The 57671-nt window shown below is 44.2% G+C and carries 53 protein-coding genes and 1 tRNA gene (1 of these 54 running past the window's edge); 25 read left to right on the top strand and 29 right to left on the bottom strand.

Annotated features, from left to right (window positions below; genetic code table 11):
- Together aat and trxB are read right to left on the bottom strand one after the other, a co-directional pair.
- On the bottom strand, positions 1-737 hold the 5' portion of the coding sequence (gene aat / locus V7R42_RS00270) for a leucyl/phenylalanyl-tRNA--protein transferase (RefSeq protein WP_334018269.1). 10 nt of this gene lie to the left of the window's left edge; the window shows 737 of its 747 coding nt (coding positions 1-737); the start codon lies at positions 735-737; the stop codon falls past the left edge of the window.
- A 50-nt stretch (positions 738-787) separates the two neighbouring features.
- A complete protein-coding gene (gene trxB / locus V7R42_RS00265; RefSeq protein ID WP_334018268.1) occupies positions 788-1753 on the bottom strand; it encodes a thioredoxin-disulfide reductase in 966 nt (321 codons plus the stop codon).
- A gap of 611 nt (positions 1754-2364) precedes the next feature.
- Between trxB and yfbV the strand changes: the two genes are divergently transcribed.
- Entirely contained in the window at positions 2365-2814 is a 450-nt protein-coding gene (gene yfbV, locus V7R42_RS00260) for a terminus macrodomain insulation protein YfbV (RefSeq protein ID WP_334018267.1), read from the top strand.
- 44 nt (positions 2815-2858) lie between these two features.
- Here the strand turns inward: yfbV and V7R42_RS00255 are convergent, their stop codons facing one another.
- Together V7R42_RS00255 and sppA are read right to left on the bottom strand one after the other, a co-directional pair.
- The gene (locus V7R42_RS00255; RefSeq protein ID WP_334018934.1) at positions 2859-3335 is read right to left on the bottom strand and encodes a SprT family zinc-dependent metalloprotease; all 477 of its coding nucleotides are present in this window, start codon (positions 3333-3335) and stop codon (positions 2859-2861) included.
- Between the two features lie 97 nt (positions 3336-3432).
- Positions 3433-5298 carry a signal peptide peptidase SppA gene (sppA, locus tag V7R42_RS00250; protein WP_334018266.1) on the bottom strand — a complete coding sequence of 622 codons (1866 nt, stop codon included), beginning with the start codon at positions 5296-5298 and terminating at the stop codon, positions 3433-3435.
- Positions 5299-5696: 398 nt separating this feature from the next.
- Here sppA and V7R42_RS00245 point away from each other — a divergent pair, with 398 nt between their 5' ends.
- Together V7R42_RS00245 and V7R42_RS00240 are read left to right on the top strand one after the other, a co-directional pair.
- Complete coding sequence (locus V7R42_RS00245; RefSeq protein ID WP_334018265.1) at positions 5697-6311, top strand: HvfX family Cu-binding RiPP maturation protein; 615 nt, start codon at positions 5697-5699, stop codon at positions 6309-6311.
- A 166-nt stretch (positions 6312-6477) separates the two neighbouring features.
- A complete protein-coding gene (locus tag V7R42_RS00240) occupies positions 6478-7029 on the top strand; it encodes an NAD(P)H nitroreductase (RefSeq protein ID WP_334018264.1) in 552 nt (183 codons plus the stop codon).
- A 100-nt stretch (positions 7030-7129) separates the two neighbouring features.
- On the opposite strand, the gene V7R42_RS00235 is transcribed toward V7R42_RS00240, so the two are convergent.
- The 16 genes from V7R42_RS00235 to V7R42_RS00160 form a co-directional block, all read right to left on the bottom strand.
- Positions 7130-7969 (bottom strand): DUF2797 domain-containing protein, encoded by an 840-nt coding sequence (locus V7R42_RS00235; protein WP_334018263.1) that lies wholly within the window; start codon positions 7967-7969, stop codon positions 7130-7132.
- A 42-nt stretch (positions 7970-8011) separates the two neighbouring features.
- Complete coding sequence (ansA, locus tag V7R42_RS00230) at positions 8012-9019, bottom strand: asparaginase (RefSeq protein ID WP_334018262.1); 1008 nt, start codon at positions 9017-9019, stop codon at positions 8012-8014.
- A 191-nt stretch (positions 9020-9210) separates the two neighbouring features.
- A complete protein-coding gene (gene lipA / locus V7R42_RS00225) occupies positions 9211-10173 on the bottom strand; it encodes a lipoyl synthase (protein WP_014998236.1) in 963 nt (320 codons plus the stop codon).
- Positions 10166-10837, bottom strand: a complete 672-nt coding sequence (lipB, locus tag V7R42_RS00220) for a lipoyl(octanoyl) transferase LipB (RefSeq protein WP_334018261.1) — start codon at positions 10835-10837, stop codon at positions 10166-10168. Before lipB ends, lipA begins: the two co-directional genes overlap by 8 nt.
- Entirely contained in the window at positions 10838-11101 is a 264-nt protein-coding gene (gene ybeD / locus V7R42_RS00215; protein ID WP_014949347.1) for a DUF493 family protein YbeD, read from the bottom strand. It lies immediately after the preceding gene.
- 100 nt (positions 11102-11201) lie between these two features.
- Entirely contained in the window at positions 11202-12386 is a 1185-nt protein-coding gene (locus V7R42_RS00210; protein ID WP_334018260.1) for a D-alanyl-D-alanine carboxypeptidase family protein, read from the bottom strand.
- 463 nt (positions 12387-12849) lie between these two features.
- Complete coding sequence (locus V7R42_RS00205) at positions 12850-13857, bottom strand: septal ring lytic transglycosylase RlpA family protein (protein ID WP_334018259.1); 1008 nt, start codon at positions 13855-13857, stop codon at positions 12850-12852.
- 5 nt (positions 13858-13862) lie between these two features.
- Positions 13863-14978 (bottom strand): rod shape-determining protein RodA, encoded by a 1116-nt coding sequence (gene rodA / locus V7R42_RS00200; RefSeq protein WP_334018258.1) that lies wholly within the window; start codon positions 14976-14978, stop codon positions 13863-13865.
- On the bottom strand, positions 14975-16891 hold the full coding sequence (gene mrdA / locus V7R42_RS00195) for a penicillin-binding protein 2 (protein WP_334018257.1): 1917 nt from the start codon (positions 16889-16891) through the stop codon (positions 14975-14977). Before mrdA ends, rodA begins: the two co-directional genes overlap by 4 nt.
- Before the next feature lie 30 nt (positions 16892-16921).
- Complete coding sequence (gene rlmH / locus V7R42_RS00190; protein ID WP_334018256.1) at positions 16922-17392, bottom strand: 23S rRNA (pseudouridine(1915)-N(3))-methyltransferase RlmH; 471 nt, start codon at positions 17390-17392, stop codon at positions 16922-16924.
- A 115-nt stretch (positions 17393-17507) separates the two neighbouring features.
- On the bottom strand, positions 17508-17825 hold the full coding sequence (gene rsfS, locus V7R42_RS00185; protein WP_014949353.1) for a ribosome silencing factor: 318 nt from the start codon (positions 17823-17825) through the stop codon (positions 17508-17510).
- Between the two features lie 17 nt (positions 17826-17842).
- A complete protein-coding gene (nadD, locus tag V7R42_RS00180) occupies positions 17843-18544 on the bottom strand; it encodes a nicotinate (nicotinamide) nucleotide adenylyltransferase (protein WP_334018255.1) in 702 nt (233 codons plus the stop codon).
- A 13-nt stretch (positions 18545-18557) separates the two neighbouring features.
- Complete coding sequence (holA, locus tag V7R42_RS00175) at positions 18558-19586, bottom strand: DNA polymerase III subunit delta (RefSeq protein WP_334018254.1); 1029 nt, start codon at positions 19584-19586, stop codon at positions 18558-18560.
- Positions 19587-19601: 15 nt separating this feature from the next.
- Positions 19602-20138: an LPS-assembly lipoprotein LptE gene (locus V7R42_RS00170; RefSeq protein ID WP_334018253.1), complete on the bottom strand. Its 537-nt coding sequence runs from the start codon at positions 20136-20138 to the stop codon at positions 19602-19604.
- A gap of 11 nt (positions 20139-20149) precedes the next feature.
- Positions 20150-22753 carry a leucine--tRNA ligase gene (gene leuS, locus V7R42_RS00165; RefSeq protein ID WP_334018252.1) on the bottom strand — a complete coding sequence of 868 codons (2604 nt, stop codon included), beginning with the start codon at positions 22751-22753 and terminating at the stop codon, positions 20150-20152.
- Between the two features lie 339 nt (positions 22754-23092).
- Positions 23093-23710, bottom strand: coding sequence for a hypothetical protein (locus tag V7R42_RS00160; protein ID WP_334018251.1), 618 nt, complete (start codon positions 23708-23710; stop codon positions 23093-23095).
- A 282-nt stretch (positions 23711-23992) separates the two neighbouring features.
- On the opposite strand from V7R42_RS00160, the gene V7R42_RS00155 reads away from it, so the two are divergent.
- Entirely contained in the window at positions 23993-26389 is a 2397-nt protein-coding gene (locus V7R42_RS00155) for a Lon protease family protein (protein ID WP_334018250.1), read from the top strand.
- Positions 26390-26512: 123 nt separating this feature from the next.
- On the opposite strand, the gene V7R42_RS00150 is transcribed toward V7R42_RS00155, so the two are convergent.
- Positions 26513-27298: an RDD family protein gene (locus V7R42_RS00150; protein WP_334018249.1), complete on the bottom strand. Its 786-nt coding sequence runs from the start codon at positions 27296-27298 to the stop codon at positions 26513-26515.
- Positions 27299-27564: 266 nt separating this feature from the next.
- Here V7R42_RS00150 and V7R42_RS00145 point away from each other — a divergent pair, with 266 nt between their 5' ends.
- Entirely contained in the window at positions 27565-28269 is a 705-nt protein-coding gene (locus V7R42_RS00145; protein ID WP_334018248.1) for a hypothetical protein, read from the top strand.
- Between the two features lie 105 nt (positions 28270-28374).
- On the opposite strand, the gene V7R42_RS00140 is transcribed toward V7R42_RS00145, so the two are convergent.
- Together V7R42_RS00140 and yhbY are read right to left on the bottom strand one after the other, a co-directional pair.
- Positions 28375-29151 carry a 3-hydroxyacyl-CoA dehydrogenase gene (locus V7R42_RS00140; protein WP_334018247.1) on the bottom strand — a complete coding sequence of 259 codons (777 nt, stop codon included), beginning with the start codon at positions 29149-29151 and terminating at the stop codon, positions 28375-28377.
- Between the two features lie 103 nt (positions 29152-29254).
- Positions 29255-29548 carry a ribosome assembly RNA-binding protein YhbY gene (gene yhbY / locus V7R42_RS00135; protein ID WP_334018246.1) on the bottom strand — a complete coding sequence of 98 codons (294 nt, stop codon included), beginning with the start codon at positions 29546-29548 and terminating at the stop codon, positions 29255-29257.
- A 95-nt stretch (positions 29549-29643) separates the two neighbouring features.
- Here yhbY and rlmE point away from each other — a divergent pair, with 95 nt between their 5' ends.
- From rlmE to V7R42_RS00090, 9 genes are all read left to right on the top strand, one after another.
- A complete protein-coding gene (gene rlmE, locus V7R42_RS00130) occupies positions 29644-30273 on the top strand; it encodes a 23S rRNA (uridine(2552)-2'-O)-methyltransferase RlmE (RefSeq protein WP_014949364.1) in 630 nt (209 codons plus the stop codon).
- 101 nt (positions 30274-30374) lie between these two features.
- Positions 30375-32321 carry an ATP-dependent zinc metalloprotease FtsH gene (gene ftsH, locus V7R42_RS00125; protein WP_334018245.1) on the top strand — a complete coding sequence of 649 codons (1947 nt, stop codon included), beginning with the start codon at positions 30375-30377 and terminating at the stop codon, positions 32319-32321.
- 235 nt (positions 32322-32556) lie between these two features.
- Complete coding sequence (gene folP, locus V7R42_RS00120; RefSeq protein WP_334018244.1) at positions 32557-33381, top strand: dihydropteroate synthase; 825 nt, start codon at positions 32557-32559, stop codon at positions 33379-33381.
- Between the two features lie 9 nt (positions 33382-33390).
- Positions 33391-34734: a phosphoglucosamine mutase gene (glmM, locus tag V7R42_RS00115; protein ID WP_334018243.1), complete on the top strand. Its 1344-nt coding sequence runs from the start codon at positions 33391-33393 to the stop codon at positions 34732-34734.
- 96 nt (positions 34735-34830) lie between these two features.
- Positions 34831-35574, top strand: coding sequence for a triose-phosphate isomerase (gene tpiA / locus V7R42_RS00110; RefSeq protein WP_334018242.1), 744 nt, complete (start codon positions 34831-34833; stop codon positions 35572-35574).
- A gap of 10 nt (positions 35575-35584) precedes the next feature.
- Entirely contained in the window at positions 35585-35998 is a 414-nt protein-coding gene (gene secG / locus V7R42_RS00105; RefSeq protein ID WP_334018241.1) for a preprotein translocase subunit SecG, read from the top strand.
- Positions 35999-36008: 10 nt separating this feature from the next.
- A tRNA-Leu gene (locus V7R42_RS00100) sits at positions 36009-36094 on the top strand.
- A gap of 236 nt (positions 36095-36330) precedes the next feature.
- Positions 36331-38625 (top strand): putative bifunctional diguanylate cyclase/phosphodiesterase, encoded by a 2295-nt coding sequence (locus V7R42_RS00095; protein WP_334018240.1) that lies wholly within the window; start codon positions 36331-36333, stop codon positions 38623-38625.
- 193 nt (positions 38626-38818) lie between these two features.
- Positions 38819-38977 carry a YqaE/Pmp3 family membrane protein gene (locus V7R42_RS00090; protein WP_014949371.1) on the top strand — a complete coding sequence of 53 codons (159 nt, stop codon included), beginning with the start codon at positions 38819-38821 and terminating at the stop codon, positions 38975-38977.
- Positions 38978-39153: 176 nt separating this feature from the next.
- On the opposite strand, the gene V7R42_RS00085 is transcribed toward V7R42_RS00090, so the two are convergent.
- The 3 genes from V7R42_RS00085 to V7R42_RS00075 form a co-directional block, all read right to left on the bottom strand.
- A complete protein-coding gene (locus V7R42_RS00085; RefSeq protein WP_334018239.1) occupies positions 39154-39609 on the bottom strand; it encodes a hemerythrin domain-containing protein in 456 nt (151 codons plus the stop codon).
- A 229-nt stretch (positions 39610-39838) separates the two neighbouring features.
- Positions 39839-41194, bottom strand: coding sequence for an NADP-specific glutamate dehydrogenase (gene gdhA, locus V7R42_RS00080; protein ID WP_334018238.1), 1356 nt, complete (start codon positions 41192-41194; stop codon positions 39839-39841).
- A 7-nt stretch (positions 41195-41201) separates the two neighbouring features.
- The gene (locus V7R42_RS00075) at positions 41202-42830 is read right to left on the bottom strand and encodes a diacylglycerol kinase family protein (protein ID WP_334018237.1); all 1629 of its coding nucleotides are present in this window, start codon (positions 42828-42830) and stop codon (positions 41202-41204) included.
- Between the two features lie 150 nt (positions 42831-42980).
- On the opposite strand from V7R42_RS00075, the gene V7R42_RS00070 reads away from it, so the two are divergent.
- Complete coding sequence (locus V7R42_RS00070; protein WP_334018236.1) at positions 42981-43511, top strand: DUF2878 domain-containing protein; 531 nt, start codon at positions 42981-42983, stop codon at positions 43509-43511.
- 20 nt (positions 43512-43531) lie between these two features.
- Positions 43532-44236: an SDR family NAD(P)-dependent oxidoreductase gene (locus V7R42_RS00065; protein WP_334018235.1), complete on the top strand. Its 705-nt coding sequence runs from the start codon at positions 43532-43534 to the stop codon at positions 44234-44236.
- 71 nt (positions 44237-44307) lie between these two features.
- On the opposite strand, the gene V7R42_RS00060 is transcribed toward V7R42_RS00065, so the two are convergent.
- The gene (locus V7R42_RS00060; protein WP_334018234.1) at positions 44308-45138 is read right to left on the bottom strand and encodes an HAD family hydrolase; all 831 of its coding nucleotides are present in this window, start codon (positions 45136-45138) and stop codon (positions 44308-44310) included.
- 179 nt (positions 45139-45317) lie between these two features.
- Positions 45318-45908 (bottom strand): hypothetical protein, encoded by a 591-nt coding sequence (locus V7R42_RS00055; protein ID WP_334018233.1) that lies wholly within the window; start codon positions 45906-45908, stop codon positions 45318-45320.
- Between the two features lie 581 nt (positions 45909-46489).
- Between V7R42_RS00055 and V7R42_RS00050 the strand changes: the two genes are divergently transcribed.
- From V7R42_RS00050 to V7R42_RS00030, 5 genes are all read left to right on the top strand, one after another.
- Positions 46490-47536, top strand: coding sequence for a DNA topoisomerase IB (locus V7R42_RS00050; RefSeq protein ID WP_334018232.1), 1047 nt, complete (start codon positions 46490-46492; stop codon positions 47534-47536).
- Positions 47537-47903: 367 nt separating this feature from the next.
- Positions 47904-49418, top strand: coding sequence for a sodium/proline symporter PutP (gene putP / locus V7R42_RS00045; RefSeq protein WP_334018933.1), 1515 nt, complete (start codon positions 47904-47906; stop codon positions 49416-49418).
- Positions 49419-49434: 16 nt separating this feature from the next.
- Positions 49435-50544: a glutamate 5-kinase gene (proB, locus tag V7R42_RS00040; protein WP_334018231.1), complete on the top strand. Its 1110-nt coding sequence runs from the start codon at positions 49435-49437 to the stop codon at positions 50542-50544.
- Positions 50541-51788 carry a glutamate-5-semialdehyde dehydrogenase gene (locus V7R42_RS00035; protein WP_334018230.1) on the top strand — a complete coding sequence of 416 codons (1248 nt, stop codon included), beginning with the start codon at positions 50541-50543 and terminating at the stop codon, positions 51786-51788. Before proB ends, V7R42_RS00035 begins: the two co-directional genes overlap by 4 nt.
- Before the next feature lie 130 nt (positions 51789-51918).
- On the top strand, positions 51919-52869 hold the full coding sequence (locus tag V7R42_RS00030) for a mechanosensitive ion channel family protein (RefSeq protein ID WP_334018229.1): 951 nt from the start codon (positions 51919-51921) through the stop codon (positions 52867-52869).
- A 59-nt stretch (positions 52870-52928) separates the two neighbouring features.
- Here the strand turns inward: V7R42_RS00030 and V7R42_RS00025 are convergent, their stop codons facing one another.
- Positions 52929-53483, bottom strand: coding sequence for an HNH endonuclease (locus V7R42_RS00025; RefSeq protein ID WP_334018228.1), 555 nt, complete (start codon positions 53481-53483; stop codon positions 52929-52931).
- 339 nt (positions 53484-53822) lie between these two features.
- Here V7R42_RS00025 and pnp point away from each other — a divergent pair, with 339 nt between their 5' ends.
- From pnp to V7R42_RS00005, 4 genes are all read left to right on the top strand, one after another.
- Positions 53823-55934 carry a polyribonucleotide nucleotidyltransferase gene (gene pnp / locus V7R42_RS00020; RefSeq protein ID WP_334018227.1) on the top strand — a complete coding sequence of 704 codons (2112 nt, stop codon included), beginning with the start codon at positions 53823-53825 and terminating at the stop codon, positions 55932-55934.
- A gap of 162 nt (positions 55935-56096) precedes the next feature.
- On the top strand, positions 56097-56390 hold the full coding sequence (locus tag V7R42_RS00015) for a DUF1244 domain-containing protein (RefSeq protein WP_061485818.1): 294 nt from the start codon (positions 56097-56099) through the stop codon (positions 56388-56390).
- A gap of 274 nt (positions 56391-56664) precedes the next feature.
- Positions 56665-57114: a hypothetical protein gene (locus V7R42_RS00010; protein ID WP_334018226.1), complete on the top strand. Its 450-nt coding sequence runs from the start codon at positions 56665-56667 to the stop codon at positions 57112-57114.
- 172 nt (positions 57115-57286) lie between these two features.
- A complete protein-coding gene (locus tag V7R42_RS00005) occupies positions 57287-57505 on the top strand; it encodes a hypothetical protein (protein ID WP_334018225.1) in 219 nt (72 codons plus the stop codon).
- The last annotated feature ends 166 nt before the right edge of the window (positions 57506-57671 follow it).

The following is a 57671-nucleotide window of genomic DNA, read 5'->3' as shown; positions in this document are numbered from 1 at the left end:
ATCACTCTTGGCTTCCAACGATTGAGGTAGTCTTCTGACAGCCTACCGTCTTCAGTTAAAGTGTGGTTGTTGTTTTCCAGTTTTTCAATAAAGTTTTCACGGGATAACACGCTTGCCCCAAGAGACGACAAATGTTCGGTAGGCAGCTGGCAATCAATAAAGGCCATATCTTTTGACTTCATGTGCTCAACTAACGCTAACATCGCAAGCTTTGATGTATTGCTTTCTGTATGGAACATAGATTCACCGCAATACACCTTTCCTATTCCCACGCCATACAGGCCACCCACCAGTGTATCTGCGTTCCAAACTTCCACAGAGTGCGCTAACCCTAGGCCATTAAGCTGCCGGTAAGCTGCAATCATGTCGTCAGTTATCCAGGTTTCGCTGTTTAACTCTCCGGTGTTCGGGTTTTTTCGCGGCGTAGATGAACAGGCTTCGATGACACGGTCGAACGCATAATTTAACGTCACCGTGTATTTCTGTTTTCGGGCGAACTTTTTAAGGCTTTTCGACGCGATAAAATTGTCGAGTTCAATGACGGCTCTGGGGTCGGGTGACCACCATAACAAAGGTTCGTCATCGCTAAACCAAGGGAAGATACCCTGTGAATACGCTGAAAATAAACGTGCTGGGCTGAGGTCGCCACCAAAAGCTAGCAGGCCGTTAGGGTCGTCCAAAGCGGTGTCAACGGGAGGGAAGGGCGCGCCTTCTTCAATGTAATGTAACGCTATCATAAACAAGCCAGAAAAAAGCCCTACTGAATAGCAGGGCTTGATAAACAGTATTAACCTTGTTCAGGCATAGTACCATCTAAGTATTTTTCAGCATCTAGCGCCGCCATACATCCGGTACCTGCTGATGTAATAGCCTGACGATAAATATGATCGCTCACGTCACCTGCAGCAAACACACCTTCAACACTGGTTTGAGTTGCATTGCCGTTTGTTCCGCTGTTTACAACGATGTAGCCATCTTTCATTTCAAGCTGACCGTCAAAGATATCAGTATTCGGTTTGTGGCCGATAGCAACGAAAAGACCCATTACATCAAGCTCTTCTGTTGCATCACTGTTTGTGTCTTTAATACGGATTTTGGTTACACCCATTTCATCGCCCAGCACTTCGTCCAGGGTGCGATTTAGGTGCAATACCACGTTGCCGTTTTCAGCTTTGTCACGAAGGCGTTGCTCTAGAATTTTCTCGCTTCTAAAGCTATCTCTTCTGTGAATTACATGTACTTCAGAAGCGATATTAGAAAGGTATAGCGCTTCCTCAACGGCCGTGTTACCTCCACCGATAACTGCTACTTTTTGATTGCGGTAGAAGAAACCATCACAGGTTGCACAAGCAGATACACCTTTACCCATAAAGGCTTGCTCTGACTCAAGACCAAGGTACTTAGCAGAAGCGCCTGTTGCAATGATTAGCGCGTCACATGTGTATGTACCGCTATCTCCGTAAAGCGTGAAAGGACGCTTAGAAAAGTCGGTCTTATTGATGTGATCAAAAATAATTTCAGTATCGAATTTTTCTGCATGCTTTTGCATGCGAACCATTAGGTCAGGACCTGTAAGGCCTTCAGGGTCGCCCGGCCAGTTTTCAACTTCTGTGGTGGTAGTAAGCTGTCCGCCTTGTTGAATACCAGTTAGAAGAACAGGTTTGAGGTTTGCGCGCGCAGCATAGACTGCTGCTGAGTAACCTGCAGGGCCTGAACCCAAGATAAGTAGACGGACGTGTCTGCTTTCTGCCATTTTCCTCTCCAAATAATTCACCCACTCGGGTTACTTATAAATTTTCTCTTAGAAAGCTAGGTAGGGGCAAAAATCTGTAAATCAAGCTCAACACCTAGTTACTTTTATTATTGTAATTTGCCAATACAGTATCTGCAGGGGATATCGATATGCTTCTAAGAAAGTCATAACAAAGCCATGCAGTATAACGATTAGGCTAAAAGGCTATATGATGCCTTTAAGAGACGAAAATGTCACTTAAAGATAAGATGAACTTATGCCTTTTAATTCTTAGCATTGTTGATATTTAAACACTTCTTAATTTAGTTAATGAGCCAAGCTTGTAGCAATGCCGCGCTAAAAGTGGATAACGATTATTGAAACGGCGCGTCGGCATGAATTGGCAATCCACCATCTGAAACCGCTATTTCAACGAAACTTAATTAACAAGTGAGATATCTAATTTGTTAAAATCAACAATGACAGCTTGTTGTTGCAAATACGTACTGATTTAGTAGAACCAGTTTGTATTAGCCAAAAAGCGGATTACAATTTAGTTATATCTATCGAATAATGGCGTTAGTAAAATCGGTACTGAGGCCGGTATAAGCGTTTTAATGAAGAGGTGAGGCATGTCTCAATCAATAATGACAATGTTGAGAAACGGTCAGCAGTACATGAAGACATGGCCTGTAAGAAAAGAGCTCTATGCCTTTTTTCCGGAGTGCCGTGTTGTCGCTGCGACTAAGTTTTCTATTAAAACCATGCCACCAGTCGCGATGGTGTCATGCGCGTTACTTTATCAGAACCTAGGTGCTGATTATTTGCCTCAAACCATCACAATAGGTGCTTTTTTCTTAAGTTTACCTATGCAAGGTTTACTCTGGTTAGGTCATCGTTCTGATCAATACTTACCGCCCCAATTAAAAAGCTGGTATCAAGAAATCCACTCTAAAATGCGTTCGCAAGGAGTGGCTATAACCAATGCTAAATCCAAGCCCAAGTACAAAGAGCTAGCCCAACTGCTTAAAACAGCCTTTAACGACCTAGATAATGCGTTTACTAAGCACTGGTTTAACTAACAGAAGCTATACTGTCTATTCTGCTTTTCAGACAGTTCCTTGATTTACTGGGCTTTTAGGCAGCTAACGTCTGACGCGCGAAGCAGAGTCCGACATTTTCTACATTTATATTGTGCCCCTTTTAGAATATTGTTGTGCCTGCGAGTAGTAAGCGCGTAAGTGTCACAATCACAAACGTAATTGAAAGTGCGGGCTACCTTTTTTACATCAAAGTGATGAGTAGTATTCGGGGTACAGTGAAACACATGGTGCATTATCGACTGCCATTCTTTGCCATGGGGCTGAACTCTGCCGAATAGCGTCCATACAAGCAAATGACTGACTTCGTGTGGCACAACATTACTTAAAAAAGCGTCGATATTATCTTTAAATAAAATAGGGTGAAAATTCACGCGGTTTTGCTGTAAAAATGCGGTACCTGCATTTTTACCTGAACGTCTAAAAGTGATAGTAGGGCGCTCGAACGTTCGCTTAAAGTAGCGCTCCGCTTGTTCGTAGCAATAAAAAACAGCGTCGGTAATAACGCGACGCTGTTCTTGAGTTAAGTCATTTGAAGCGATGTTGCTGCCTCTGTCTATTTACTTTCTTTAATAACTAATAACCGTTACTGCACGTTAATTACCTAACGTCACAAGGCAAGCATAGAACGTACGTACCTTTAGGGTCGTTTAATTGGTTTACCAAGCTAAAATCTTTAAGTACACGCTTGAATTCATTCACAAGTGCAGAATCGGCGTTAGCAAATTGCCACTTTCCTACAAAGGTCATAGCTTGGCCAAAAAATTCTTTCCAGAAAATTTCCTGGGCACTTAATGTACGTTGAACGTAAAACGTGTCGTACTTCTCAAGCTCCGCTAATTCCGCTGCTGCAACAACCGCATCGTCAATAGTACCAAGCTGGTCTACTAGACCAAGTTCGATGGCATCTTCGCCAATCCAAACACGACCTTGTGCAACACTGTCAACTTCTTCCACGGTCATGCCTCGAGCATTTGAAACCAATGATAAAAAGTTACCATAGGTGTTTTCAACGTTGCGCTGAAGAATTTGACCGAATTCAGGTGCAAGTGGGCGAACAGCCGAGAAACCTGCTAGTTCAGTTGAGCCCACGCCGTCACTGTGAATACCTAAGTAATCTAGTGAATTTTCGTAGGTCATAAACATACCAAACACACCAATTGAACCTGTTATTGTGCTTGGGCTTGCGATAATTCTATCAGTACTTGCTGCAATCCAATAACCGCCTGAAGCTGCGTAGGTGCTCATAGAAGCAATAACCGGCTTACCTGCTTGTTGTAGTTGCAGCACTTCCTGACGAATAATTTCAGAGGCGAATGCACTGCCTCCTGGTGAATCAATTTGAAGCACCACCGCTTTTACTTTGTCATCAAGACGAGCCTTTCGCAGAAGACGAGCAGTACTGTCACCACCAATACTACCTGCTTTTTGATTACCGTCCAGAATAGTGCCTTTGGCTACTACAATGGCGACTTTGTCCATATCAGACTCAATAACCGGCATGGGCGGGTTGATCACTTTCAGGTAGGTATTAAATGAAGTAAGGTTAACGCCGTGGTTGTTATCATCTTCACCGACTAGCTCAGTAAGCTCAAGTCTCACTTCTTCACGGGTTTTTAACGCGTCTACCCAGTTGTTTTCTAACGCATATTGCGCGAAGTCACCGCCCGCAGCCTCAAACTTAGTTAATAAGCCTTCAAGGGTTTCGTCAAAGTTAGCTTCTTCGATACCGCGAGCAGCTGCTACGTCAGCTTTATATTGCGCCCAATAACCATCTAACCACTGCTTCTCTGCTTCTTTTGCTTCTTCGGACATATCATTTCGCATGATAGGCTCAACAGCAGATTTATAGGTACCGACACGGAAAATATGCGTGGTCACCTTAAGCTTTTCTAACATGTCTTTGAAGTACATGCCGTAGCGGCCATAGCCTTCAAACAACAAACCACCCATGGGGTTCAGATAAATAGTATCGGCGTGTGCCGCTAAGTAATACTGATCTTGAGAGAAGTAGTCACCAATGGCGTATACGGGTTTTTCTGATTCTTTAAATGCGTCGATAGCATTAGCCACAGTATGAAGTTTGTCTAAGCCACCGCCTGTTAGGCCGTGTAGGTCAAGAACCAACGCTTTAATACGGCGATCTTTTTGCGCATTTTCCAGCACTTTCACTACATCGCGTACCAGCACTTCAGGGTTCTCAGGCTCGTTGCCTAGAGATTCTTGTAAAAACTGTTCGAAAGGGTCAATGCTTTCTTTTTCTATAACAAGCTTTCCGTTGAGCGTAAGATATAAAGCACTATCTTTGTTTACGGTAAACTGCTCATCATCCTGCCCAGCTATTGCGATTATCAATCCAACAAAAATAACAATGAATATCAAATTAAAGAAAAGTTTGCGGGTGAAGTTAAGCACCGTCCACAAGCCAATAAACAAGGATTTAGTCCAATTTCCTTTGGCTGTCATTTTTATCACTACCTTTTTTTGAATTAACTAACTGGAGCAAGGCCGATCAGGCATACCTTACTCACGTACTGCATTCTATTATGTTACCTAAATCGGGTAAGATCGCGAACTTAATTGTAATTTTTTGTGATGTCTTTATTTTCGGTAACTTACGAAAATTGTTATTCAGCACTCATTTTTCTCGTCTTTTTCTAACCATTTACTAATGAGAGTGGCAATTAACTTGTGATTCTCTTCACTCATCGTCATAAGAAATTTCCCGTTCTTCGCTTTATAGCCGGTTTTTTTATGGCCTTTTTCCATAAGTCGTAAAAACGGGGAGGGCTTTCTCTGGAGCGATGAAATTTTTTTCATAACGTATCGTTCTTATTTCTTAATCATAGTAAGTAGGCAAAACAATGACACACATTTACCAACAAATCGTAGCCCGACTGCAGGTGGCGGATGGCATCCCTTTACTTTTATTGCGCTTGTATTTAGCACCTGTGATGATACAGGCTGGCTGGAATAAAGCATCCAGTTTTAGCAGCATTGTTGATTGGTTTGGTAATGATAATTATGGGCTTGGTTTACCAATGCCTATGGTAATGGCGTTTTTAGCTACCGCCGCAGAACTCGTGGGCGGTCTTCTTTTGTTACTGGGTGCGTTGACACGTCTGGTGAGTATACCGTTAATGATAACCATGCTAGTCGCTATGGTGAGTGTTCACGCTAAGAACGGTTGGCTTGCCATTGCTGATGCGTCTTCATGGCTAGCAGACGGTACAATTTTACTGAATGAAAACATCATGGCAGCGCCAGAAAAGCTTGCGGCAGCTAAATCGGTGTTACAAGAGCATGGCCACTATGACTGGCTTACATCAAGCGGAAATTTTGTGGTGCTTAACAATGGCATCGAATTCGCCGCGACGTATTTTATTATGCTTTTTGTGTTGTTTATCTACGGTGGTGGTCGGTTTTTTAGCATTGATTATTATGTGAAGAGGGCAGTGAGTGGGAAAGCTGACGAGTAAAGCTTAACTGACGCTACAAAATGCCGGAATTTTCTGGTCTTTTTCGTTTATGAACCGTAGGATCTAGCATCTGGATTAGGTATATCATTGATGTAGACATGCTTTTCTCTTTTCTATATTTAAAAGCGTGCTAGCAACTAGGTGAAAATATAAAGTAGGGACGTAAATGGATGCATTAACATTGTTACTCAACAGAAGTTCACAGCCTCGATTAGAAGCGCCAGCGCCAAGTGGTGATGCCTTAGAAAATATTATGCAGGCTGCGCTACGGGCACCTGATCATGCGTGCCTCACTCCGTGGCGTTTTATTGTATGTACAGGAAAAGGGCTCGATAAGCTGGGTGCACTTTATGAACAATCTGCTATAGAAAACGAGAAATCGCAAAAAGAAATTGAACGGGCCGTGCAGCTTCCTCACCGCGCGCCTATGGTTATCGTAGCTATTGCCAAACATGTTGGTCATGAAAAGGTACCGCGTGTTGAGCAAATAGCCTCAGCGAGCTGTGGCGTTATGGCGATGCAAATGGCGGCGGTAGCACAGGGTTTTAACGGTATGTGGCGCACCGGTAGTTACGCACACTGTGAAACCGTAAGAAACGGGTTAGGTTTAAGTGAGGAAGACGAGTTGGTAGGTTTCTTATATTTAGGAACACCAGCGTTTGAGCCTGCACCTAAACCGCAAAGAAATAGTAACGACTACTTTGAATTCTGGCAGTAGTTGACACCTATTCGATTATACTGCCGCATTCAATAGCTAGCGGCGTGTAATAAGGGTCTTATCTTTATAGGGAGTATAAAATAAGACCCGCACATCCTACCTAGAAAGATAGGTTTACATTATAACCGGCGAACTTCCTGATATTGATAACGCGGTCGCCGTCTAGCATCCAGTATTGTCCCTTTATACCTTTCAAAACACCAGAAAATGACGGTGTCTTATCTAAATTTAAAGATTTTATCTTTACCGGATAATCTTCAACAGGGTAATGAATATCAAGAATAGGGGTAGTGACTTCTGATACTGCTTGAAGCCCTTTTTCTTGCTTTAGCGCTTCTAGTTCACTTCCAATTTTACCCATTAATTCAGTTTTAACCTGCGCTAAATCAACCTCGTCAGGTTTGCCTTTTAACATTGTTCGCCAATTGGTTTTATCAGCTATGTGATCTTTGCACAACGTTTCGACTAAACCGCTGGTAAGTCTGTCAGGCACCCGCAGCATTACTGTTGCTTGCGTAGCACCTTGGTCCATCCATCGCGTAGACACCCCATCGGTGACTTGACGAGTGATGCCCACTTTCACCGTGCCAGTATTTGCCAAATAAACAAAATGCTCGCTAAAGCAATGCTCTTCGCCCCACTTGGGCTCTCTGCACGTCCCTTCGTGGTAGTGGCACTTTTCTGGCTTAATAATGCAACTATCGCATTGTGCCAGAGATATCAAACACGGGTAGCAGTAACCTTGGTTGAAGCTTTTTTTGGTTCTGCGATTGCAGTGAACACAATTGATTTCACCTGAATAGGTTACGGTTATTTCTTTGCCAATGAGTTCGTTTATATCTACTAACTCATCTCCAACGGGGAGGGTGTAGTGGACCGTGTTATTTTCATCGGCGGTGGTATGCATTTTTTTAAGCATACCTGAATATGTTGTTGTCACTTGTTGAAACCTTTTTCTTTGAAACTTTATTTGTAACGACTATTAGTCGCTCAACTCGCCGCGCAAGTTCTGCGTTAGTAGTTGGCTGATTTCCTCAAAAGGAAGCGCTTTACTTATTAAATAGTGCAGTTTCGCGAGGGCCGCCTCGGGTGTCATATCGCTACCAGATAATACACCTACTTCTTGTAAGCCGTGTCCTGTGGCATAGCCACCCATATTCACGCGGCCGCGCATACACTGCGTACAATTTAAAACGGGAATTTCTCTGGCCTTTGCGTACTTTAATTGCGCGATAAGTTCAGGGTTTTGAGGGGCATTGCCCACGCCATAACTCAGTAAAATTAACGCATTCACAGGTTGCTGTAGCGTGTTTTTAATCACCTCTGGTGCAATACCTGGATATAGACTTACCATGCCGATAGGCTGGGCTTTAACGTTCGACACCGTTAACGTGTTGTTTGGCGTCTTCGCTAATTCGCCGGCTTTCAGACGAATATTAATGCCAGCTTCTAACAGTGGAGGGAAGTTAGGTGAATCAAACGCACTGAATCCGTCTGCATCTACCTTACGGCTTCGGTTGCCTCGCAGCAGTCTGTTATTAAAGAACAGACCGACCTCGGCAATGGGGAAATTAGCGGCAACGTACAACGCGTTTAAAAGGTTTACTTGGCCATCTGAACGCAGCTCTGCCAGTGGAATTTGTGAGCCTGTAACAATGACGGGTTTTGACAGGTCTTCAAGCATGAAACTCAGCGCCGAGGCGGTGTATGCCATGGTGTCTGTACCGTGCAAAATAATGAAGCCATCGTACTTGTCGTAATTGTCGGCGATATCATCGGCAATACGCTGCCAATCAGACGGATCCATGTCTGATGAATCGATAAGGTTATCGTACTCATGCAGTGTAAACAGGGGCATTTCAGAACGATGAAATTCTGGCATCTTTTTCAGTGTGTCTGACAAGAAGCCCGCTGCGGGTACGTAGCCTTGCTTAGATGGCTTCATACCAATAGTTCCGCCAGTGTAGGCAATGTATATATGTTTGCGCATGAAATGACCTTACCCTTAGTTTGGGAATACGTTTCAATAGGGGTATCGCGTAAATTGTCGGGCATTCTAACAATACCCACGGGTTTGTCACCCTGAAATAGGAAGGTACAAAAAAGCGGTGAAGATCACCGCTTTTATTTTATATCGACTATTTACCAGCGCTAGGCTGAGCCTTATGCTGAAGATAGCTACTATTTAACTTCTTTACCCGCTGCTTGTTGGTCAGCATGATAGCTAGAACGAACCATAGGGCCACAGGCCGCATGGGTAAAGCCAATTTCTTTTGCGTAATCTCCAAGGGCGTCGAACTCCTTAGGATGCACATAGCGCTTGACCGGGTAGTGGTGACGGCTTGGCTGAAGGTATTGACCCAGCGTAAGCATGTCCACATTGTGAGCGCGTAAGTCATCAAGCACGCCCTGAATCTCTTCGTTCTCTTCACCCATACCCATCATCAGGCCAGATTTGGTCATCACGTCTGGGTGTTGCGCTTTAAACTTCTTAAGCAAATCCAACGACCATTGGTAATTCGCACCAGGGCGACATTCACGGTACAAACGCGGAATCGTCTCTAGGTTGTGGTTGAACACATCAGGTACGCCGTTTTTGAAAATCTCGAGTGCACGATCCATACGTCCACGGAAATCGGGTACTAATACTTCGATTGTTGTTGTTGGACTGTGTTCGCGAATGGCGTTGATACAGTCTACGAAATGCTGAGCGCCACCGTCGCGAAGGTCATCGCGGTCAACCGAAGTAATAACCACATAGCGCAAATTCATTTCTGCAATGGTTTTAGCCAGCTTTTCAGGCTCTTCCGCACTAGGAGGAAGAGGTTTACCGTGGGCTACGTCACAGAAAGGACAACGACGAGTACAAATATCACCTAAAATCATAAAGGTGGCTGTACCGTGGTTGAAACACTCGGCAAGGTTAGGGCAACTCGCTTCTTCACACACAGAGTGAAGATTGTTTTTGCGAAGTGTTTGTTTGATGTGATCAATTTTCTCAGTAGTACGAGGAAGCTTGATTTTAATCCACTCCGGCTTGCGCAGCATTTCTTCCTTTTCAGTAGGAATAATAGTAACGGGAATGTGTTTTACTTTTTCATCATCACGGAGCTTTACCCCCGCTTGAGGTCGTGCATTACTCATCAAAACCTTCTTTGTATGTTGGCTGTGCAATGGAAAGCGATTCTAGCAACAAATGCGTTAATTCATTACCAGCGGTTTCAAGTGTAGTTGGGCCATTGAGGCGCGCAGTATCGATCATTTCCATACCGGCATAACCGCAAGGATTAATACGCTGAAACGGTGATAAGTCCATATTAACATTTAAAGCCAAGCCGTGAAACGAGCAGCCATTACGTATTCTTAAACCTAACGAACAAACTTTCCTCTCATCGACGTAAACGCCAGGAGCGTCGGGCTTTGGATAAGCGATGACACCGTATTTCTCAAGTAGTCCGACCACCGCTTCTTCCATAGCGGTGACTAAGTGACGAACACCCAGCTTTCTACGCTTAATATTTAGCATCAGGTAAATAACTTGCTGCCCGGGGCCGTGATAGGTCACTTGACCGCCTCGATCTACCTGTACAACTGGGATGTCGCCAGGCATAAGTATGTGTTCAGCCTTACCTGCTTGTCCTTGCGTAAAAACAGCATCGTGCTCGACAAGCCAAATTTCGTCTTGGGTGTTTTGGTCTCGCTCATCGGTGAAACGCTTCATTGCCTCGAAGATAGGCTCATACGGCTGACGCCCTAACTGACGTACTACAACGCCGTTTGCGTCAGACGCTATCGACTGCTCATCCACTTATAGTACAACCCTAACCAGTTCTAATTTGGCAAGTTCAGTGTAAATAGTTTCCATGTGCTCTTTACTGGTTACACGTACACTGATAGAAACCGAGTGGTAAGTACCTTTACTACTCGGTTTCACGTTAGGTGAGTAGTCGCCAGGCGCATGTTGCTGAAGACAGCTCACTACCTGTTGGGGCAGGTCTTCATGAGCAACGCCCATGACTTTAAATGTTTGGTTTGTTGGAAAATCTAGTAATTCGTCAAAACGGGTATCCATGCGATATCCTTGGTACTTAAAATATCATATAAAAAACGGCCAGATTGTAACAAATCTGGCCGCTTCACAACTAGCTTTTTAACGTATTCAGTAAAGGTGTTTACTCGTCGTCAAATCCTAGCTGAAGCATAATGTAGTCTTTCATACGGTTAAAGAAGCTGCCTTCTTTTACTTCTTGAAGGGTAACAAGTGGATAGCTAGCCACATCTTCACCGTCTAGTTGTAGATATAATTTTCCAACAACCTGACCTTTTGCAAGTGGTGCTTCAAGCTTGTCATCAAGTTCGAAGTTAGCCTCTAAATTAGCCGCCTGACCGCGTGGAATAGTAATGGGGGTAGATTGATTAATTCCAAGGTCTACGGTCTCTCTATCACCCATATAGATGCGGTGAGCAACGAAACTGTGACCGGCTTGGTATGGCGTAAGTGTCTCGTAAAAACGGAAGCCATATTTAAGCAGCTTTTTGTTTTCAACTTTACGTGCACGTTCGCTATCAGTACCCATAACTACAGAGATTAGACGCATACCGCCTTGCTCTGCAGAAGTGATAAGGCTGTAGCCTGCATCTGACGTGTGGCCAGTTTTAATGCCATCTACGTTTAAGCTCTTGTCCCACAATAAACTATTGCGGTTATATTGCTTGATGCCGTTGTAGGTGAATTCCTTCTCGCTGTAAATCTTGTACATTTCCGGCGTCTCTGCGATAAGCGCGCGAGACAGGATAGCCATGTCACGAGGGGTAGTGTAGTGGTCTGGGTCGTGAAGGCCGTGGGCATTAACCCAGTGAGAACCAGTCATGCCAAGTGATGCCGTGTGTGCATTCATCATGCTGGCGAAAGCCGATTCTGAACCCGCTACGTGTTCTGCCATAGCAACACAAGCGTCGTTACCTGACTGCACAACAATGCCGCGTAGTAAGTCACGTACTGAAACTTGCGTGCCTACTTCGATAAACATTTTAGACGAGTCAGGGAATTTCTTCGCCCAAGCGTTTTCCGATATAGTTACCTCGTCGTCCAGGCTAATGTTACCGGCTTGTAGCTCCTTACCAATTACATAAATAGTCATTATTTTCGTTAAACTTGCAGGAGCAAGCTGCATGTCTGCATTTTTCGATGCAATCACATGACCGGTTTCAAAGTCGGTAAGAAGAAAACCCTCTGCAGCAACTGAAGGAGCAGGCGGGGTTACTACGGCAGCATTTGCTATGTTAACTAATGTGCCCATCACCAAAAAGGCAAATGAAAGTAATGACGGTTTAGCGCGTTGAATTATTCTGAGCATGGTTTTAATTTCTTTGACCGTTTTATCCGTGAGAGTTGAAAGCTTGCCTTATTGTTGCGATGACCGCGAAGCGAACACCGCAAAACATGGCTACCCAATGTTAACTTTTTGTCCAGTTCGTAACCAAATTTCGTTGTTCCACCTAGCTTTCAAACAAAGGTGGCGAGAGATCTTAACGAAAGGCCGCTTATAAGACTAGGTTTTATCAAAAAAGTTTGCGCGATTGAAGGTAATAGGGGAAGAAACCGTGATATTGACTGTTGATTGACATAATGGTGCCACAATGATGTCGTTTTTGTGAGCGGGTGAGCGGGTGAGCGGGTGAGCGGGTGAGCGGGTGAGCTCGATGAGAAGATTATTGCATTGAAGAGCGAATTTTATCGAAACCTTTTACTTCCACAAATTAGTGGGCATTTAAGTGCACCGGTCAAAGTGACAGGTTAATTGATGATACGTAATCAACTTACATGGTTTGTGTAATAGCATAAGCGTTGGGATACCCATTTTGTTTTAACTGTTCGAGTACCTCTGCCACTACTGCTTCATCGTGGATAGGCCCAAGCTGGAGTTTGTATATGTTATCTGCGACGGGTAAATGTGCGGGGATTTGGTACAACGCTGACAGAACATTTGAGATAGACTTAGCCTTTTCGGCGCTTGAAAGCGCTGCAACTTGAATATAGATCGCGTCGCTTACACCATCGCTACCTTTAGCAGGGCTGCTTTCATTCGTATCCTCGGTACCCGGTGAGGTCGTTACCGGTGGTGTGGGTGAAGTAGCTGCCAATGACGGCGCTGGTACTACCGCAATACCCAAATATTCGTCGTAGGTCACCGTGGGGTTATTACCCACAGTGACGTTGTTCTGTTCGTCAAAGTGAATTACTTCAAGTTTGACTTTCGCTGTACCCTTACTGTGGTAGCCTAGTTTTACGGCGGCTGCATAGGACAAATCTATAATTCTGTCATCGTGGAACGGACCGCGGTCGTTAACGCGAACAATAGCTTGCTTGTTGTTTTCCAAATTAGTAACGCGCACATAAGAGGGCAGAGGCAATGTCTTATGAGCGGCACTCATGGCGAACATATTGTAGGTTTCACCATTTGAGGTTAAGTGGCCATGAAACTTCTGTCCATACCAACTGGCATAGCCTATTTCTTCATAGCCTTTACCGCTATTCATTGGCGTATAGTGTTTGCCAAGTACCTTGTATGGCCTGCTGTTAAACATGCGGTAGGCTTCATATTTTGGCACTGCATCCAGTGTTTCTGGCTTTTTGGCAACGTGCTTAGGCGCCGAGTCTTGCTTTTGGGTATAGCGTCCAGATTGTGTGGGTGCACTTTGGCATCCCACTAACGCCAAAACTATAAAAACAGCAAGGGCATAGCGAGAGCGCTGTCCATTTGCCAGATTCTGGTTAAAAAGACCCACTGTTACAAAATCAAGTTCCGAAAAAAGGCGCTGCAACATACAAGTTATCTAGACATTAAACGTTTCTGTGTGGCAATAGCCATAAGAATGCCAAAACCTGCCATCAAAGTCACCATAGAAGTACCACCAAAGCTCACTAAAGGTAGCGGTACACCAACCACAGGGAGTAATCCAGACACCATGCCCATATTTACAAACACATACACGAAGAAAGTAAGCGTTATACTGCCGCCAAGCAACTTTTCATAGGCGTCTTGTGCGCGACTAGAAATAATGAGGCCGCGCATAATAATAAATAGGTATATTGCCATTAAACACATGACACCGGTAAGGCCGAATTCTTCGCTGAAAACTGAAAAGATAAAGTCGGTGTGACGTTCGGGTAAAAACTCGAGTTGTGACTGCGTGCCCTGCAGCCAGCCTTTACCGTCGACTCCACCCGAACCAATGGCAATTTTAGATTGGATAATGTGATAGCCCGAACCTAGCGGATCGCTTTCTGGGTTTAGAAAAGTGAGCACACGCTGCTTTTGGTAATCCTTCATTAAAAAGAACCACATGACAGGCGCAAATGCGCCAATAAGCCCGCCCACCAATGAAATAAGCCGCCAACTCATACCTGCCAGAAATATGGCAAAAATGCCTGAACTAGCGATAAGTAATGACGTTCCCAGATCGGGCTGCTTTGCAATAAGAATGGTAGGAACAACCACCAAACCAAACCCAGCAATGATGTGCGTAGTGCGCGGAGGCATAGTGAATTTACTGATATACCACGCAACCATCATAGGTACAGCAAGCTTCATAAGTTCAGAAGGCTGAAAACGAATAAAGCCTAGATCGAGCCAGCGCTGTGCGCCTTTGCCCATATCCCCGAATAGTAATACTGCAACTAGCATGAGCAGGCCTGCACCATAGGCATAGGTTGAGAAAAACCTAAACACCCCCAAAGGAACCTGAGCTAAACCGAACATGACGACGAAGCTAAACCCTAGCCTGACAAACTGACGTTCCATTTGCTCCATATCTTGACCCGACGCCGAGTACAGGGTGAATAATCCAACGCAACTTAGCACGAGTAAGCCAACTAGAAGCCACCCATCGATATGGATGCGTTGAAGAAAACTAATCTTATTGGGCGTTATGGTGGTTCTCTTCACTCGTTTGTCCCTAATTCGTTATCGCTACCAGCTGTGTTCACATTGGCAGCTTCGAAAACACGATCTCTAAAATAGAAGTCCATGATTTGACGTGCGACAGGTGCAGCGTTCTTACTACCGCCGCCTACGTTCTCAAGTACCACAGTGACGGATATTTCAGGGTCATCGAAGGGCGCAAATCCTACATACATGGCATTGTCGCGAAGGCGCTCATCAATTTTAGTGGCATCGTACTTTTCATTCTGACCAACGGTAAAGAGCTGCGCTGTACCTGTTTTACCAGCAGAATCGTAAGGGGTATCTGCAAACGCATGACGTGCGCCACCTTCTTCGCCGCTCACAACGTCGCGCATGGCGTTCAATACCACATCTAAATTCTTACGGTTCTTAATTTCTATGGGCCGAAGCGATTTAAGCGGAATCAGGTCGACAGAACTATCAGTGTTCATATAGCCGCGAATAATTTGCGGAATATAGCGTTTTCCCGCGTTAATTAGTGTATTCACTGACGTATTTAACTGCACAGGCGTGGTGGTCCAATAGCTTTGTCCTATGCCTACAGGAATAGTGTCGCCAATGTACCAAGGTTGATTAAAGCGAGCGCGTTTCCACCCACGGCTAGGCATATTGGCATCTGATTCTTCATAGAGATCAATACCCGTGAAATCGCCGAAGCCAAATTCATACATAGACTCGCTAATTTTATCGATACCCAATTTATAGGCCAATTCGTAGTAGTAGGTGTCACAAGACACCTCTATGGCTTTTGAAACATTTACTTTGCCGTGCCCCCATCGACGCCAATCACGCCATACATGGGACACGTTGGGCAATTTATAGCGTCCAGTGTCGTTAACCGTGTAGTCTTTAGTGATAACGCCTTCTTCTAATCCAACAAAACCAAGGTGAGGTTTTATGGTTGAAGCAGGAGGATACTGCCCTTGGGTTGCCCGATTAATAAGCGGGCGATCGGGTGAATTCAGTAACGCAGAATAATTTTTGCCGCTGATACCGTGCACAAATAAATTCGGGTCGTAACTGGGGTTAGAGTAAAGTGCCAGTACGCCGCCAGTTTTAACATCGGTAACCACTACAGCGCCGCGCATGCCTTCTATTATTCGCTGGGCTTCTAACTGAAGCTCTAAATCCAGGTTAAGTACGATGTCTTTGCCCGGTGTTGGTGGCTCAACGCTGAGTACACGAATAATTCGGCCTTGGTTGTTTACTTCGACCTGCTGATAACCCACTTTTCCATGAAGCAGCTCTTCGTGATATTTCTCTATGCCTAGCTTACCGATATCGTGAGTTGCGGCGTAATTATCTTCTTGGCCTGCTTCAACGAGTTTTTGTAAGTCTCGCTTGTTAATGCGTGCAACATAACCCAGTGCATGGGTAAGCGTTTCTTTATAAGGGTAATGACGCGCTAATCGCGCCTCGATTTGTACGCCCGGGAATTTGTGTTTACTGGCAGAAAACAGAGCCACTTCTTCTTCGCTTAACTGAGTGCGAAGCGCAACAGGTTTAAATCGTCGAGTTCCCTTTAGTGTAGAATGAAAGCGTTCTAGTTCATCGCTTGTAATGCCCATTAGCTTAGTTAAATCTGCAAGAGTTTGGTCGATGTCGTCCACTTGTTCTGGAATGACTTCTAAACTAAAAACAGGACGGTTTTCTGCTAAAAGTACGCCGTTGCGGTCGTAGATAAGCCCGCGATTAGGCGCGACAGGCAAGACTTTAATTCGGTTACCGTTAGATCGGGTTTGATAATCTTCAAACTGGGTAACCTGCAAAGAATAAAGGTTATTAAGTACAATGCCTAACATGGCTACAACAATAATAAACGCGATTGTGGCACGACGGGCGAACAAATTCGCTTCTGCAGAGTGATCGCGTATTGCTTGGCGTTTTCGTAGCATTGACTTCCTTTGCCTTAATAAAGCAATTATTTACTCGCGATGGTAAGGGTGATTTTGCGTCACCGACCACGCGCGATATAAGCTTTCTGTAAGTATGATTCGAACGAGAGGATGGGGGAGCGTGAGGGCTGATAACGACCACTTTTGTTCCGACGCAGCAATACACTCTAATGCCAACCCTTCAGGACCGCCAATTAGCAGGCTAACGTCTCGTCCGTCCATTTTCCAATTGTCGAGTTGTTTGGCAAGGGTAGGTGTATCCCAAGGTTTCCCCGTTACTTCTAACGTAACAATGCGATTACCTTTGGGAATAGCGGCTAGCATTTGCTCGCCCTCCTTTTCCAAGATGCGCTTTATATCGGCGTTTTTACCACGTTTGCCGGCGGGGATTTCGGTGAATGACACTGGCATGTCGCTAGGGAAACGACGAATAAACTCATCCACGCCTGCATTTACCCAACTCGGCATTTTTGTTCCAACCGCCACGATTTGTATACGCACTTATTTCACCCTTAAAGCAGGAATTTGTTTCTTGCCTAAACAATAAAGGCCATACGCTTTTGAGTATGGCCTTTATCGACCGCATTACGGCATGTTTATAGTTCGCGTTTCGCTACTATGACCACAGTTTTTCTAATTGGTAGAAATCACGGGTTTCATCCTGCATAACGTGCAAAATGACATCGCCAAAATCAACCAGAACCCATTCACCGGTTTCCTTACCTTCCACGCTTCCAGGGGCATGTCCCGCTTTCTTCGCTTCTACCATGACATTTTCTGCAATAGATGAAACGTGGCGCTTTGAGTTACCTGAACAAATGATCATGGTATCTGTAATACTTGATTTACCGCGAACGTCTAGTTCGATCACATCACGGCCTTTCATATCGTCAATTTTGTCTTTAACAAACTGTTTGAGCTGTTGACTCTCCAAGAGTTTTCCTCACTTACTTAACATTTATATAACTGATGTTCGTTTATGTAATCTAAAACGCTTTCTTCTAACCATAACTTAGATGACTCAGCGTTTGAACTGTTTGGCTTACCCGCTTTTTCATCACAGGGCGCACCTGCCAGTACGTCACGAATTTCAGTAGATGAAACACGATAAAGCGGCGTGTTGGTTAACACTACATGGCCAGCAGGCTTTGTGTGAATAGCATGTTTATCGTTAGCCACATGACAATCTAACCAAGCTTGTATTGCGGGAGGTGGCGAAAATTTCTCGTCGTCTCTGCGCATAACCACTAAGTGACAATAATCGAGCAGGTGTTCCCACTCGTACCATTTGTCCAGATTATACAGTGAATCTGCGCCAATGAAAAAACAGATTGTGTCATCACTTTTCTCTTTAAGTGCGCGCAGTGTTTTAACGGTATAAGAAGGTGACGGAAGCGTCAGCTCAATTAACTCTGGAATAAGTCTGTCATTGTTTTCGGCGCAAAGTTCAATCATTTTTACCCGATGGCGTTCTGACACACCGACAGACTTATGCGGAGCTAATTTACAGGGCATGAGATGAACCCGGTTTATTCCAATTTCATCTGCGGCTTTAAGTGCCGCACCTATATGGCCTTTATGCGGCGGATTAAACGTACCGCCAAGAATGGCTTTCACGGATGAATACGATTGAGAAGCGGGCGGAAGACTCACTTGAAATTGCCTCTTACGCTTGTAACAGTGGAATTTCGCGAAGGTCCATACCCATGAACATCATGCACAAGTGACACATTTCAACGTAAGGGCGAGCAATAACATTTTGCTTGAATGCATGATCTGATAGGGTCAGCGCTTTTTGAATGTCTTCTAACTGCGCGAGGCTCAGACGGTTCAATGCACTTTGGTAAAAGCCTTGTCTGTTACGCCAAATACCGAATTTTTGCCACTGAACGGGTGCGCCGCTCTGCTGCGCAAGCTTCAATTTCCATAATTGCTCCCACTCGCGTATGAGTGCCCAGATTATAATGTTAGGCTCCAGACCTTCACTCTCTAATCGGTAAAGCATTTTTATGCAGCGGGTACTGTCGCCGCTAAGCATAACGTCAACCAATTGGAAAACGTTGAAGCGCGACTGGTCGACCATAGCTTTTTCAATTTGTTCGTCTGAAATAGACTGGTGCGGATAGAGCAGCGCGAGTTTGTCAATTTCTTGCTTTGCGGCCAACATGTTGCCTTCGCAGAAATCGGCAATCATTTTGGCGCCTGACGCGGTCACGGAAAGCTGATGAGCATTGAGCTGTTGATTTAACCATGCGTTTAGTTGCTTGCCTTCCAACGGATAGCACAATACCGACACGCCCATATCGTCAAGCACTTTAAACCATTTACCGCGCTGCACGTCTTTGCCAATTTTGGGGCCGTGAACCAGCAACAAAATGTCGGGGTTTAATGACGCCGCTACTTCTTGCAGCATTTTACTGCCTTCAGTGCCCGGTTTTCCCGTAGGTAGCTCTAATTCAATAAACTGTTGGCTTGAGAAAAGCGACATGCTTTGCGTGGCTTCAATCAACTGGTTCCAGTTAAAACCCGTTTCAGCAACAAGTACTGTACGCTCTTCAAACCCTTTGGCTTTTGCTTTAGCGCGAATTTGCTCAATGACATCAAACTTCTGCTGCGGCTCATCTCCAAACACCAGATAGCACGGGCGAAGTGCCTTGGTGATATCTTGGCTAAATTGGTTTGGATAAATCTGCATGAATGAGTCTGATATTTATTGACTAATGGAAGTCGATGCATTTGGTGCAGCGTCTGCCTGGCTAGACAAGCGTCTAATCATGATATCAGCTGCTTCATCGCGCATTTCACTTAACATCAACTCAAGTTCACGAGACTTTGCCAACACTTGGTCGGGATCGTCTTGATAGTCTCGTACCACTTCAAATTGAACCATGACGGCTTCTTTACCAGGAAACTGCACGCGGTATCGTACAACATAAATCAGTTCGTATTCTGCAACTTGACCCGAAGGGTAAACAGATAGCAGCTGACGTTCTAATTTTTCTGGTAGTAAATAGAGATTTACGCTTTGACTATCGCGCGTTGTTTTATCTACGTTAACACTGGATAAACCGTAGACGTTTAAGCGTTTATCGAGCGCTCGCGCAAGGGGCGCGTGCGCTCGTGCACTTTCAATAGCAACGGTGTTAATGTCGTCTGGTAGGCTAGGGCTACTTCGCAAATGAAAGCCACAGCCTGCAACCATAACCGTTCCTAACACAGCGACCGCGAATTGTAAGTGCTTTTTCATCAATATCTGACCTAGTTAGCGACAATGTTAACAAGCTTGCCAGGTACAACAATCACTTTACGAATGGTTTTACCTTCGATGAACTGCTGAACGTTGGGCTGCTCTTTCGCAGACGCTTCAATGCTCTCTTTGCTTGCATCAGCGGCAATTGTCATCTTAGCGCGAACCTTACCGTTAACCTGAACAATAATAAGTTTCTCGTCTTCAACCAACGCGGCTTTATCAGCCTGTGGCCATGGCGCTAAATCGATATCTTCGCTGTGACCCAACACTTTCCATAGCTCGTGAGCGATGTGCGGCGTAATAGGGTTTAGAAGCAACAAGATAGATTCACAGGCTTCGCGCATAATTGCGATGTCCTGCGCGTTTTCTTGTGGCGCTTTTTGAAGGTGGTTTAGCAATTCCATCACCGCTGCAACCGCAGTGTTAAAGGTTTGACGACGGCCTAAGTCATCAGACACTTTTTCTATGGTCTTGTGTACTTCACGGCGAAGTGCCTGTTGGTCTTTCGACAGTGCCTTAACATCAATCGCTTCTGGCGTGCCTTTTTCAACGTGCTCGGTCACCAACTTCCAGATACGACGTAAGAAACGGTTTGCACCTTCAACACCAGAGTCTACCCACTCAAGCGTTTGCTCCGGTGGCGCAGCAAACATGGTGAATAAACGCACCGTATCGGCACCGTACTGATCAATAACTTCTTGCGGGTCAATACCGTTATTCTTCGACTTAGACATTTTGGTCATGCCGCCGTGAATAACTTCCTCACCGTCAGCGGTTAGCCACGCTTTAACAATACGGCCTTTGTCGTCTTTTTCTGTGCTTACTTCGGTAGGCGAGAACCAGGTTTTCTTACCCGATGCGTCTTCACGATAGTAAGAGTCAGCTAACACCATACCTTGGCACAGCAAACGCTTAAACGGCTCGTCTGAGTTTACTAAGCCCTCATCGCGCAATAATTTGTGGAAGAAGCGCGAGTAAAGTAAGTGCAAGATAGCGTGCTCAATACCACCGATGTATTGATCTACCGGCAACCAGTAGTTGGCCGATGTAGGGTCAAGCATGGCGTCGTTGTTAGTAGCACAGGCATAGCGCGCGTAATACCACGATGACTCCATAAAGGTGTCGAAGGTATCCGTTTCACGTAACGCAGCTTCACCATTATAAGTGGTTTTTGCCCACTCAGGGTCAGCTTTAATTGGAGACGTTACGCCATTCATTTCCACGTCTTCAGGCAAAACAACCGGTAGTTGATCAGCAGGAACTGGTACAGATTCACCGTTTTCCAAATTCAACATTGGAATAGGTGCACCCCAGTAGCGTTGACGGCTTACGCCCCAGTCACGTAGACGATAATTTACTTTGCGCTTACCACAGCCTTTGCCTTCAAGTTCATCAGCAATACCATTGAATGCGGCATCGAACTCAAGACCGTCGAATTTATCAGAGTTGATCAAGCTGCCTTTTTCAGTAAATGCAGTGGCAGTAAGATCGCACTTATCTTCATCGCCCGCGTTTGGCGCGATAACTTGCTTAATTGGCAGGTTGTATTTAGTTGCAAATTCCCAATCACGCTGGTCGTGACCAGGAACGGCCATTACAGCGCCTGAACCGTAGTCCATTAGCACGAAGTTAGCGACCCAAATTGGCAGCATTTCACCTGTAAGAGGATGAACCACCTCAAAACCAGTGGCAAAACCTTTTTTCTCCATGGTTGCTAACTCTGCTTCAGCAACTTTGGTGTTTTTACACTCGTCAATAAAGGCCGCTAATTCTGCGTTTGATTTCGCTGCGAATTCGGCAAGCGGGTGCTGCGCAGCTACTGCAACGTAAGTAACCCCGTAGAAAGTATCTGGGCGCGTGGTGTATACCGTTAAGTCAGCAATGTCGTTAACCGCTAACGCTAAGTCGAAGGTAATTTCAACACCTTCAGAGCGACCAATCCAGTTTGCCTGCATAGCGCGCACTTGGTCTGGCCATTCTTCAAGCTGTTCTAAGTCTTGTAATAGCTCTTCAGCATAGTCAGTGATTTTAATAAACCACTGTGGAATTTCTTTTTGCTCTACAAGGGCTCCAGAGCGCCAACCGCGACCGTCGATAACCTGTTCGTTAGCCAAAACCGTTTGGTCTACAGGGTCCCAGTTCACCGTAGAGTTTTTCTTGTACACAAGGCCTTTTTCGTAAAGACGTGTGAAGAACCATTGTTCCCAGCGATAGTAATCTGATTTACATGTGGTTACTTCGCGATCCCAATCGTAACCGAAACCCAACGAGCGAAGTTGGTTTTTCATGTAATCAATATTTGAGTATGTCCATTTCGCCGGTGCAGTGTTGTTGTTAATTGCTGCATTTTCAGCCGGAAGACCAAAAGCATCCCAACCCATAGGCTGCAATACATTTTTACCCTGCATGCGCTGGAAACGGCTGATCACGTCACCAATGGTGTAGTTGCGCACGTGGCCCATGTGAAGTCGGCCACTAGGATATGGGAACATAGACAGGCAGTAGAATTTTTCTTTTTCTACGTCGTCATTTGCTTTAAACGATTGGTTTTCTTCCCAGTATTGCTGAACGCGTTGTTCAATGTCTTTCGGATTGTACTGATTATCGGCCATGAAACTTAGGCTTCCGCATTAAAAGTTAAAACGTTTATGAGCGGCATAAGGCGAGCTTGTAGCAACGCCTACTAACCGCACGTGGGATTCGCCCACTTAACATACATATAGCCCAATAGAATAACCCAGCGCTAAGCCATGCCTCAATAGCTTAACACGGAACTGGGCAATATTTATTGCCGCTTGCTTGAAAAGTGAGCATTAATGGCGCAGTTTAAGCCAATTGGGAGCGCAGTCTTACACCTTTTCCTATTTGAACTCATACTTTGACCGAACTATGCTGTCGATTAGTCTTTGCGTAAAATGTGCGTCAAAGTTCAACCGGCCCTCGTAACGCATTTAATTATTGTCACTAAACGCGGTTAGTGCATTAAGCTGTTGCGCCTGCACGTTGTCGACTACACGAACTAAATTGACTGCGTCTTCGTTAGATGCTTTTTTGCCATTAAAATGAATATTGCCTGAGGAGTTGTAGGTAAGGGTGACTTTAGTTTTCGGTTTACGACCGTCTTGCGGGTTGACGCTCGATGATGTGCTCGACTCTATTGTGCTGAATTCCCATGTTAGTGCACCTGACATACCCATTTCTTGAAGCGGGCCTAAGCCGCCTGTCATCACCACTTTTTTATTCGGTTCAATGTAGCTTACCTGCATATGCGCTGCACTCGCTGTGTCTGTCGTTTCACAGAAACAGCCCCCAGCCTGTTCATCTATGCGCAAAGCACCTTTCCACCACGTGTGGTCTTTCGGCCACCACATATCCACATGTTGAATAAAATGAGAGTACACGACTTCAACTGGCGCATAGCTTTCACTCTCGTTAGTAATTGAAAAACCTGAGTTATCTGCATAGTTAACGTTAGCCATACTCATTGAAGAAAATGCCGTGCTCAGAACGGTTGCAAGGAAAGAGGAGGTGAGTAGAAGGGTTGAGCGAGTTTTCGATTTTTTTGTCATCGTTATTACCCCTTTTATGTTCATTGGTTAATGCGCGCGAAACCTTGTCCCGTCGCCAAAACGAATTTCGCCCTTAATGAAACGCTACACTCTGCGTCGCAATGTATCAATGCTAATGAAGACCACAAAACCCTCGTAGTGCTCACCAATTCTCTCCTAACATCATGAAGGTGGTTGTTTGTTGTGCAATTAACGATGCAAAGCTGCCTTATTCAGGATAAGCGTTTGACACTAATGTTAATTAGGGTTTCACTTAAGTAAAGAAACAAAGATAGAACAGACATGTCTGTAGACAGTAAATTATATGCGTTAGATGTAGACGCACTTTCACCTACCATAAATCGCCGAGCGATAAACAGTGCCTTAAAAGATGATGAAGCGCTAAGTGCGACCTTCATTGGGCAAGAGCGTGCGCGTGAAGCACTGACATTTGGGTTAGGTATTAACACCAAAGGCTATAATCTTTACGTGATGGGAGAGCCTGCTACGGGGCGCTTCACCCTAGTGAAGGATTACATTGAACGCCAAGTTGCCCAGTTACCGGCGCCTGATGATTGTTGTTATATCAACAATTTTGACGAAGAGCGCGAACCTGTTGCGCTAAAATTTCCTCCCGGTGGTGGAAAAGCATTCCACAAGGACATGGCTGCGCTTATCGACGATGTCTTAGACTCACTGCCCATTGCCTTTGATAACCCGGGATATCAGCGCCGTCGCGCGTCAATATCCAGAGAGTTCGAGCAAAAATATGATGCGGCTATCGATGCGGTAGAGCGTTACGCACAAGCGAATGATGTTGCGCTGTACGAAGAGGGGGGCTCTATTACGTTTTCACCTATCGTTAACGGAAAGCCAATAAGTGACACAGAGTTTGCCTCGTTAACTGACGCACAACGGGAAGGGTTTTATACCCTTATTGACGAACTAGAAAACAGGTTAAGCGAAGGCTTGTTAAGCTTGCCTACGTGGAAACGCGAAAACTCTGAACGTCTGCGTGAGCTTGACAAAAAGACCGCAGAGCAGGGAATTAAACCACTGCTAAAAGTGCTTGAGCACAAATACGCCTCTGAGCTAGGGGTAATGAAGTTTCTCAAACAGCTTAAGACTGCATTGGTCCACGCCATCTTAGTCATTCACAGTGAAGAGCAGAAAGAAGAGAAGAGTGATGACTTCGACAAGAAGATATTTTTAGAAGAGCAATTTCTTCCTAATGTTTTGGTGTCGAATAAACTCGATGACGCAGCCCCCGTTATTTATGAGCCGAACCCTACTTATCAAAATTTGTTTGGCAAAATAGAGTACACCAACATTCACGGCAGCGTGTTCACCAACTATCGCATGATTCAGCCAGGTGCACTACACCGTGCAAATGGCGGTTATTTGTTGTTGGATGTCGACCAACTTATTGAGCAGCCTTTCGTGTGGGATACTCTAAAGCTTGCCATTAAGTCACAGCGCTTGCGCATGGACTTACCGCAACAAGACGTGGGCATGGTGAATAACATTACGCTAAATCCACAGCCCATCGACTTAAATGTGAAAATCGTTTTGTTAGGCTCGCGCGACTTATATTACACGCTGCAAGATTACGATGACGAATTTGACGAACTTTTCAGAGTGTTGGTGGATTTTGACTTGGAAATTCCCGTCACCAAACAGGCGCTTTTTGATTTCGTGGGCAAAGTACGTGCGCATCTTATTCAGTTAGGACTTAAAGGCATTACCGCTAACGCGATGTGCAGGCTGGTAGAGTACTCGTTAAGAATGGCCGAACACAAAGAAAAGCTATCTGCACATTTTGCTGAAGTTATCGAGCTGGTTAATGAAGCTTATTATTTTTGTCAAAAATCCAATGCCGACACGCTAGAACTTGATCATTTAAAGACAGCATTAAGTGCAAAGAAGCGACGCACTGGTCGCGTTAGCCAAACCCTTTTAAACGATATTAAAGAAGGGCACGTGCTTATTGCCACCGAAGGCAAAGCGGTAGGCAAAGTAAATGGGTTAACCGTATTAGATATTGGTGACACCGCATTTGGTACGCCCGCACGTATTACCTCTACTGTATTTGCCGGGGCTAGTGGAGTGGTTGATATTGAGCGAGAAGTAGAGCTTGGGCAGCCTATTCACTCTAAGGGCGTCATGTTACTTAACGGTTATTTAGGCAACAAATATGCGCAGCATTTCCCGCTAACCCTATCGGCAAATATTGCGCTAGAACAGTCATATGGACACATTGACGGCGACAGCGCATCCCTTGGTGAACTTGTTGCGCTTATCTCCGCGCTGACTGAAATCCCTTGCTTACAAACCTTGGCCATCACAGGTTCCATAAACCAGTATGGTGAAGTGCAGGCGGTTGGCGGTGTGAACGAAAAGATAGAAGGCTTTTTCGACTTGTGTCAACACCGCGGTCTTACCGGCACGCAGGGCGTGATTATTCCTAAATCAAATGCGATTAACTTGGTGTTAGACGCCACCGTAGTCGATGCTGTGAAAAAAGGGCTGTTCCATATTTATACTGTAGAGACCGTCGATGACGCGCTATCTATTTTGATGGAACAGGAAGCGGGTAAAATTAGCAGTAAAGGCCGCTACCCTAAAAATTCAATTAATTACCATGCCGTAAACCGTCTATACAACATTGCGCTGATCGTTAATGGTGGTGACGGCGAATAGAGACAATGAAGCGTACTCGTTGTGACGAGTTGCGCTTCTTGATTTTTGCTCTAAAAAGAAGCGTTTTTTCACTAGGACGCGCACACATAACAATTTAATGGTAAACGCAAGTACCAGAGCGAGTTAATCGCGGGTGCTGATGACCAGAGTTTCTGAAATTTTATCTTGGATGGCTTGCCGGTTTGGGTCCCAATAAATCTGTAAGAAACCCAATAACCCTGTTGCTAAACCCGCTCCATAACCACCGTAACGGCCAAAGCTTTCCCAGAGCGATAATCCAGAGCCATCGAGTTTGAGCACTTGTATATTCAACAAACGCTTTCCCGGAGTTTTACCATTGAACCAGGCGGTGAACACACTGTAATAGAGTACTGCCCAACCAAAGCCTAAGCCGAGCTCAGTAATTAACCCTTTAATCCATGCGACAATACTGTAAGACCCTGTAGAGGGCACTGGTTTTTTTTCATCTTCTGGACTAGATGAATCACTCAGATCACTGACAACCGCATCGTCACTGAAATAATTAGCCTCGTTAGCAACATCTAGCGTTAGCAGTAGCGTCCATAAGAGCATGAATGCTCCGGCGATTCTAAGGAATGAACGCGTAGTTTTTCTATCACTATTGTTCGCTAGGTTGCTGCTGGCTTTGTAAAACGTCACTGTGGTGATGATGGCTAAAAACAATGTATCGAGCGAGCTTAAAATGGCGACAAATAGTAGGTCGATACACTGAGCAAATCCGCGCTGAAAAGGTGTAGCAAGGCGCTTACCTAATAGTGATTCAGCCACTCCAAATGCATAAGGCGTCACAATATCTTTTGTTTCAACAGCGTTTTCTTTATCTGCCGAATTGTTTTCAATATCACTGCTAATAGGTGAGGTTTCAATGTGTTGATGATGAGGTGACATACGACGTCCACTGTGCTTGATTCAAATCCATAACGCTACTTTACACAGTAACGCATGTTATTTTAACTTTTTTATCCACTGCGTATTGACCAATTCATTGCATATTGTGGTGACAGTGTAATGTCTTCAAAAGTAGGAATATATTTCTTTCTTCGTAGCGTTTGCTTCTCTCGAATTTAATTTATGTTGTTGATTTATATACGCGGTATCAGATTTGCATCACCTTTTATCGAATGGATAACGATTACGCCTTTAAGGAGGTTTCGATGTTAAACTCAAAACGAACTATTACAGCGACTCTGGTTTCAGTAGCGATGATGGGCACCTCTGCTATCGCACATGCAAATATTGATGAGATGAAAGCTGCACAAATGCAGGCAGCATCTAAATCAGTGCAACCTTCGTCAAGAACTTTAGTGTCTGGAGATACATGGATTACACTGACTGGTGAAGTGTCATCTGTAGATTCAAAGTTTTTTACCCTAGATTATGGTGATGGCAGTATCTTTGTTGAATTAAAAGACACTGATCTCGACAGCAGAGCTTATGCAAATATGAAAGGTGAGGACGTAATGGTGACTGCTCGTCTTGACGATGGCATGTTTTCGAGCGAACGACTGATCGCTCAAAGCGTAATTGTTGACGGAATGGATACTGTATATTTAGCCGATTCAGTGAACCAAGCGTCGGCCGACCTTTACTTAAGTACGGCGAGCAACATTGAATTTGACGACGAAGAAATGGTGCTTGTAGGTACTGTAAAATCAATTGGCAAAGAAGTTATACAAATTGCTGTTGGTGATACTACCCTTACTGTAGAGCTCGATGAGTTAGAAAGTGCACCTGTAGATTCAGAGGGCTATCTAACGTTAATTGAGGGAGAACGCGTTCGCATCACCGGCGAACTAGAAGACGACTTCTTTAACCGCTTCATTGTTGAAGCTGATACATTGACTAAAATGAAAAGCTAGTTATAACTGTGACTGGCAATGTAAAAAAACCGCCGAAAGGCGGTTTTTTTCGATCAAAGGCTTACTACGCAGCTTGTTTCACCCACGTCTCTTTACTTCTAATAATTACTTCGGTGGCATGCGCAGACCACCATCTAAACGGATTGTTTCACCATTTAAATAACGGTTATTTACCATATGAATAACCAACTTAGCAAACTCTTCAGGCAGCCCAAGTCGCTTAGGAAACTGAACGTTGGCAGAAAGGGCGTCTTGCACTTTCTCAGGCATAGCAAGTAGCATTGGTGTTCCCATTACACCTGGTGCGATAGTGTTAACACGAATTCCCAACGGAGCCAAATCTCGAGCCATGGGCAGGGTTAGGCCAATAATACCACCCTTGCTTGCAGCATAGGCCGTTTGCCCTATTTGGCCTTCATAACCTGCCACAGACGCTGTATTTACAATCAGACCGCGCTCGCCTTCATCATTAATGGGTGATTGTTTAGCCATAGCTGCTGCAACCAAACGAGACACATTAAAGCTGCCGACCAAGTTAATATCGATAGTCTTTTGAAAATCGCCAAGCGGGGCAGGGTTGCCTTCTTTATCAAGTAAGCGTTTAGCAGGAGCAATACCTGCACAGTTAACCACTAAAGAAATAGCGCCAAACCTTTCGGTTGTCGCATCAATAGCAGCTTGAACAGACACTTCGTCGCGTACGTCGACTTTGGTGAAAAGTGCGTTTTCGTTGCCTAACTCTTCTACGCGCTGTGCGCCAAGCTCTTCATTTAAGTCGAAAAGGCTGACGTTAGCACCGGCATCTCGAAGTACGATAGCAGTGGCGTGACCAAGTCCCGAGCAACCACCAGTGACAATGGCAGTAAGATTATTTAGCGTCATAGTTTTCCCTTAAATCCTAGTTTTGCACTATTATTAACATGATGTTAACGGGAAGTAAGAAGAAAAACTATGGTGCCGAAAGGGTTCGGCACCTTTTGCAAAGTTATTTTGGCAACTGAATTTTACAGTCTTCGCTTTGACGGTAGATAATTAGTGTATGACCGATTACCTGAAGCTTAACTGAGTTTGTTTCACGAATAATGGCATCCATGATAAGCGCCTTTTCTTCGCGATCATCTGTTGGCACCTTAACTTTAATTAATTCGTGGTGGTTAAGTGCGTTATCGATTTCAGCAACCACACCTTCAGTAAGGCCGTTTCCACCGAGCTGCACAACTGGTTTTAAGGGGTGTGCAAGGCCCTTTAGGAATTGTTTCTGTTTATTTGAAAGTTTCATGAAGTAATATTTCTTACAATTAATCTGTTAGTTTATGCTTGAAATAACGTATTCTAACGCCATCTTCTCTACAATCCTAATGACATTGTATTGGAATGACAAAAAAGAAACACTCCGCCAGCAGTAAACGCTGGTTACAAGAACACGTTAACGACCATTATGTGCAAAAAGCAAATAAGGAAGGTTGGCGATCGCGAGCTATCTACAAACTGGAAGAAATCCAGAAAAAAGATAAGCTTATTAAACCAGGAATGACACTTGTAGACCTTGGTGCGGCTCCAGGCGGCTGGTCACAGCTGGCTGCACAGCTTGTTGGCGACAATGGTCAAGTTATCGCGTGCGATATTTTACCCATGGATCCAATAGTGGGCGTAGACTTTCTACAAGGCGATTTCAGAGAGGACGCTGTTCTCGACGCACTATTGAACAGAATCGGTGGGAACACCGTAGATATTGTGTTGTCTGATATGGCACCGAACCTTGCGGGCAACGCGTCGGTTGATCAATCTCGCTCTATGTACCTTTGTGAACTAGCGCTAGATATGTGTCACCAAGTGCTAAAACCCGGCGGTTCATTTGTCATAAAGGTGTTCCAAGGTGAAGGGTTTGTTGAGTTCATGAACGCACTTAAACAATCTTTCACAACCATAAAGACGCGTAAGCCTGACTCGTCCCGATCACGTTCACGAGAGGTGTATTTGGTGGCTTGTGGGTATAAAGTGTAGTACGCTTTGAGTTAAGCGGTTTTCGTTGCGAGTTGTGTCGTTTATTCAATAAACGACTTGTTGAATATACAAGCAACTCGGGTTTATAGAGGTTAGTAGCATTGAGCGATATGGCAAAAAATTTAATCTTATGGTTAGTCATCGCCGTTGTTTTAATGTCGGTTTTCCAGAGCTTTTCACCGAGTGAATCGTCTCGTTCGCAAACTGACTACACAACGTTTTTGAGAGAAGCAGAACAGGGGAATATTCGAGAAGTTCGCATCAACAATAGTGGCGAAATTCGAGGTACCAAACGTTCAGGCGAAACTTTCCAGACAATAGTACCTTACTTCGATGACAAGTTAGTGTCTGACTTGGTTAAGAACGACGTAAGAGTGTACGGCGAACCACCAGAAGAGCAGTCTCTTCTGACGTCTATTTTTATCTCATGGTTTCCCATGTTATTGCTTATTGGTGTGTGGATTTTCTTCATGCGTCAAATGCAAGGTGGCGGTGGCCGTGGCGCTATGTCATTCGGTAAAAGCAAAGCTCGCTTGCTTGGTGAAGATCAAATTAAGACAACCTTTGCTGACGTAGCAGGCTGTGATGAAGCAAAAGAAGATGTGTCTGAATTGGTAGACTTCTTACGCGACCCGTCTAAGTTTCAAAAGCTAGGTGGTAAAATTCCGAAGGGCGTACTTATGGTAGGTCCTCCTGGTACGGGTAAAACGTTGCTTGCAAAAGCTATTGCGGGTGAAGCAAAAGTACCATTCTTCACTATCTCGGGTTCTGACTTCGTTGAGATGTTCGTGGGTGTAGGCGCATCTCGTGTTCGTGACATGTTCGAACAAGCGAAGAAAGCAGCGCCATGTATTATCTTTATTGATGAAATCGATGCAGTAGGCCGTCAACGTGGTGCAGGTCTAGGTGGCGGTCACGACGAGCGTGAGCAAACCCTGAACCAAATGCTTGTTGAAATGGATGGTTTTGAAGGCCACGAAGGTATTATCGTTATTGCGGCTACAAACCGCCCAGACGTACTAGACCCAGCGTTACTTCGTCCAGGCCGTTTTGACCGTCAGGTAGTGGTTGGTCTTCCAGATATTCGCGGTCGTGAACAGATACTCAAAGTTCATATTCGCAAAGTACCTGTGGCTGACAACGTAGAGCCGTCGGTTATTGCCCGTGGTACACCAGGTTTCTCAGGTGCTGACCTTGCTAACCTTGTCAACGAGGCAGCATTGTTCGCTGCTCGCGGTAACAAACGCCTCGTTTCAATGGAAGAGTTTGAAAAAGCAAAAGACAAAATCATGATGGGCTCTGAGCGTAAGTCTATGGTAATGTCTGAGCCTGAAAAAGAAATGACAGCGTATCACGAAGCGGGTCACGCTATCGTCGGTCGCTTGGTACCTGAGCACGATCCGGTTTACAAAGTGTCAATCATTCCACGCGGTCGTGCGTTGGGTGTAACGATGTACTTGCCGGAACAAGACCGTGTGAGCCATTCTAAACAACATTTAGAAAGCATGATTTCTAGCTTGTTTGGTGGGCGTATTGCTGAAGCTATCATTTATGGTGACGACAAGGTAACAACGGGGGCGTCAAACGATATCGAGCGCGCCACTGAAATTGCACGTAAGATGGTGACCCAGTGGGGCTTGTCGAGCAAAATGGGCCCAATGCTATATGCCGAAGATGAAGGCGAAGTGTTCTTAGGCAAGTCTATGTCTAAGGCTACAAACATGTCTGATGACACCGCGCGTGCCATAGATGCGGAAATCAAGTCACTGATTGACCGCAACTACGAGCGTGCTCAGAAGATCCTTGAAGACAACATTGATATCTTACATTCAATGAAAGACGCACTAATGAAGTACGAAACCATTGATGCTAAGCAAATTGATGACTTAATGAACCGTACTGACGTTCGTCCTCCTGCAGATTGGGATGACAGCAAACCGTCTGGTGGCGATAAACCAAGTGGTGGTGCACCGGTTCGTGAAGGTGAAATTAAGAATGACGGTGTAGACAAACCGTCGGTAGGTAAGCCGGGTGATATCCCAAGCTAAACGTCTACGTTAATTAAAAAAACGCCAGTTTATCTGGCGTTTTTTATTAGAGCACACTTATTTTAATCACGGTTGGAATGTATTTTGACTGCTTCATTAATCGCTTTGAAGTTAGCAATATAGATCCATTCTCAAAGAGTATTTACTGTTAACTCGGTTGGTTAAAACAAGTTTGTTTTATCGCTTAATTGCTAAAAGATAATATTATTTTAAAAGTTAACATTGCAGGTAATTCATGCAGTTTGGAAAGCACTTTATTGATCTGTCACAACCGCATGTGATGGGAATTTTAAATGTTACGCCTGATTCATTCTCTGACGGCGGTAAGCACGCAAGCGTAACGCAAGCCCTCGAACATGCCCTTCGAATGATTGATGAGGGCGCAACGTTCATTGACGTAGGCGGTGAATCTACCCGACCTGGTGCACCTGATGTAACGCTTCAGGAAGAGCTCGATCGTACAATACCTGTCATTGAAGCAGTGGCGAAAAATACCGAGTGTGTCATTTCCATTGATACCAGCAAGGCTGACGTAATGCGCGAAGCCGTGAGGGCAGGCGCAGGGTTAATTAACGATGTACGTGCCCTACAAGAGCCAAATGCTCTAGAAGCTGCCGCCGAAGCAAAAGTACCAGTATGCTTAATGCATATGCAAGGTCAGCCTCGAACTATGCAAGATAATCCAGAATATGAGGATGTCGTTAAAGATGTTGGCCAGTTTTTATTGCAGCGTGCACAAATCTGCGAAGAGGCAGGCATTTCTAAAGATGCTATTTTGTTTGACCCCGGCTACGGATTCGGTAAATCACTGGATCATAACTATGCCTTAGTTAAACACCTGCCAACACTTATGGCTATGGGTTATCCAGTGCTAGTGGGTATGTCACGTAAGTCGATGATTGGCAATTTGCTCAACAGAAAAGTGGATGAGCGCTTGGCGGGAAGCATAAGCCTCGCTACAATTGCCGCCCAAATGGGCGCACACATAATTCGTGTTCACGACGTAAAAGAAACAGCAGATGCTGTCAATATCGTGAAAATGCTGAATACGATCAAATAAGGAATAATAATGACGCAGCGTAAATATTTCGGCACTGACGGAATCCGCGGAAAAGTAGGCGAGAGTAATATCAATCCAGAATTCGTTACCAAGTTGGGATGGGCAGCGGGTAAAGTGCTTGCAGGCCGCGGTACGAACAAAGTACTTATTGGCAAAGACACACGTATTTCAGGCTACATGCTAGAGTCATCTTTAGAAGCTGGACTGTCTGCAGCTGGTATCAATATTGGATTACTTGGCCCTATGCCCACGCCAGCTATTGCTTACCTCACCAAAACGTTTCGCTCTGAAGCCGGTATTGTAATTAGTGCGTCTCATAATCCATTTTATGACAACGGCATTAAATTTTTCTCTGCACAAGGCTTTAAACTTGATGATGATATCGAGTTAGCTATTGAGGATATGCTGGAGCGACCCATGACATGCGTAGCATCTGATAAGCTGGGTAAAGCTACGCGTATCAATGATGCTGCGGGTCGTTATATTGAGTTTTGTAAAGGCACTTTTCCCTCCGAACTTTCATTGACAGATTTAAAAATTGTTGTGGATTGTGCACACGGCGCAACGTATCACATTGCACCTAATGTACTCAGAGAGTTGGGGGCGACCGTTATCGAACTGGGTACTGCACCAGACGGCTTAAACATTAACGATGGTGTGGGCGCAACGTCAATGGACGCTATTGTAGCAAAGGTCAAAGAAACCGGCGCTGACCTTGGGTTTGCGTTAGACGGCGATGGTGATCGCATCATGATGGTAGACCATCTTGGTAACGTGTTAGACGGGGACCAGATAGTTTACATTATTGCGCGTGACGCACTGAAGAACGGTAAAATGCAAGGCGGTGTCGTTGGCACCTTAATGAGTAATTTAGGCCTAGAGAATGCGTTATCAAAACTGGGTGTGCCTTTTGCACGAAGTAACGTCGGCGACCGCTATGTAATGGAACTTCTGCAGAATAAAGGCTGGTCCATAGGTGGTGAAAACTCGGGGCATGTTCTCAATCTAAACATGAGCTCTACCGGCGATGGTATTGTTGCTGGACTTCAGGTGCTTGCTGCGATGCTTCGTTCAGATATGGACTTACACGACTTAGCAAGTGGATTCGAAATGTACCCGCAAACGCTAGTGAATGTTCGATACGCCAATCAAGAGATGGATTATTTAGCTCATGTTGACGTACAAAATGCTAAGAAAGAGGCCGAGTCTGCGTTAGGAAAAACGGGCAGGGTACTGCTACGCAAAAGTGGTACTGAACCGTTAATCCGTGTGATGGTTGAATCGAATGACGAGACCCAATCTCACAAATGGGCTGAGCATATTGCAGAAACTGTTCGTAATCTCGCCAATTAGTTGGCCTGGCAGGAAATTTTGCTTTTTGTGCTTGTATCTTATCAATTAAATAGTTAATATCACGCCCGCTTTGAAGACAGGGCTAAGGTCTACGTTGTGAGTGAAAATCTTAGAAAGCCATTTGTGGCTGGCAACTGGAAAATGAACGGAAATTTGGCATTAGTTGCTGAATTTAATCAAAAATTAGCGAAAGTAGAAGCTGAGTCGGAAATCGTAATTTGCGCTCCCTCACTTCTTTTACACGCGTTTGATACATGTTCGTTTGCCATAGGCGCTCAAAACGTAAGTCATCTGGATAACGGCGCTCACACCGGTGAATTGTCTGTTGAAATGCTTAAAGAAGCAGGTTGTGGATACGCTATTGTCGGACACTCAGAGCGACGGGAAGAGCAAGGCGAATCAAGCGAGCTTGTCGCATTAAAAGCTAAGCAGTGTGTCTCTTGTGGTGTAGTACCTATCATTTGTGTAGGTGAACCACTTGAAGTTAGAGAGGCTGGTGGTGTTGAAGCATTTGTTGGCGAGCAACTTAATGCACTAGTTAGCAGCATGTCGATAGATGAACTTAGCAAAACTGTGATTGCATACGAGCCGATTTGGGCAATTGGTACTGGTAAAACAGCCAGCCCAGAACAGGCTCAAGAAGTACATGAATTTATTCGCGGTTACTTTTATAAAGTAGACGCGCAACTGGCTCAAGGTCTTCGTATTTTGTACGGCGGCAGTGTTAAGCCAGATAATGCTGAAACCCTGTTTGCGCAAAAAGATGTAGACGGTGGTTTGATTGGCGGAGCCAGTTTAAAAGCGGAAGATTTTATTTCAATTTGCCAAGCGGCAAACTGACGAGGTATTTATGATTTACGAAGTGCTATTAGTAGCATACCTGATTGTTGCGCTATTACTTATTGGATTTGTTTTGATTCAACAAGGTAAAGGTGCAGATATGGGCGCTTCATTTGGCTCAGGCGGTTCTAACACTGTTTTCGGTTCATCGGGTTCAGGTAACTTTATGACTCGTACTACGGCAATTCTTGCAGGATTGTTTTTCTTCATCAGCCTGTCTTTAGGCGCAATGACGGCTAACCGTGAAAGTGCGGAAGACGAGTGGAACAATTTAGAGGTTCCTGCTTCTGTCGAAGATCAAGTTGAACTGCCCGCAGATCAGGACGTCCCTGTTATTGAAGGCGAGGCTCAAGGCGACGTTCCTGTTATTGAAAGTGACGTAGTAGACGTACCAAAGTCAGATGACGCTGAGGGATCGAACTAAAAACGTTTTCGCGGAAGTGGTGGAATTGGTAGACACGCCATCTTGAGGGGGTGGTGAGCATAGCTCGTGCGGGTTCAAGTCCCGCTTTCCGCACCAATTAAATGTAAAGGCCAGCATAATGCTGGCCTTTTCTGTTTTTACGTGTTTTATTTCTTGTTAAGATCACAACAGCGGACTTACTTTAAAGTTGCCAGCTCAGTTGTAACAAAGCGTTAAAATCTAGAACTTACAGGATGTTATGTCTATTCCTATTTTTGTTATTCAGCTATGCTTTTCGATAGCTAGATATTCTGTCCGCGATATAAATAAAATAATCTTTACGAGGCACTATAGTGCAAAAAACACTTAGTCAGAGTTTGTTCCAAACTCTGTTAATAGGGATTGTAATAGCTTCACTTCTGATAATTGGAGCCGTGTGGCGTTCTGCTAACACTCTCGTGGTTCAAAATATTGATCACAATATCGTATTAGCCGAAAAGGTGTTCGATAAGGTTGTTGCCGATCGTCAAGCTGTTATACGCAGTGTTTCAAAAGTATTGTCTCGCTCATTTGATTTCAGGCGTGCGGTTGGTACACAGAACATCCCTTCTATTGAAGCAGCGTTTACGAGTTACGCACAGAGACTAAACACCGATATCATCGCCTTAGTAAGCTTAGACCACCAAGTGGTAGTAACGCGCACAACGTTATTTGAAGTCGGCCAAAGTGTAGAAAGTAGTCTAGCGTTGGTTGCGAATGGGAATGACAGCGGTTTCTTTGTTGTTAATAACAAATTGGTTCAATTGAACTTAATTCGTGTAGAAATACCTACGCTCAGGTATTACATGTTAATTGGCGTAGAGTTCGATGATAGGGTATTAGAAGAGCTCAAGGAACTGGTCGATGCTGAAATAATAATCTCGGAAACTGATACTAATGACGTGCTCACGACGACCCTAGAAGAAAACGATGCACAGCGTATCTTAGCTTCAGAACGCGACCCTTCGTGGGTAGACGTAACGTTTAAAAACGATCTTACTTACTTTGCGCGTGAGGTTAATATCGCTTCTGATGGAAGGCTGCCGGTCAAGATTACATTGGCGGTAGATACAACGTCTTCATTTAGTGCTTTCACACGTATCCAGTTAACGATATTAGCATTCTGCTTACTGGCAATATTAATTGCTTTGGGTTTTTCCCTACTGCTGGCAAGGAACGTGAGTCGACCGGTATCTACATTGGTTAGAGCGGTGAATAAAGTGGCTTCTGGAAGCTATGGCGCAACGCTTGATACGCCCTCTAATATTAAAGAAATTACAGAGCTTGCCAATGCAGTTGATAGCATGCAAGCAAGTATTAAAAGTCGCGAAAAACATATTCGTTATCAGGCGGAACACGACGTTCTTACAGGGCTTTTTAATCGAAATTATGTTGAGAGTTTTTTTGAGTCTGAACTTCAAGAAGAAACAGCGTTACAAGTTGTTGCCATCACTGTAATCGGTTTTCGAACCATTAATGACCTCTATGGCTACTCAAACGGAGACAACACGTTAAAAGCGTTGGCTGAAAGGCTTCAGCGGTGGCCAGGCACGTCTGCAAGATTAGCGGGCGGTGAGATTTTGTATATTACGAAAGAGCAATTGAATGACGACCAGCTAGAAACGCTTAAATACATTCTAGAGCAACCTGTTGAAAGCAACCTTATTGCTATTCCAGTCAAAGTGGCCATGGCTGTGATTCAATGTCCACAAGACGCAACGACCTCAGAAGAACTGTTTAGAAAAATGAACATTGTTACTGACGAAGCGATACACAGTGACAGTTGGTGCGTTCGATATCGCACAGAGTTAGAAGACAAATACAACCGCAGACTATCAATTACGACGGAACTTAAGCGTGCATTAGCCAGCCAACAAAATGAATTGTCTATGGTTTATCAGCCGAAAATAGATTTACAAACAATGAAAGTGTGCAGTATGGAAGCGCTTATTCGCTGGAATAATAGTGTATTGGGTTTTGTACCGCCTGATGAATTTATTACGATAGCCGAACAAGCTGGGCTTATTGAGCAAGTGACTACTTGGGTTATGACGCAAACCATTTCAGACCTGGCTTACTTTAGAAGCAAGGGATATGGTTTCACGGTTGCGATGAACTTATCTACTCAAGATATTCAAAATAAGGTGCTTTTAGGGAAGCTCATGTCACTTTTAACCCAACAGGGGCTTTCACCTGAAGCTTTGGAACTAGAAATAACAGAAAGTGATTTAGTTGCGGACGCCGCACTTGCAATAGAGAACCTTAACGAAATGACATCGCGAGGGTTCCATTTCGCCATCGATGATTTCGGCACGGGCTATTCGTCGTTAGCGTATCTAAAGAATTTGCCCGTAAAGACGATTAAGATAGACAAAGGTTTTATCTTGTCGCTAGCAACTGACGAAAACGATCAGCAAATTGTTCATACCGTTCTAAGCTTGGCTAACGTATTTAATTTGAAAGTAGTGGCCGAAGGCGTTGAAGACATAGCGTCTCTTGAAATCTTAAAGGATTGGGGCTGTGACATTGTTCAAGGTTATTACATTAGTCGCCCATTGAGCCGTTCAGACCTTGAGGAATGGCTTCAAAATACGCCTTTCGGCGAATAGTTATACCGATAAATTAGATTTTTCGGTTTACAGTTATTACAGCGCAGTTGAGGCAGTCTGGATAGATATGGCATCGAAAATGCTTAACATATGGTGAACCGTATAATACGCTCTGAGGGCCAGAATTCTTCGCCAATCTGTGAGTATTTTGCCCACTGAGTTGTGAAATTATTTCAAATTCAAGGACTTTATTATGGACATCATTCGTATACTTTTATCGATTCTGCTACCACCTTTGGGCGTATTTTTACAAGTCGGTATTGGTGCCCACTTTTGGATCAATATTCTTTTAACTATCCTCGGCTATTTCCCTGGAGTTATCCACGCTGTTTACATCATCGCTAAAAAATAGTCGGTGTTCAACATTGTATAAGCAGTTTGTAAGCATATCGTGTTAACAACACATTGTTTGTAACACCATACTTATTAGTTCTAATTTAAGTAAACTAAAGCCAGCTTAATTAGCTGGCTTTTTATGTTATGACGTTTGACGAATTTCAGCTCTTCGGCAACGTTACAGAATTCACGTTAAGCCGTTAGTTTTTCATTGTCTAGCTCTTGTCTCATCTCTTTTTGATATTCATCAGCAAGTCTTGTTTTTTGGCGATCATTAAGCACATTCCCTGCGACTTGAAAGAATTCTTGTTCTTCGTCAGCAAGGTGATGCTCAACTTTTTCTTGGAGCGTTTTCAGATGGCGCAACCAAGCGGGCGAACTCATGTCGGTGTCATCAAGCTTTTCAAGCAACTCGTCAATCTCGTGATGCTCAGCAATCCCGTGACGGGTTAAATCGACAGTAGCGTCTTTTTCTAGAAGATGAGAATAGAAGTGGCGCTCTTCAGCAATAGCATGACTTTCAAGCTGGGTCTTAAGTTCTTGATAATATTCACGGCGTGCTGCAGTGTTTCCACTCGTCTCAGCCAGAATTTTAAGCAGCAAACGTTGCTTTTCATGATCTTGACGCAAAGCTTCAAAAATTTTCATGGGTAGTTCCTTATAAATACTTAAAAATGAATTACACCATGAGTAATGCTATTTTTATTCCATGAATGAGCGGGGGGTTAGATTATGATTTTTAAGAAAAATTTTATATAAGGTGAAAGAGAGTAGTTAAATAGGGTACGGGAAACAGCGCAAATTTTACAGGTCAGTTTCCGATAAATTCACGGCAGCATTACCGTGAACTTATCGGAGTAGGCGCGAGTCAGGTACCCTAAACTCCTTGTGCAACCATGGCGTCAGCAAGTCTTCTAAATGCTGCAACGTTAGCGCCTTTCATATAATTAACGTAGCTGCTTCCAGCATCGCCTTCAGTTTTACCCTCAACAACGCAGCGCTGATGAATACTTTCCATAATTGAATAGAGCTGCTCATCGAGTACGCCTGCTTTACGCTGATTAAATGTGGCATTTTGCCCCATTTCTAAGCCAGACAGTGCAACACCCCCAGCGTTAGATGCTTTGCCCGGTACGTATGCTATTTGGGCGTTTAAAAACAAAGCCTGCGCTTCATTTGTACACGGCATATTCGCACCTTCTAGTACCATTTTACAGCCGTTGTCTAGCAGAGATTTCGCATCTTCTTCAAGTAGTTCGTTTTGCGTAGCACAAGGCAGTGCTATGTCGCATTTTAAATGCCAAGGCTTTTTATTAGCAATCCACTTGCCCATGTTTTTATCTGCCATGTCAGTAAGGATATTGTTGCGGTTTGCATGGTTGTTGATTGCCCATTTTAACTCGGTATCAGTTAACCCATCCTCATTATGTAAAAGCCCTCGGCTATTGGATAGCGAAACAACTTTCCCACCTTTCTCTACCGCTTTAAGTGCCGCATGCAGCGCTACGTTTCCTGCTCCAGATACCGCGATGGTTTTGCCTTCTATTAGCGTGTTTTTGTGCCGGCACACCGCTTCTAAAAAGTAAATTAAGCCAAAGCCTGTCGCTTCAGTGCGCACATAACTTCCCCCGAACTCTAAACCTTTGCCGGTTAATACCCCCTCAAACTTGTTGTTAAGTCTGCGATATTCACCGTATAGGTATCCTATCTCTCTGGCGCCAACGTTTATGTCGCCTGCAGGCACATCGGTATTTGCACCAATGTGCCGCTGTAATTCACGCATAAATGCCTGGCAGAACAGCATAATATCGCGATCTGTACGTCCTTTGGGGTTAAAGTCTGAACCGCCTTTGCCTCCGCCCATAGGTAAGCCGGTGAGCGCATTTTTAAAGCATTGTTCGAATGCAAGAAACTTAAGCACAGAGAGGTTTACGGTAGGGTGAAAGCGTAAGCCCCCTTTGTAAGGGCCCATGGCCGAATTGTGCTGCACACGCCAGCCTTGGTTTACTTCAATTTTTCCCTCGCTGTTCATCCATGAGACGGTGAAATAGATAATGCGTTCAGGCAGGCAAATACGCCTTACTATGTCAAACGCCTTGTAATCTTCGTTCGCATTGTAAATAGGAACGATGTCTTCAAGCACTTCGTGTACTGCTTGAAGATACTCTGTTTCACCTGCGAACTTCTCATTAAGAAAAGTATATATTTCATCAAAATTGCTTTTCTGGGCCATGTACTACTTAATCCTTTTCTTTAAAATTGGTGAGCACGGTGAGACTGCGAGGGCACGCTTTAATAACCAGTGATTCGCCCTCATAGATCTCGCCATCCACAGCATATGCTGTAGGTTTATCGAACGTTAAAGTAATGTTGGACGCGCGTTCATGGTGTATAGATTCTGATTGTTTTTTTGCTTCGGCTGGGCTCAATACCAACTCAGCCAAAGACGCAAACTGTCTGTCTGAACTAGGCTGTGGTAACAACCACGTTAAATCAAGTTTGCCGTCTGTAATGTCAGGGGGCTCTGCGCCTTGCGCAAGCGCTGTGGTCATTGGAGCCGCGTTTGCAATAACAAAACTCGGTGTTTCTAAGGTTTCAGCTGGCTGGTTGTCTTTTGTTACTTTAAACGTCATGTTTTCATTATTTGAAATCGCATTCCAGAGCCCTTTAAGGTAGGCAAATTGGCCTCCCATGTTCTTTTCTTCACGGTCAGCGGCAGAGATCATTTTCTCTTCAAAGCCTACGGCTGCCACAAGTAACATCACATGGTCGTTACACGTTGCGGTATCGATATCCAAAGTATTACCTTCGATAATAATGTCGCATGCGGTACTTATTGGCATTACTTTACTGATATATCCGTGCAACACCTGACTGAGCGCATTTGCCGTACCAAAAGGGATAATGCCCATGGTGATACCAGTATTTACGAGAGCAGACGCGACTTCAGTTAACGTTCCGTCGCCGCCACATGCAACGATTATGTTGGCGCCGTCTTGTTTTGCTTGCTCAGCAAGTGCCTTACCGTCTACTTCCGGGGTGGTTTTTTTCACGGTCACTTTAAATTTTTCGTTTAGTCGAGAAAGAACGTCATCACGGTATTGTTTCCATTTACCACCACCAGCAACGGGATTGACAATAAGGGTTAAATTCTTCTGTAAAAGTAGCAAGCCGCCATCTCTTACCTGCTGTAATGAAGCTAATTGACGCTTGTTAAGCCTTGCCGTTTGGCGAATTTGATTAATTTCGCGCAATGCATCGTCTACCGTTAACTTAGGATTTTTGGCCAGTAGATAGGCTGCTACCACCAGAACAGAGCGGCCTCGGCCAAGCGCACAATGCACAACAACGTTCTTCTTTTCAGAAATTTGTTGGTTTAGCCAATTTATTGCTAAGACAAGCTGTTCTGGAGTGGGACTGGTATGGTCAAGTACCGGTACGTTTAAATAACGGTAATCTTCTTGGTAAGCCGTCCAATCCAGTCCATCAAATTCAGCAGTTACGTCAAGAATTGCATCAATGTTATTCTTATTTAGAAGGCTAACGTGCTTTCCTGACATGCGACATGCAAGGAACAAGTGTGGCTCAATTTTTTGAAGAGGTGGGACTTTGTCAGTTCTACGCGCGTATTCGTTGTAAAGCCATGAGCCTAATAAGAAAGGCACGAATATCCAGCGAATGTAGAATGGTATAGATCCGTCTTCACGTTTGCGAAATAGGCTTGGGTAATTCAGCAAATAGGCGCTACTCACTGCAATAAGCGAAAATGCAATCCAACCAAACGCCACTTTAAATAATATCACTGGCACAGCCAACGTTAGTGCTAACGCCATTAATGCACCAAGTACGTAATACTTCACCATTTTCACGATTAACACATCCTTTGTAATTGGAAAGAACAAACAGTCTATGCATCTATACTTACACTAGAACGTTTTCGTTTACTTTCGTCGTAATAGGGTTGAACTATCGCCTAACGGTAAACGTATGTTTTGGTATTGAAAATATGAGCGTTTCAAATGAAGAATAATGCAGTATTGAAGGTTGCGAACTTTGTATGGTTCCAAGGTATTTGGTGGCTGGTTATCCTGTTCCAAAATAAAGCCGTGTTACCGGTAGTAGGGTTGCTCCTGGTTTGGATTGCCATATCGCCCAAACGAACGGAAGACATAAAATTAATGGGTACGCTCTTTCTACTCGGCACGGTAGTCGACGCGCTTCTTACTTTAAGCGGGTTATTTATTTTCACCGAGACAGAAACGCTAGTGAGCTTTTGGCCAATACCTATTTGGCTAAGTCTTTTGTGGGCGGCGTTTGCAGGTACGGTTTACCACAGTTTAACTGCCTTTAACGGGCAAATGCTTATGGCAGCAATTGCGGGAGCAGTTTTTGCACCGCTTAGTTATATAGCTGGGGCTAAATTTGGCGCGGTGGAACTGGGTACTAGCATGCTGCTCTCTTATATTTTCATTGCTTTAGTGTGGAGTGTTATTTTTCCGCTTTGTTTTTATTTATCCAATCGTTTTGAGGCAAACCAAGCCAAAGCGTAAATGCAAGGAGTGTATCAGCAATGACGAAAAACGTATTAGTGACTGGTGGTAACAGGGGGATAGGCCTTGAAATAGTGAAGGGCATGCTCTCTAAAGGCTATAAAGTATTAATGGGATGCCGTGATGAAGAATCGGGCCTTGAAGCCAAAAAGGATATCGTAGGAGGGGACTTACATATTATCGAGATGCCTCTTGATAACGAAACCGCAATTGTCGACGCATTTGTTAGGGCCGAGGCCGTGTATGGTCCTATCGATATTCTTATAAACAATGCAGGCATATTAGATGACACATCTTGGAACGATGTAAATTCTGAGACGTTGGTTAAATCAATGCAAATTAATGTGAACGCCCCACTTACGCTTATCCAGCAAACGTTGCCGCAAATGATTGAGCGAGGTTTCGGGCGAATTATCAACGTAAGCTCGAGTTATGGCAGCTTTGCCGAGGGGCTTAAAGGACCAATGTGTTATGCGATAACAAAAGCTGCAGTTAATGCGCTGACGGTCAAAATGGCGGCGGTAGTTGATGATGCGGCAGATGGAAAAAGCCTTGATGTGACAGTAAATAGCATGACACCTGGGTGGGTACATACCAGAATGGGCGGAAGTGATGCGCCTAAAACGCCCGAGGAAGGCGCGGATACGGCCATTTGGCTGGCAACGATGGAAGAGGGCGGCCCGCATGGCCAATTTTTAAAAGATAGAGAGCCTATTGAGTGGTAGCCTTATTTAACTAGCCTAGCTTATCTGGTTTAAAGGCTACCATTTCGACAGTATTGTTTAAGCAGAACGTTCTAAAGTGAGAATCGCTCTCGTAGAAAGCGAGCGATTCCATCTTCATCGTGATGCCCTATCACGGAGGTGGCAGCGTCCTTGATATAGGGTTTTGCATTGGATGGCGCGTACGCCTCGTCCGCTAACTCAAACATACTCAAGTCATTGTCACTATCGCCGAATACAATAACGTTACTTGCGTTTAACTGATTGCGCAATATTTCAACAGCGCTGCCTTTATTTGCAAGATTGTGGTGTACATCCATCCAACGGTATTCATCTCCTTCAATAGCTGGCCCGGAGTAAGCGATCAGACCATCGTGCATGTTTAGTTGCTTATACATGTCGTAAACCAGCGGCGCATCACCGATCATACTAATATTCGTAATATGTGCGTTGGCAGGTAGCGAGTCAATAGTCGCAAGTCGCGCTTTAGTGCGTGAGAAATATTTCTCGATTAAATCGAACTCTACCTGATGCTTGGGAGATGAATGGTAAATGACATGTTCGTGATCAGGGCTGTCCATATTTACTGTATTGATGAAAGGGGTAATATTGTTTTTGACCGCGTGTTCGATAATAAGATTTACTTCACTAGGCGCGAGCAAATTCTCCAGCGTTAGCGCATTTCCTGAAGGATCCCATATGGCCACGCCATTATTATATATGTGGGGAAGTACAAACGACTGACCTTGTAACACATACTGTGCTGAATGCATTGTGCGGCCTGTCGCTACGGTGAACGCTATATCTCTCTTGCCAAGCAGGCCTAACGTTTCTTTTGTAAACGAAGAAATTTTAGAAGACTTATTTAACAAGGTGCCGTCTAAATCAAAAAATATTAAATCCATACAAATGGTGCCTAATCTCTCTTTCAAAATAGCGCTGACCAAACGCCGAAGGGCAATAAACGTATCATCGTTGTATTGCCCTTTCAAAGGTATTGGTGCAGCTAGATTGATTGCTACGCTGAGGTCACTTTATCACATTATGCTTTGAAGCTACGTGTCATCTTGTACAGTTAATCTCATTATCGAATAGATTCGACCACTTTGTCCGTGTGCTGTTTTAATAGATGAGATACCTCAGATGAAGACTGTGATTTTCTAAGGTTGATCACGAGGGCAACCTTACCATATCTAACCGCGTGTCTTACGGTTTGTACCACTTCGCTTCTGTCCGGACGTAAACCGATTAGCCCTGCTATAAATAACCCAATAAATAAACCGGGGCTTATGAGAGCTATGTAAGTAAATAAAGGATTTTGTTGCGTGAGCGCTGGGCCAAACTGCGTTAATAAAAACGCTGCTAAAAGGCCACAAATAAGACCGATTGCACCAAGTAATAAGTGCGATGACCACATACGTTTACCGATAGATGCACTATTACGCTCAAGCTTTTCGCTCATGTTAGGGTCGCCGGCTTCGATAATTTCCACTTGAGATGCTGCAACAGATGTCTGGTTTTGAACCACCTCCAACACTTCTCGCACTTTTCGTTTTGAAGAAAATACAGCCGCGACTTGCAAATCACCATTCGATACAACGTTGGCTCTTAAATTTTCATGCTCATTGCTACTTTTGCTTGTCGGCTCGACTTTTTTCGAATCTTGAACATTCATCTTTAAATCCTCGACTTCTTACTTGGATACGCTAAACCATTCCACTTCACCTGTACTTCACAGTAAATTACTGTTCATGCTAGTCCGAAGCGTACAATTAATTCGATAATCTCTTGTTGTGTTCATTCAAGTTGTATTCCGGCAACGATTTTTCGACATTTATACTTTAGTGTAGGGTAACGATGTGACGCCTTTATCATATTGAAAATAAAAGCAAAATTCATAACGTTAAATATGATTTAGTGAGTAAAAAAGCGAAAGAGGGAAAGTTTCATAGCTTAAGTTTTGCGTTCAATCAATTATCACTCGTGAAGTCGATGGCCGGTATTGTGATAATTTTACACATGGCGTGAAAAATCGTTATAGCCGTTTGAGATTAAGGTTTCCCGCTGCACGGTCTGTGTGGGACAAGCGTGTTTTCATGTAGTGATCATTTATCAGCATTTTCCTGTAAGTTCTATTTACACATCAAGCTTTGAAAAGTCGTTGCCGTGCATTAAAAGGGCACAACAAGAATCCGCGGCTTTGGATGCAATTTAACAGTGGATATTCCTTACCGTTAAGGAACGAGGTGAGTATAAATGAAACGGATCAAAGGCTATTGCAATGTTTATTCTGATGATAGCCATTTATTGATAAGACGGATCGCTTGCGGGAATAAGCGTTTCTATTATCGCTATGCAAGTGGAAAGAAAGTGACAGGAGAGCGGGTGCTAAAGCGCATCAAGAAACTCGTCATTCCTCCAAACTGGCGCGATACCTATATAAGCCGTGATAGCAAGGCCAGTGTTCAAGCCGTAGGCTACGATGAAAAAGGGCGTAAGCAATATATCTATCACGAGAAATGGCATGAGCAGCAACAAGTAGAGAAATTCGAGCGTTTAGTTGCATTTGGCAATGCGCTCCCTGGGTTTCGCGAGTACTGTCTTTCGTTGATTTCACAACCGACGTGGACTCAAGAAAAAGCATGCGCACTGGTATGTCTGCTGCTTGATTACACCGGTGCCAGGGTAGGCAACGCCCAATACAGCAAAGAAAACAATACGTATGGTTTGACCACATTGCGGCGCAAGCATGTCCAAGCGCAGTGTGACGATAGTGTAGAGCTAAGCTATGTAGGCAAGCACGGTAAACCAAGAACCCTCAAAGTGCACGACCCTGAACTCGCCACGCTAGTCTGTGACTGTGCGCAGCAACAAGGTTATTGCTTATTTCGTTATCAAGATGAGGATAATCGTTGGCACGATGTCACCAGCGAAGACGTCAACGCGTTCATCCACCAAGAGTTAAGTGAGCGGTTCAGTTGTAAAGATTTTAGAACGTGGGCATCAAGTCGATTTGCACTGACGACCCTTCCCACTGTCTATGAACAGGTCACAACATCCAGAACCAAAAAATGGGAGAGTACGCTAAGTAAATATGTTGCTTCGGAACTAGGCAACACTCCCTCGGTTTGTAGGAAATATTATATTCATCCGAAACTATTTGCTGTCAACAATGACAAAAAAGTGTGTGAGAAATTAGTTAATCGGGTGCGCTCGCTTCACAATGAAGATTGTACGCAGCTAACCCATTTATTGCCTGTAGAAAAGCTTCTTTTGGATGTTATTTCAGCTGAGTCCGCGTAATGAAGTATATTCAGTGAAAATGTTTTAGTTGATAGTAAAGTTTCCATTTTTTGCTTCTTTTTAACCAAAGTTAACGTGTTTCACAAATGACCGTTCATTTGTAAGGTATTGTATTATAATAGGTAAGTTTGTTTTTGTTGGATTAACTTGTTGTGAAACACAGTTGGTAATAAAACGGGTATAAATTCTCGTTAAATTTAATTGTTTAAAAATTGCACTTGAAATTTTCTGTCAGATCCTTATATTGTTAGAGCTCTAATGATTATTGTTCGATTTAATTATTTGCTATTAAAATAGAATTAGCAAAGGTTAAATGGCGTTTTCATTTACGAGTTTTCAAAGAGCAAAAGAGGAAATAACGAACGTTATGCCAATGGAAAGTTACCTATCATTAGCGGTGTATTTTATAGCGATGTTAGGGATAGGGTTGTTTGCTTACCGACAATCTACCAGTGATATATCTGGTTATATTTTGGGAGGGCGACAAGTTAGCCCTCAAGTAACCGCACTGTCTGCGGGTGCCTCTGACATGTCAGGTTGGATGCTAATGGGCTTACCAGGTGCAATGTACTTAACCGGTTTTGATGCGGTTTATATTGCAATAGGGTTGGTTGCAGGTGCGCTAGCTAACTATTTATTAGTAGCACCGAAACTTCGCGTTTATACCGAAGTGGCGAACGACTCGCTTACCGTGCCTGAATTTTTCGCGAAGCGCTTCAATACGCCTAACTCGAGCCTTCGTATAGTCTCTGCGGTAATTATAGTGCTGTTTTTTACCTTGTATACGTCTGCTGGATTAGTAGCCGGTGGTAAGTTGTTTGAAAGCGCATTTTCAGTCGATTATCAGCTAGGCTTGTTTATCACCCTAGGCGTTGTGGTGTCTTACACATTACTGGGCGGTTTCTTGGCAGTGAGCCTTACAGACTTTGTGCAAGGGTGCATCATGTTCGTGGCGTTGGTTTTAGTACCAATTGTTGCGTTTACTGAGTTTGATAGCGTGTCTCAAATGACAAGCGCCGCTTATCAGTCTGTACCTAATTTTTCTGAATCATTGGAAACGCTAACCATTGTAGGGTTGCTATCGAGTTTAGGTTGGGGCTTAGGTTACTTTGGACAGCCGCACATTATTGTTCGCTTTATGGCAATTCGTTCTGTTAATGCCATTGGCACAGCGCGAAATATTGGTATGTCGTGGATGTTAGTGACCATCATTGGTGCACTTGCAACAGGCTTTGTAGGCATCGCCTATGCTAATCAATTTGGTCTTGCAGTAGATGATCCAGAGACGATATTTATAATTTTCTCACAATTGCTGTTTCACCCACTTATTAGTGGATTTTTAATGGCCGCTATTTTAGCCGCTATTATGAGTACAATTTCGTCGCAGTTACTGGTAAGTGCGAGTTCTTTGACCGAAGACATTTATCGAGTAATGGTAAATAAAAAGTCACCGAGCAAGTCACTTAGCGAAAAGCAAACCGTAACAATTGGCCGTTATGGTGTAGCAGGTGTGGCTGTGGTTGCACTGTTTTTAGCCATGGATGCGTCGAATACAATTTTATCTTTAGTAAGTAATGCTTGGGCAGGTTTTGGTGCAGCATTTGGTCCGTTAGTCCTGTTTTGTCTGTATAAAAAGGACCTTACAGCGAAAGCGGCGATGGCCGGTATGATCAGCGGTGCGGTAACTGTACTGTTTTGGATTTATGCGCCCGTATTAGCTGATGGCAAAACGTTAAGCAGCGTTATTTATGAAATTATTCCAGGGTTTGCGGTAAGTACGTTAACGCTATACATGGTAAGTCGCTTTAGCGAAAATCCATCAAAAAACGTGCAGGCAACATTTGCGCAAGCCAGTGAAGAATTAGCAAGTCAACAATCTTAAGGTTAAAAAGTTTATTATGAGTCATCCAAATTGGAAACGCGTAGTCATCAAAGTGGGTAGTGCATTGATATCGCCCAACCAGCAAGGTTGTAGCAGTCACTACCTTTTGAGTATTGCGCAATTTATCGTGCGATGCAGAGCCAACGGTACACAAGTTGTGCTCGTGTCTTCTGGTTCTGTCGCAGCGGGCGCGCACTTGTTTCCAGAGCAAGAAAAGTCAGATATAGCAGTTAAAAAAGCAATGGCGGCAGCGGGTCAAACCGAAATGATTGCCACGTGGGACAGACTGTTTGATTTTCCGTCTGCCCAGATGCTTTTAACGCATGCTGATTTGCGAGACAGAGAGCGTTACGTAAGTATTCGTGAAACGATCTTCAGTTTATTGGACAACAATATCCTGCCTATCGTAAATGAAAACGATACCGTTACTACCGACAAATTAAAGGTGGGTGATAACGATAATTTATCGGCCATGGTGGCGTCGGCCGCTGAAGCAGATGCGCTTATCATCTGTTCAGACATTGATGGGTTGTATGATAAAAACCCGCATGAACACGACGACGCCCAATTGCTTAAATCAGTTAATACCATTGATCAAAGCATTTATGACATGGCTGGCGGTGCGGTGAAAGGCGGTGTAGGCACCGGTGGCATGCGCACTAAAATTGAAGCGGCCGAAAAAGCCGTTTCGCATGGTATAGACACATATATTATTAACGGCTTTACTGAGCTGTCGTTTAATATGCTGCTAGCAGGTGAAAACCCAGGCACGCATTTTGTACCTCACGCTATGCCAATGCAAGAGAACGTGCATTGGATGCGCCACACGTCAAACGCGCAGGGCGAGGTGATAGTTGAAGGGGACTTTGACGCCTCTTTAGCTGGCGACGCAGAACAACTGACAAGTAGCGAAATTATCGATGTGAAAGGTGAGTTTTCGGTAGGCGACACCATTTTGGTACGTAAAGAAGACGGCACTAAACTGGTTAAAGCTAAGTCGAATTACAGTAGCTGTTTATTGAATTTTATTGCGAATCAGGAAAACGAAGAATTCGCCCATGAGTTTGAGGAAAAAACGGGGCCAATTATTTCTGATCAGCACATAGCAAATCTGGAGAAAGAATGAGCATTATTACAGAGTTAGCACAACAGGCGAAAAAAGCTGCACGTACACTGGCAATTTTAAGTGAAAGCCAGAAAAACGCGGTGTTAACTGATATGGCGGCGGCAATTCGTGCTAACAAAAATAAAATTATTGACGTTAACGAAAAGGAAGTAGCGCGCGCTAAAGAAAATAACTTAGACGCAGCCATGATTGACCGCCTAATTCTTAATGAAGAACGCATTGAGTCAATGGCTGAAGGCATCGAAGTTATTGTTGAACTTGATGATCCAGTAGGTAAAGAGCGCGTTATCGGTACACGTCCAAACGGTATTGAGATTAAAAAAATGCGTATACCGCTGGGCGTTGTGTGCATGATATATGAAGCACGACCTAATGTTACTGCCGATGCAGGCGCACTGTGCTTCAAATCGGGCAACGCAGTAATATTACGTGGTGGTAAAGAAGCACTGGATACCAGTTTAGCCATTGCGGAGCTAATGCAAGAGGTGCTGGAAAAACACAACTTGCCTAAAGCATTGGTAACGGTTGTGCCAAATCCGGACCGCGCATTAATGCAAGAGCTAATGGAGCAGCGTGATTACATTGACGTAATTATCCCTCGCGGTGGTGAAGGCCTCATTAACTACGTGACGGATAACGCTAAAGTTCCGGTTATCCAGCACTTTAAAGGCGTGTGCCACCTTTACGTAGATAAAGACGCCAATTTAGACAAAGCCATGGCGCTGTTGCTAAACGGTAAGACACAGCGTACTGGCGTGTGCAATGCGTTAGAAGGTTTAGTTGTGCACCAAGCCGTCGCGGGAGATTTTCTGCCGAAAGTCGCCGATGCCTTTAAAGAAAAAGGCGTGAAGGTTCACGTAAACGAAAAAGGCAGCCAGTACTTTGACGGTGCTGACGTTATTGCTGAAGATGCGTACGGTGAAGAATACCTTGGCTTGGAAATTGCCATCCGCGTTGTTGATGATTTTGATGCTGCGGTAGACCATATCGCGCAGTTTGGTAGTAACCATACTGAAGTAATTTGTACTGATGACGCCGAGAAAGGCAAGCTGTTCCAGCGCGCGGTAGACGCTAGTGTTGTAATGGTTAACGCTTCATCACGTTTCTCTGACGGTAGCCAGTTAGGTTTAGGAGCGGAAATTGGTATCGCTACAACCAAGCTGCATGCCTACGGCCCAATGGGCTTAGAGTCGTTGACTTCAGAGAAGTATCTAGTGAATGGCGAAGGCCAAATTCGCGACTAACAAAAAGGTGTTTTAACTGGTCGGCATTGTGCCACGAGTTGACATGCTTCATAATGCAAAGCGCTGACATTCGTCGGCGCTTTTTTATTTTTATTCAAAGATTTACCCTCGCAGCACAGACGGAGCATACATGGAGATTGTGATAGACCCCACGCAGCTATGGAATCAGCTTATTGCCTTTGCCAATGAGTATAAATTGCTGACGTCACTACTACTTTTAATTGTATTGCACTTCATAAAAAAAGGTGTGCTGCTGTTGATAAGGCGTATTAGCTCTCAACGCGGTGAAGACAGACGAAATCAGATTAATATTTTAGAGCAGCTAGGCAATGCCTTTATCATCATTGTACTGATGATAGTGTGGAGCTCTGAAATACAAACTCTGGCTATTTCAATTGCTGCGTTTATGGTTGCTATTGTATTGGCCACCCGTGAATTTATTCAGTGTTTTATGGGGTTTATCTACTACCTGGGCGCAAGGCCATTTAGGGTAGGCGACTGGATCCAAATGAATAGCATTATTGGCGAAGTGGTAGAAATGGACTGGGCAAAAACAGCGCTTCTAGAAGTAGATCCAGAAAGCTTTAATTACACGGGTAAGCACGTGTATGTGCCAAACAGTCAGCTAGTTACTCAAACCGTGCGTAACCTTAACTTTATGCGCCGCTACCGTTTGCACTCGTTTGAAATAGTCAACGAGCCCACGGTAAACGCCTATAGCCTGTTACCTGCATTCCATGCACGCGCTCAAGCCCATTGTGAATATTTTCGTGACGTTGCAGAGCGATACAAAGGGTTAATTGAACGTCATTTAGAGCAAGAATTTATTCGTATTGACCCCGAAGTAGAGATTAAAACCAATGAACTGGCAAAAGTGGTAGTGAAAGTAAGTTTGTTTTGCCCAACGGCCGAGGCCCACGAGTTAGAACATAAAATGTGCTCGGACTGGTTAAGCTTATGGTTTCGGGCGCAAAAAGAAGAGCAGGCGATGCTGATGCAACAGCAAAGTGAGAATAACAATACCAATATTCAAGCGCCGGCTAGCATAGAACAGCAGGGGACCACTAGCACAGGGTTGTAAAACTCGACTAAGGAGCGACCTTTATCATCTTCTGGTCGCTCACTGCAATTTATTACACGTCATTCGCTACACTTCCATTCCCGCTGATGGGAAAAATGCCCTTCCAAAAATGCCATTTGGTCTGCCAGTATGCGTCTGTTCATTAAATAAAAGCGCTCGTAAACATTTGGTCTAAAAGGAACAGCTAAAAGCGGCATATTGGCCTCTTCAGGGGTTTTAGCTGCTTTAGCGTGATTACATCGCTGACACGCCGTGGCTACGTTCGTCCAACTATCTTTTCCGCCGCGAGAGCGGGGGATAATGTGGTCTCGGGTAAGTTGTTTTGGCGTAAATTTATTACCGCAATACATACACAAATAACTATCGCGCCTAAACAAGTAGCGATTAGTAAGGGCAACCTTGCCAGACAAATCTGTTACCTTGCCGTCGCACGCGATAATACTTGATAAAGTAAGTTTGCTTTGCAGTCCTTCATGATTCCAGCCTCCTTTAAGCGTAATAGCATCGCTACCTAGCTCAAATAGCACCTTATCTTGACTGTAAAGCTTGGCGGCTTGCTCAACATCTATCCACTCTTGTGGCATGCCTGCTTTGTTAAGTCGAAGTACCAACATGGTTATCTCCTTAGCACACTAATATTTAGACGTTCTTGTTGTTATCAATAACTTCTGCGGCTTCATAGCATGTAATGTTTTTTAAGTGTCTTATGCTGTTCGCTTTTTGTTCTAGCATACGCGGTTTTGTGTCAGTATGATGAAAATATAGTCAATAATTGAAATTTCACAGATATTTCATATAGTCATGGTGCTATAGGTGGTAGCGGTTGATAACCGAACAACACAACAAATTCCACGTGGGGCTACATTTGACCATGGCATTAACGCCACTTCAAAGCTATACTATGCGCCGCGTTTAAAAGCGATAAAATAAAGATTGAAATTAAAGGACAAATAGTGACTCCTATTACTAAATCATTTCAGTATGGACAGCATACTGTAACTCTAGAGACGGGTGTAATTGCTCGTCAGGCAACAGCTGCGGTTCTTGCAAGCATGGACGACACGTCTGTACTGGTAACAGTAGTTGGTAAAAAAGAAGCCAAAGCAGATCAAGACTTCTTCCCACTTACCGTTAACTACCAAGAAAAAGCGTACGCTGCGGGTAAAATCCCTGGTGGTTTCTTCAAGCGTGAAGGTCGCCCATCTGAAGGTGAAACACTGATTGCACGTCTTATCGACCGTCCAATTCGCCCATTATTCCCAGAAGGTTTCAAAAACGAAGTACAAGTTGTTGTTACGGTAATGTCTGCTAACCCAGATATTCCTACAGACATCATCTCTATGATTGGTACTTCAGCAGCCCTTGCTATCTCTGGTATTCCTTTCAACGGCCCAATCGGTGCGGCGCGTGTTGGTTTTAGCAACGGTGAATACATTCTAAATACACGCGCAGAAGAGCAAGCTGAAAGCGAGCTTGACCTTGTAGTTGCGGGTACTGAAGGCGCAGTACTTATGGTTGAGTCAGAAGCAAGCGTGCTTTCTGAAGATACCATGCTAGGTGCGGTTATGTTCGGTCACGAGCAAATGCAAACTGTGGTTAACGCGGTTAACGAATTTGCTGCTGAAGTTGGCACTGAGAAGTGGGACTGGGCACCAGAAGCAGAAAACACGGCGCTGAAAGACAAAGTTAAAGCACTAGCTGAAGCAGAAATGACTGCGGCTTACCAGATTTCTGACAAGTTAGCGCGTAAAGACGCAGTAACTGCAGCAACTGAAAAAGCACTAGAAGCTATCCTTGCTGAAGACGAAGAACAAGACAAGAAAGAAGTGCTAGACCTTCTTCACGACCTTGAATCTGACGTTGTACGTTCACGCATTCTATCTGGCGCGCCGCGTATCGATGGTCGTGACCCAGCCATGATCCGTGCACTAGACGTAGCGACAGGTATTCTTCCACGTACTCACGGTTCTGCACTATTTACTCGTGGTGAAACGCAGGCACTTGTAGCGGCTACGCTTGGTACAGAGCGTGACGCACAGATGATTGACGAGCTTCAAGGTAAGCGCGACAGCCGTTTCATGCTTCACTACAACTTCCCTCCATACTGTGTTGGTGAAACCGGTATGATTGGTTCGCCTAAGCGTCGTGAAATTGGTCACGGTCGTCTAGCGAAGCGTGGTATTCAAGCAGTAATGCCAAGTGAAGAAGAATTCCCGTACGTAGTACGTGTGGTTTCTGAAATCACAGAATCAAACGGTTCATCTTCAATGGCGTCGGTATGTGGTACTTCACTAGCGCTTATGGATGCAGGTGTGCCAATTAAAGCGTCTGTTGCGGGTATCGCAATGGGCCTAGTTAAGAGCGACGACAACTTTGTTGTACTTTCAGACATCCTTGGTGACGAAGATCACCTTGGCGACATGGACTTTAAAGTAGCGGGTACTACCGAAGGTATTACTGCACTTCAAATGGACATTAAGATTGAAGGTATTACGAAAGAAATCATGCAAATTGCGCTTAAACAAGCAAAAGAAGCACGTTTGCACATTCTTAACGTAATGGACGAAGCGATTGGCGGTCACCGTGAAGAGCTAAGTGAATTTGCGCCACGCATTTACACAATGAAGATTGACCAAGACAAGATCCGTGACGTTATCGGTAAAGGCGGCGCGATGATCCGTCAAATTACTGAAGAGTCTGACACTAACATTGAGATTGAAGACGACGGTACTATCAAAATCTTCGCGACAGAGCGTGCGAAAGCAGACATCGCTATTAGCAAGATTGAGCAAGTAACGGCTGAAATTGAAGTGGGTAAGACTTACAACGGTAAGATTACGCGTATTGTTGACTTCGGTGCGTTTGTAGAAGTACTTCCAGGTAAAGAAGGCCTTGTTCATATTTCACAAATCGCTCACGAGCGTGTGAACAAAGTAACAGACTACCTAGAAGAAGGCCAAATGGTTGACGTTAAGGTTATGGAAATTGATCGCCAAAACCGTGTACGTTTAAGCATTAAAGAGCTTCTAGAAAAGCCTGCGCCTAAGTCTGACGACGCAGAGTAATGCTAATTAGGTTTTAAACCTAGTTAGTTATGTTTAAGTAAAAAGGGAGCTTGGCTCCCTTTTTTCGTTTCAGGTTTTAAAAAGCAAAAGCAGGTTGGGTTTTACCCGTTAACCTACACATTCAAAGCCTAAGGAAAAGCGCTTTTATAGAGGTATTTGATAATGGATAAACAAACACAAACTGAAGTAGAAGCAGCGGTATTCCGCCGCTTAGTAGAACACCTAGACGCGAATAAAGACGTTCAGAACATCGACCTGATGATTTTGGCCGACTTTTGTCGTAACTGCTTGGCAAAATGGTATTCGGCGGCTGCAAGCGAGCAGGGCGCTGATATCGATTACGAAGCCGCGCGCGAAGTGGTATACAAAATGCCGTATTCAGAGTGGAAAGAAAAACATCAGCTTCCAGCCACAGACGAGCAGTTGGAGAAGTTGGCTGCTAGGCAGAAGAAGTGACTGCTACTTAAAAATACATGATGTTATCAATTTAAAAAGCCAGCGAACGCTGGCTTTTTTGTGTTTGGCGTGCGTGAAATACACCAAATTCATCTGCACGGCGGTATGGTGTTTTTAATTTTTGAGCAAAAAGTGACATTTTGGTTTTTGCTTTATTTCTGCTGTGGTTGTAGTTTAGAGTAGTTATAAATAAAAAGGACAAATATCCCAAAATGGTGTGTAAAAGCATGTCGGTTTGGGGACGAGTAAGCTGTTATGGCCTAAAAGGAGAGTCATGAAGAAATTTCTAGCATCGTTGTTTAGTATTGCATCAGTTACTGCTAGTGCAGCAGGGATGCAAACAATTACAGTTGATGAACAGCATATCCAAATGGGGCTAGCGGAAGGCCAAGTCGGCGAATATTACTCAATAAAACCAGCTATTGAAATTGAGTTAGATGCTACAGGCTACAAATTCCCGGCTATACCAGGTCAAGAATCAAACGAACCAAACGCGATTCAGCTCATAATCGATAATGAGCATCAATTCACAGCGTATTGGGAGCCTGGGGTAACGAAATACACACTTAATAATGCTACGTTAGTACCACGGTTTAAGGATTTCAATGGTTTTAACTCAGGCGACCATTTTGTAATTGCCATCGGCATTTTGGTAATTGATCACGTTAAAAAAGAGCAAGCATTTAAAGTGCAATGGGCAGGCATCGGTAATGTTCAGCCATAACAAGTTGCTGCACGCGGACACATACTGCTATGTTCATTTTTGCGTCTGTCTCTACGCTCCAGTTTTACACAAAAACGCTCTCCGCAGTATGTGCCGGTGAGCAAGGCGTTATGTGTCAGTGTTAACTCGAATAATGTAGTGGCTCCGGCCAAATTTACAATAAGGAAATAAAATGACAAATGAAGAACTAAGCGATTTGATTCTATCTATAAAGCTTGAAGTAAAAGACGATTATCAGGCTGGCGTTAAGACGACTAACTATAAATTGCCCAACGCAGCTTTAGCGGATGAAGTTATCGAGGCATTACATGCCAACTTTGAACATTACGATAGTGTATCTGTAGAGGGAAATATTCTGACCTTGGTGCATCCTGAGCAAGACGACGAATAAAAACACATAACACATATGAGCCACCGGGCTGTCAATGAAAAAAGATAGCCCCTTGACCACTATTTCAAGATCAATACCGTTGCCTTTTCAGAACTCGTTTACTTCGTCTGTCATGGCTGATGTTAGGCAAATTGCCTACGTCAAACACATATAGAGGCTCTTATTG

The organism is Alteromonas sp. S015, from assembly GCF_036864485.1.
GTDB lineage: Bacteria > Pseudomonadota > Gammaproteobacteria > Enterobacterales > Alteromonadaceae > Alteromonas.
The sequence above is the reverse complement of the archived record's forward strand: the minus strand, read 5'-3'. Positions and strand labels throughout refer to the sequence as shown.

Bases quoted from the DNA above. Each gene is read 5' to 3' on its own strand.
- V7R42_RS00150 (WP_334018249.1), bottom strand. From the start codon at position 27,298: ATGTCACCTCATCATCAACACATTGAAACCTCACCTATTAGCAGTGAT.
- V7R42_RS00005 (WP_334018225.1), top strand. From the start codon at position 57,287: ATGACAAATGAAGAACTAAGCGATTTGATTCTATCTATAAAGCTTGAA.
- mrdA (WP_334018257.1), bottom strand. From the start codon at position 16,891: ATGCTACGAAAACGCCAAGCAATACGCGATCACTCTGCAGAAGCGAAT.
- V7R42_RS00030 (WP_334018229.1), top strand. From the start codon at position 51,919: ATGGAGATTGTGATAGACCCCACGCAGCTATGGAATCAGCTTATTGCC.
- V7R42_RS00210 (WP_334018260.1), bottom strand. From the start codon at position 12,386: ATGCTCAGAATAATTCAACGCGCTAAACCGTCATTACTTTCATTTGCC.
- V7R42_RS00055 (WP_334018233.1), bottom strand. From the start codon at position 45,908: ATGAATGTTCAAGATTCGAAAAAAGTCGAGCCGACAAGCAAAAGTAGC.
- gdhA (WP_334018238.1), bottom strand. From the start codon at position 41,194: ATGGCCCAGAAAAGCAATTTTGATGAAATATATACTTTTCTTAATGAG.
- V7R42_RS00025 (WP_334018228.1), bottom strand. From the start codon at position 53,483: ATGTTGGTACTTCGACTTAACAAAGCAGGCATGCCACAAGAGTGGATA.
- rlmE (WP_014949364.1), top strand. From the start codon at position 29,644: ATGACAAAAAAGAAACACTCCGCCAGCAGTAAACGCTGGTTACAAGAA.
- glmM (WP_334018243.1), top strand. From the start codon at position 33,391: ATGACGCAGCGTAAATATTTCGGCACTGACGGAATCCGCGGAAAAGTA.
- secG (WP_334018241.1), top strand. From the start codon at position 35,585: ATGATTTACGAAGTGCTATTAGTAGCATACCTGATTGTTGCGCTATTA.
- V7R42_RS00090 (WP_014949371.1), top strand. From the start codon at position 38,819: ATGGACATCATTCGTATACTTTTATCGATTCTGCTACCACCTTTGGGC.
- V7R42_RS00010 (WP_334018226.1), top strand. From the start codon at position 56,665: ATGAAGAAATTTCTAGCATCGTTGTTTAGTATTGCATCAGTTACTGCT.
- V7R42_RS00155 (WP_334018250.1), top strand. From the start codon at position 23,993: ATGTCTGTAGACAGTAAATTATATGCGTTAGATGTAGACGCACTTTCA.
- V7R42_RS00085 (WP_334018239.1), bottom strand. From the start codon at position 39,609: ATGAAAATTTTTGAAGCTTTGCGTCAAGATCATGAAAAGCAACGTTTG.
- ybeD (WP_014949347.1), bottom strand. From the start codon at position 11,101: ATGGATACCCGTTTTGACGAATTACTAGATTTTCCAACAAACCAAACA.
- holA (WP_334018254.1), bottom strand. From the start codon at position 19,586: ATGCAGATTTATCCAAACCAATTTAGCCAAGATATCACCAAGGCACTT.
- V7R42_RS00160 (WP_334018251.1), bottom strand. From the start codon at position 23,710: ATGACAAAAAAATCGAAAACTCGCTCAACCCTTCTACTCACCTCCTCT.
- V7R42_RS00015 (WP_061485818.1), top strand. From the start codon at position 56,097: ATGGATAAACAAACACAAACTGAAGTAGAAGCAGCGGTATTCCGCCGC.
- lipA (WP_014998236.1), bottom strand. From the start codon at position 10,173: ATGAGTAATGCACGACCTCAAGCGGGGGTAAAGCTCCGTGATGATGAA.
- ansA (WP_334018262.1), bottom strand. From the start codon at position 9,019: ATGCGCAAACATATATACATTGCCTACACTGGCGGAACTATTGGTATG.
- V7R42_RS00065 (WP_334018235.1), top strand. From the start codon at position 43,532: ATGACGAAAAACGTATTAGTGACTGGTGGTAACAGGGGGATAGGCCTT.
- V7R42_RS00205 (WP_334018259.1), bottom strand. From the start codon at position 13,857: ATGTTGCAGCGCCTTTTTTCGGAACTTGATTTTGTAACAGTGGGTCTT.
- sppA (WP_334018266.1), bottom strand. From the start codon at position 5,298: ATGACAGCCAAAGGAAATTGGACTAAATCCTTGTTTATTGGCTTGTGG.
- leuS (WP_334018252.1), bottom strand. From the start codon at position 22,753: ATGGCCGATAATCAGTACAATCCGAAAGACATTGAACAACGCGTTCAG.
- V7R42_RS00060 (WP_334018234.1), bottom strand. From the start codon at position 45,138: ATGGATTTAATATTTTTTGATTTAGACGGCACCTTGTTAAATAAGTCT.
- V7R42_RS00035 (WP_334018230.1), top strand. From the start codon at position 50,541: ATGAGCATTATTACAGAGTTAGCACAACAGGCGAAAAAAGCTGCACGT.
- putP (WP_334018933.1), top strand. From the start codon at position 47,904: ATGCCAATGGAAAGTTACCTATCATTAGCGGTGTATTTTATAGCGATG.
- V7R42_RS00140 (WP_334018247.1), bottom strand. From the start codon at position 29,151: ATGACGCTAAATAATCTTACTGCCATTGTCACTGGTGGTTGCTCGGGA.
- V7R42_RS00170 (WP_334018253.1), bottom strand. From the start codon at position 20,138: ATGAAAAAGCACTTACAATTCGCGGTCGCTGTGTTAGGAACGGTTATG.
- yfbV (WP_334018267.1), top strand. From the start codon at position 2,365: ATGTCTCAATCAATAATGACAATGTTGAGAAACGGTCAGCAGTACATG.
- V7R42_RS00050 (WP_334018232.1), top strand. From the start codon at position 46,490: ATGAAACGGATCAAAGGCTATTGCAATGTTTATTCTGATGATAGCCAT.
- V7R42_RS00145 (WP_334018248.1), top strand. From the start codon at position 27,565: ATGTTAAACTCAAAACGAACTATTACAGCGACTCTGGTTTCAGTAGCG.
- V7R42_RS00240 (WP_334018264.1), top strand. From the start codon at position 6,478: ATGGATGCATTAACATTGTTACTCAACAGAAGTTCACAGCCTCGATTA.
- folP (WP_334018244.1), top strand. From the start codon at position 32,557: ATGCAGTTTGGAAAGCACTTTATTGATCTGTCACAACCGCATGTGATG.
- trxB (WP_334018268.1), bottom strand. From the start codon at position 1,753: ATGGCAGAAAGCAGACACGTCCGTCTACTTATCTTGGGTTCAGGCCCT.
- yhbY (WP_334018246.1), bottom strand. From the start codon at position 29,548: ATGAAACTTTCAAATAAACAGAAACAATTCCTAAAGGGCCTTGCACAC.
- proB (WP_334018231.1), top strand. From the start codon at position 49,435: ATGAGTCATCCAAATTGGAAACGCGTAGTCATCAAAGTGGGTAGTGCA.
- V7R42_RS00070 (WP_334018236.1), top strand. From the start codon at position 42,981: ATGAAGAATAATGCAGTATTGAAGGTTGCGAACTTTGTATGGTTCCAA.
- V7R42_RS00245 (WP_334018265.1), top strand. From the start codon at position 5,697: ATGACACACATTTACCAACAAATCGTAGCCCGACTGCAGGTGGCGGAT.